The organism is Streptomyces sp. NPDC015532, assembly GCF_043078065.1.
Taxonomy (GTDB): Bacteria; Actinomycetota; Actinomycetes; order Streptomycetales; family Streptomycetaceae; genus Streptomyces.
Genome location: NZ_JBIBSY010000022.1, coordinates 1 through 55,723, shown reverse-complemented (window position 1 = coordinate 55,723; position 55,723 = coordinate 1). Strand labels below are relative to the sequence as shown.

Annotated in this window: 52 protein-coding genes, 1 pseudogene and 1 riboswitch (1 of these 54 cut by a window edge); of the genes and pseudogenes, 17 read left to right on the top strand and 36 right to left on the bottom strand. The window is 71.4% G+C overall.

The window, feature by feature from the left end; genetic code table 11:
* From ACF07B_RS39405 to ACF07B_RS39340, 14 genes are all read right to left on the bottom strand, one after another.
* On the bottom strand, nucleotides 1–1,363 hold the 5' portion of the coding sequence (locus ACF07B_RS39405; RefSeq protein WP_392182462.1) for an ABC transporter family substrate-binding protein. The gene continues 320 nt to the left of window position 1, outside the view; 1,363 of the gene's 1,683 nt are visible here — the first part of the coding sequence; its start codon is at nucleotides 1,361–1,363; its stop codon lies off the left edge, out of view.
* 113 nt (nucleotides 1,364–1,476) lie between these two features.
* Complete coding sequence (locus ACF07B_RS39400) at nucleotides 1,477–3,561, bottom strand: dipeptide ABC transporter ATP-binding protein (protein ID WP_392182461.1); 2,085 nt, start codon at nucleotides 3,559–3,561, stop codon at nucleotides 1,477–1,479.
* Nucleotides 3,558–4,514, bottom strand: a complete 957-nt coding sequence (locus ACF07B_RS39395; RefSeq protein WP_392182460.1) for an ABC transporter permease — start codon at nucleotides 4,512–4,514, stop codon at nucleotides 3,558–3,560. Before ACF07B_RS39395 ends, ACF07B_RS39400 begins: the two co-directional genes overlap by 4 nt.
* A gap of 1 nt (nucleotide 4,515) precedes the next feature.
* Entirely contained in the window at nucleotides 4,516–5,499 is a 984-nt protein-coding gene (locus ACF07B_RS39390; RefSeq protein WP_392182459.1) for an ABC transporter permease, read from the bottom strand.
* A gap of 272 nt (nucleotides 5,500–5,771) precedes the next feature.
* Nucleotides 5,772–8,573 (bottom strand): fumarate reductase/succinate dehydrogenase flavoprotein subunit, encoded by a 2,802-nt coding sequence (locus ACF07B_RS39385; RefSeq protein WP_392182458.1) that lies wholly within the window; start codon nucleotides 8,571–8,573, stop codon nucleotides 5,772–5,774.
* An 11-nt stretch (nucleotides 8,574–8,584) separates the two neighbouring features.
* Nucleotides 8,585–9,352 carry an ABC transporter ATP-binding protein gene (locus tag ACF07B_RS39380; RefSeq protein WP_392182457.1) on the bottom strand — a complete coding sequence of 256 codons (768 nt, stop codon included), beginning with the start codon at nucleotides 9,350–9,352 and terminating at the stop codon, nucleotides 8,585–8,587.
* Nucleotides 9,336–10,253, bottom strand: a complete 918-nt coding sequence (locus ACF07B_RS39375; protein WP_392182456.1) for an ABC transporter permease — start codon at nucleotides 10,251–10,253, stop codon at nucleotides 9,336–9,338. The genes ACF07B_RS39380 and ACF07B_RS39375 overlap by 17 nt, the downstream gene beginning before the upstream one ends.
* Entirely contained in the window at nucleotides 10,250–11,593 is a 1,344-nt protein-coding gene (locus tag ACF07B_RS39370) for an ABC transporter substrate-binding protein (protein WP_392182455.1), read from the bottom strand. The genes ACF07B_RS39375 and ACF07B_RS39370 overlap by 4 nt, the downstream gene beginning before the upstream one ends.
* Before the next feature lie 26 nt (nucleotides 11,594–11,619).
* Nucleotides 11,620–11,847 carry a ferredoxin family protein gene (locus ACF07B_RS39365; protein ID WP_351693958.1) on the bottom strand — a complete coding sequence of 76 codons (228 nt, stop codon included), beginning with the start codon at nucleotides 11,845–11,847 and terminating at the stop codon, nucleotides 11,620–11,622.
* Between the two features lie 40 nt (nucleotides 11,848–11,887).
* On the bottom strand, nucleotides 11,888–12,676 hold the full coding sequence (locus tag ACF07B_RS39360) for a GntR family transcriptional regulator (RefSeq protein ID WP_392182454.1): 789 nt from the start codon (nucleotides 12,674–12,676) through the stop codon (nucleotides 11,888–11,890).
* Nucleotides 12,677–12,851: 175 nt separating this feature from the next.
* The gene (locus ACF07B_RS39355; RefSeq protein WP_392182453.1) at nucleotides 12,852–13,121 is read right to left on the bottom strand and encodes a DUF4190 domain-containing protein; all 270 of its coding nucleotides are present in this window, start codon (nucleotides 13,119–13,121) and stop codon (nucleotides 12,852–12,854) included.
* Nucleotides 13,118–13,312 carry a hypothetical protein gene (locus ACF07B_RS39350; protein ID WP_392182452.1) on the bottom strand — a complete coding sequence of 65 codons (195 nt, stop codon included), beginning with the start codon at nucleotides 13,310–13,312 and terminating at the stop codon, nucleotides 13,118–13,120. The genes ACF07B_RS39355 and ACF07B_RS39350 overlap by 4 nt, the downstream gene beginning before the upstream one ends.
* 330 nt (nucleotides 13,313–13,642) lie before the next feature.
* Nucleotides 13,643–14,101: an Rrf2 family transcriptional regulator gene (locus ACF07B_RS39345; protein WP_369480200.1), complete on the bottom strand. Its 459-nt coding sequence runs from the start codon at nucleotides 14,099–14,101 to the stop codon at nucleotides 13,643–13,645.
* Nucleotides 14,102–14,148: 47 nt separating this feature from the next.
* A complete protein-coding gene (locus ACF07B_RS39340; protein WP_392182451.1) occupies nucleotides 14,149–15,408 on the bottom strand; it encodes an acyl-CoA dehydrogenase family protein in 1,260 nt (419 codons plus the stop codon).
* 853 nt (nucleotides 15,409–16,261) lie between these two features.
* Here ACF07B_RS39340 and ACF07B_RS39335 point away from each other — a divergent pair.
* The gene (locus ACF07B_RS39335) at nucleotides 16,262–17,398 is read left to right on the top strand and encodes an LLM class flavin-dependent oxidoreductase (protein ID WP_392182450.1); all 1,137 of its coding nucleotides are present in this window, start codon (nucleotides 16,262–16,264) and stop codon (nucleotides 17,396–17,398) included.
* A gap of 111 nt (nucleotides 17,399–17,509) precedes the next feature.
* On the opposite strand, the gene ACF07B_RS39330 is transcribed toward ACF07B_RS39335, so the two are convergent.
* The 5 genes from ACF07B_RS39330 to ACF07B_RS39310 all read right to left on the bottom strand — a co-directional run bounded on the left by ACF07B_RS39330 (nucleotide 17,510) and on the right by ACF07B_RS39310 (nucleotide 23,040).
* Nucleotides 17,510–19,189, bottom strand: a complete 1,680-nt coding sequence (locus ACF07B_RS39330) for a dipeptide ABC transporter ATP-binding protein (protein ID WP_392182449.1) — start codon at nucleotides 19,187–19,189, stop codon at nucleotides 17,510–17,512.
* Complete coding sequence (locus tag ACF07B_RS39325; protein WP_392182448.1) at nucleotides 19,186–20,109, bottom strand: ABC transporter permease; 924 nt, start codon at nucleotides 20,107–20,109, stop codon at nucleotides 19,186–19,188. The genes ACF07B_RS39330 and ACF07B_RS39325 overlap by 4 nt, the downstream gene beginning before the upstream one ends.
* The gene (locus ACF07B_RS39320; protein WP_369480196.1) at nucleotides 20,106–21,065 is read right to left on the bottom strand and encodes an ABC transporter permease; all 960 of its coding nucleotides are present in this window, start codon (nucleotides 21,063–21,065) and stop codon (nucleotides 20,106–20,108) included. Before ACF07B_RS39320 ends, ACF07B_RS39325 begins: the two co-directional genes overlap by 4 nt.
* Nucleotides 21,066–21,068: 3 nt before the next feature.
* Complete coding sequence (locus tag ACF07B_RS39315) at nucleotides 21,069–22,688, bottom strand: ABC transporter substrate-binding protein (RefSeq protein ID WP_392182447.1); 1,620 nt, start codon at nucleotides 22,686–22,688, stop codon at nucleotides 21,069–21,071.
* A 235-nt stretch (nucleotides 22,689–22,923) separates the two neighbouring features.
* Nucleotides 22,924–23,040 (bottom strand): putative leader peptide, encoded by a 117-nt coding sequence (locus ACF07B_RS39310; RefSeq protein ID WP_369480194.1) that lies wholly within the window; start codon nucleotides 23,038–23,040, stop codon nucleotides 22,924–22,926.
* Between the two features lie 36 nt (nucleotides 23,041–23,076).
* Nucleotides 23,077–23,190: riboswitch (SAM riboswitch) on the bottom strand.
* 415 nt (nucleotides 23,191–23,605) lie between these two features.
* Between ACF07B_RS39310 and ACF07B_RS39305 the strand changes: the two genes are divergently transcribed.
* Complete coding sequence (locus ACF07B_RS39305; RefSeq protein ID WP_392182446.1) at nucleotides 23,606–24,880, top strand: sulfite oxidase; 1,275 nt, start codon at nucleotides 23,606–23,608, stop codon at nucleotides 24,878–24,880.
* Here ACF07B_RS39305 and ACF07B_RS39300 read toward each other — a convergent pair.
* From ACF07B_RS39300 to ACF07B_RS39275, 6 genes are all read right to left on the bottom strand, one after another.
* A complete protein-coding gene (locus ACF07B_RS39300) occupies nucleotides 24,867–25,049 on the bottom strand; it encodes a universal stress protein (RefSeq protein WP_392182445.1) in 183 nt (60 codons plus the stop codon). The genes ACF07B_RS39305 and ACF07B_RS39300 overlap by 14 nt on opposite strands.
* A 166-nt stretch (nucleotides 25,050–25,215) precedes the next feature.
* A complete protein-coding gene (locus tag ACF07B_RS39295; protein ID WP_392182444.1) occupies nucleotides 25,216–26,223 on the bottom strand; it encodes an Acg family FMN-binding oxidoreductase in 1,008 nt (335 codons plus the stop codon).
* Between the two features lie 271 nt (nucleotides 26,224–26,494).
* On the bottom strand, nucleotides 26,495–26,773 hold the full coding sequence (locus ACF07B_RS39290) for an SHOCT domain-containing protein (RefSeq protein WP_362391353.1): 279 nt from the start codon (nucleotides 26,771–26,773) through the stop codon (nucleotides 26,495–26,497).
* A gap of 139 nt (nucleotides 26,774–26,912) precedes the next feature.
* On the bottom strand, nucleotides 26,913–27,365 hold the full coding sequence (locus ACF07B_RS39285) for an OsmC family protein (protein WP_392182443.1): 453 nt from the start codon (nucleotides 27,363–27,365) through the stop codon (nucleotides 26,913–26,915).
* Nucleotides 27,366–27,393: 28 nt separating this feature from the next.
* Nucleotides 27,394–28,074: a CBS domain-containing protein gene (locus ACF07B_RS39280; RefSeq protein ID WP_392182442.1), complete on the bottom strand. Its 681-nt coding sequence runs from the start codon at nucleotides 28,072–28,074 to the stop codon at nucleotides 27,394–27,396.
* 134 nt (nucleotides 28,075–28,208) lie between these two features.
* Nucleotides 28,209–28,910, bottom strand: coding sequence for a CBS domain-containing protein (locus tag ACF07B_RS39275; RefSeq protein WP_392182441.1), 702 nt, complete (start codon nucleotides 28,908–28,910; stop codon nucleotides 28,209–28,211).
* Between the two features lie 543 nt (nucleotides 28,911–29,453).
* Between ACF07B_RS39275 and ACF07B_RS39270 the strand changes: the two genes are divergently transcribed.
* A complete protein-coding gene (locus tag ACF07B_RS39270; protein ID WP_392182440.1) occupies nucleotides 29,454–30,341 on the top strand; it encodes a universal stress protein in 888 nt (295 codons plus the stop codon).
* Here the strand turns inward: ACF07B_RS39270 and ACF07B_RS39265 are convergent.
* Both ACF07B_RS39265 and ACF07B_RS39260 read right to left on the bottom strand, forming a co-directional pair.
* Complete coding sequence (locus ACF07B_RS39265; protein WP_392182439.1) at nucleotides 30,323–30,871, bottom strand: hypothetical protein; 549 nt, start codon at nucleotides 30,869–30,871, stop codon at nucleotides 30,323–30,325. The two genes, ACF07B_RS39270 and ACF07B_RS39265, sit on opposite strands and share 19 nt — an antisense overlap.
* Nucleotides 30,872–31,086: 215 nt before the next feature.
* Complete coding sequence (locus ACF07B_RS39260) at nucleotides 31,087–31,614, bottom strand: hypothetical protein (RefSeq protein ID WP_392182438.1); 528 nt, start codon at nucleotides 31,612–31,614, stop codon at nucleotides 31,087–31,089.
* A gap of 438 nt (nucleotides 31,615–32,052) precedes the next feature.
* On the opposite strand from ACF07B_RS39260, the pseudogene ACF07B_RS39255 reads away from it, so the two are divergent.
* A pseudogene (locus ACF07B_RS39255) lies at nucleotides 32,053–32,286 on the top strand (alcohol dehydrogenase catalytic domain-containing protein); the annotation flags it as partial.
* A gap of 312 nt (nucleotides 32,287–32,598) precedes the next feature.
* Nucleotides 32,599–33,045, top strand: a complete 447-nt coding sequence (locus ACF07B_RS39250) for a universal stress protein (RefSeq protein WP_392182437.1) — start codon at nucleotides 32,599–32,601, stop codon at nucleotides 33,043–33,045.
* Between the two features lie 237 nt (nucleotides 33,046–33,282).
* Here ACF07B_RS39250 and ACF07B_RS39245 read toward each other — a convergent pair whose 3' ends face one another.
* The 3 genes from ACF07B_RS39245 to ACF07B_RS39235 form a co-directional block, all read right to left on the bottom strand.
* Nucleotides 33,283–33,741, bottom strand: coding sequence for a cyclic nucleotide-binding domain-containing protein (locus tag ACF07B_RS39245; protein ID WP_362391280.1), 459 nt, complete (start codon nucleotides 33,739–33,741; stop codon nucleotides 33,283–33,285).
* A gap of 153 nt (nucleotides 33,742–33,894) precedes the next feature.
* On the bottom strand, nucleotides 33,895–34,413 hold the full coding sequence (locus tag ACF07B_RS39240; RefSeq protein WP_392182436.1) for a DUF2231 domain-containing protein: 519 nt from the start codon (nucleotides 34,411–34,413) through the stop codon (nucleotides 33,895–33,897).
* A gap of 142 nt (nucleotides 34,414–34,555) precedes the next feature.
* Nucleotides 34,556–36,829: a heavy metal translocating P-type ATPase gene (locus tag ACF07B_RS39235; protein WP_392182514.1), complete on the bottom strand. Its 2,274-nt coding sequence runs from the start codon at nucleotides 36,827–36,829 to the stop codon at nucleotides 34,556–34,558.
* Nucleotides 36,830–37,061: 232 nt separating this feature from the next.
* On the opposite strand from ACF07B_RS39235, the gene ACF07B_RS39230 reads away from it, so the two are divergent.
* The 7 genes from ACF07B_RS39230 (at nucleotide 37,062) to ACF07B_RS39200 (ending at nucleotide 42,913) form a co-directional block, all read left to right on the top strand.
* Entirely contained in the window at nucleotides 37,062–37,748 is a 687-nt protein-coding gene (locus ACF07B_RS39230) for a response regulator transcription factor (RefSeq protein ID WP_392182435.1), read from the top strand.
* Complete coding sequence (locus tag ACF07B_RS39225) at nucleotides 37,745–39,145, top strand: sensor histidine kinase (protein ID WP_392182434.1); 1,401 nt, start codon at nucleotides 37,745–37,747, stop codon at nucleotides 39,143–39,145. The genes ACF07B_RS39230 and ACF07B_RS39225 overlap by 4 nt, the downstream gene beginning before the upstream one ends.
* Before the next feature lie 91 nt (nucleotides 39,146–39,236).
* Nucleotides 39,237–39,536: a hypothetical protein gene (locus ACF07B_RS39220; protein WP_392182433.1), complete on the top strand. Its 300-nt coding sequence runs from the start codon at nucleotides 39,237–39,239 to the stop codon at nucleotides 39,534–39,536.
* On the top strand, nucleotides 39,533–40,567 hold the full coding sequence (locus ACF07B_RS39215; RefSeq protein ID WP_392182432.1) for an FAD:protein FMN transferase: 1,035 nt from the start codon (nucleotides 39,533–39,535) through the stop codon (nucleotides 40,565–40,567). The genes ACF07B_RS39220 and ACF07B_RS39215 overlap by 4 nt, the downstream gene beginning before the upstream one ends.
* Entirely contained in the window at nucleotides 40,564–41,337 is a 774-nt protein-coding gene (locus tag ACF07B_RS39210) for a ferric reductase-like transmembrane domain-containing protein (protein WP_392182431.1), read from the top strand. Before ACF07B_RS39215 ends, ACF07B_RS39210 begins: the two co-directional genes overlap by 4 nt.
* Nucleotides 41,334–42,650, top strand: coding sequence for an NADH-ubiquinone oxidoreductase-F iron-sulfur binding region domain-containing protein (locus ACF07B_RS39205; RefSeq protein WP_392182430.1), 1,317 nt, complete (start codon nucleotides 41,334–41,336; stop codon nucleotides 42,648–42,650). Before ACF07B_RS39210 ends, ACF07B_RS39205 begins: the two co-directional genes overlap by 4 nt.
* Entirely contained in the window at nucleotides 42,647–42,913 is a 267-nt protein-coding gene (locus ACF07B_RS39200; RefSeq protein WP_392182429.1) for a ferredoxin, read from the top strand. Before ACF07B_RS39205 ends, ACF07B_RS39200 begins: the two co-directional genes overlap by 4 nt.
* A 180-nt stretch (nucleotides 42,914–43,093) precedes the next feature.
* On the opposite strand, the gene ACF07B_RS39195 is transcribed toward ACF07B_RS39200, so the two are convergent.
* Nucleotides 43,094–44,014 carry a DUF1918 domain-containing protein gene (locus ACF07B_RS39195; RefSeq protein ID WP_392182428.1) on the bottom strand — a complete coding sequence of 307 codons (921 nt, stop codon included), beginning with the start codon at nucleotides 44,012–44,014 and terminating at the stop codon, nucleotides 43,094–43,096.
* A gap of 299 nt (nucleotides 44,015–44,313) precedes the next feature.
* On the opposite strand from ACF07B_RS39195, the gene ACF07B_RS39190 reads away from it, so the two are divergent.
* Both ACF07B_RS39190 and ACF07B_RS39185 read left to right on the top strand, forming a co-directional pair.
* Nucleotides 44,314–45,183, top strand: coding sequence for a universal stress protein (locus tag ACF07B_RS39190; RefSeq protein WP_362391297.1), 870 nt, complete (start codon nucleotides 44,314–44,316; stop codon nucleotides 45,181–45,183).
* 91 nt (nucleotides 45,184–45,274) lie between these two features.
* Nucleotides 45,275–46,747: an AAA family ATPase gene (locus tag ACF07B_RS39185; protein WP_392182427.1), complete on the top strand. Its 1,473-nt coding sequence runs from the start codon at nucleotides 45,275–45,277 to the stop codon at nucleotides 46,745–46,747.
* 269 nt (nucleotides 46,748–47,016) lie between these two features.
* On the opposite strand, the gene ACF07B_RS39180 is transcribed toward ACF07B_RS39185, so the two are convergent.
* The 4 genes from ACF07B_RS39180 to ACF07B_RS39165 all read right to left on the bottom strand — a co-directional run bounded on the left by ACF07B_RS39180 (nucleotide 47,017) and on the right by ACF07B_RS39165 (nucleotide 51,603).
* A complete protein-coding gene (locus tag ACF07B_RS39180) occupies nucleotides 47,017–47,673 on the bottom strand; it encodes a potassium channel family protein (protein WP_392182426.1) in 657 nt (218 codons plus the stop codon).
* Nucleotides 47,670–48,329 (bottom strand): potassium channel family protein, encoded by a 660-nt coding sequence (locus ACF07B_RS39175; RefSeq protein ID WP_392182425.1) that lies wholly within the window; start codon nucleotides 48,327–48,329, stop codon nucleotides 47,670–47,672. The genes ACF07B_RS39180 and ACF07B_RS39175 overlap by 4 nt, the downstream gene beginning before the upstream one ends.
* A complete protein-coding gene (locus tag ACF07B_RS39170) occupies nucleotides 48,326–51,046 on the bottom strand; it encodes a cation-translocating P-type ATPase (RefSeq protein WP_392182424.1) in 2,721 nt (906 codons plus the stop codon). The genes ACF07B_RS39175 and ACF07B_RS39170 overlap by 4 nt, the downstream gene beginning before the upstream one ends.
* A gap of 113 nt (nucleotides 51,047–51,159) precedes the next feature.
* Complete coding sequence (locus ACF07B_RS39165; protein ID WP_392182423.1) at nucleotides 51,160–51,603, bottom strand: CBS domain-containing protein; 444 nt, start codon at nucleotides 51,601–51,603, stop codon at nucleotides 51,160–51,162.
* Nucleotides 51,604–51,724: 121 nt separating this feature from the next.
* On the opposite strand from ACF07B_RS39165, the gene ACF07B_RS39160 reads away from it, so the two are divergent.
* A complete protein-coding gene (locus tag ACF07B_RS39160; protein WP_392182422.1) occupies nucleotides 51,725–51,907 on the top strand; it encodes a hypothetical protein in 183 nt (60 codons plus the stop codon).
* A 135-nt stretch (nucleotides 51,908–52,042) separates the two neighbouring features.
* Nucleotides 52,043–52,255: an Hsp20/alpha crystallin family protein gene (locus ACF07B_RS39155; RefSeq protein WP_392182421.1), complete on the top strand. Its 213-nt coding sequence runs from the start codon at nucleotides 52,043–52,045 to the stop codon at nucleotides 52,253–52,255.
* 29 nt (nucleotides 52,256–52,284) lie between these two features.
* Here the strand turns inward: ACF07B_RS39155 and ACF07B_RS39150 are convergent, their stop codons facing one another.
* Nucleotides 52,285–54,753 carry a SpoIIE family protein phosphatase gene (locus tag ACF07B_RS39150; protein WP_392182513.1) on the bottom strand — a complete coding sequence of 823 codons (2,469 nt, stop codon included), beginning with the start codon at nucleotides 54,751–54,753 and terminating at the stop codon, nucleotides 52,285–52,287.
* A 377-nt stretch (nucleotides 54,754–55,130) separates the two neighbouring features.
* Here ACF07B_RS39150 and ACF07B_RS39145 point away from each other — a divergent pair, with 377 nt between their 5' ends.
* On the top strand, nucleotides 55,131–55,343 hold the full coding sequence (locus tag ACF07B_RS39145) for a hypothetical protein (RefSeq protein ID WP_392182420.1): 213 nt from the start codon (nucleotides 55,131–55,133) through the stop codon (nucleotides 55,341–55,343).
* Nucleotides 55,344–55,723 lie beyond the last annotated feature (380 nt).

Below are 55,723 nucleotides of genomic sequence, written 5' to 3'. Positions count from 1 at the left end.
GATCGAACTTGCGGTCGCTGAGGATGCTGGAGAACTCCGCCTCGTCGGCCTTCTTGATGACCAGCCGGATGCCGACCGGCTTCAGCATGGCGGCGAAGGCGCCGGCGGTGGCCTTGTCCAGCGGGTCGTCGCCGAGGAGGGTGTAGCCCACTTCGAGCTTCGTGCCGTTCTTCGCCCGGACGCCGTCGCCTCCGGGCTTCCAGCCGGCGGCGTCGAGTGCCTTCTTGGCCTCGTCGGGCGCGTACTTCAGTACGGCCGAGACGTTGTCCTCGTAGCCCTTCTGGAAGCTGTACAGCACGGCCGAACCGGGCAGCGGTTCCTTGTAGTCGAGGCCCTGGAACTGGATCTTCGCGATCTGCGAGCGGTCGATGCTCTCCTCCACGGCCTTGCGCACGTCCTTGTCGGCGAGGACGGGAGACTTCGTGTTGAAGTACAGCGAGTACTCGAAGGGGCTTCCGCCGCTGCGGATCTCCGTGCCCTTGAGCCCCTTGACCTGCTTCAGGCTCTCGGCGTCGACGGCCGAGACATAGTCGAGCTGGCCGTTCTTGAAGGCGTTGACCGCGGCGGTCGATTCCAGGTTCACGTAGACGCGCTGGTCGAGCCTGCCCTTCTTGCCCCACCACTTCGGATTGCGGATGAAGGTGATGTTGCCCGAGTGGGTGTCCCACCGGCCGACGGTGTACGGACCCGCGCCCCACTCCGGGTGAGCCTTCTTGACGTACGCCTTGTTGAAGTTGCCGACCGTGGCGGCCTTGGGATGCAGGAAGGTCGTGAACAGGCTCGACCAGGAGGCGTTGACGCCCTCGAAGGTGATGACCGCCTGCTTGGCGTTCGTGCCCTTCTCCACCGAGGTGATCCGGTCGTAGCCGTCCGTGGACGAGGCGGCGTACGCCTTGTCGGAACCGTTGTTGGCCTTCCACGTCGACTTGATCGCGGTCCAGTCGATCGGCGTGCCGTCGTTGAAGACGGCCTGGGGATTGATCGTCAGCGTCACCTTCTGGTTGCCGCCCTCGACGGACACCTTCACGTCGCTGTAGTAGTCCGGGTTGTACTGAACCTCGCCGGTCGGCGTGTAGGTGATCGCGTCGGCGTTGTACCAGGCCCAGACGCGAGCGGCCGTCAGTGTCGCATTGACGTTGAACGGGTTGCCCTGGTCGTCGAAGGTCCCGACCGTGGTGTAGGTGCCGCCGTCCTTGATCCTGTCGTACGGCGTGGGGTTGTAGTCGGCGCCGGCCGACGCGGCGGACGGGGCATCCTTCGCGTCAGGCCCCGCGGAATCCTTCCCGGAAGAGGACTGGCACGCGGTGGCGGCGACGGAAACGGCGGCGATGAGGGCGACGGGCAGGGCCAGTCGTGAGCGCATGGGGGGTGGATCCTTCTGGTCGGTGGTGGAGGTGGACGGGAACCCGGAGGTCGATGCCGGGCGCCCGGGTTCGGGAGAGTGCGGGTGGTCCTCGACGCGGCCCGGGCAGATGCTCAGACGCCGTGGCAGGCGTACAGATGGCCGGGCTGCCCGGTCACGGGGGTCGGCACAGGGCGTTCCTGGCGACAGCGGCGGCGGACGTCGTCATCGGAGCGGCGGTACAGCGGGCAGCGGTCGACGAAGACACAGCCCGCGGGCAGTCGCGCGGCGCTCGGCTGCTCGCCCTCCAGCACGACACGTTCGCGGGTGCGTTCCCGCAGCGGATCGGGCCTCGGGACGGCCGACAACAGCGCCCGGGTGTACGGGTGCTTCGGCTCGGTGAAGATCGTCTCGGTGTCGCCGGTCTCGACGATGTGCCCCAGGTACATCACCGCGATGCGGTCGGAGATGTAGCGGACCACGGCCAGATCGTGGGCGACCACGAGGTAGGCGAGCCCGAGTTCACGCTTGAGCCGTGCCAGCAGGTTGATCACCCCGGCCTGGACCGACACGTCCAGGGCGGACAGCGGCTCGTCGAGGGCCAGGAGCCTGGGCTCGGTCGCCAGGGCGCGTGCGATTCCGACCCGCTGGCGCTGACCGCCGGACAGGGCGGCCGGGAACCGGTCGCTCACGGCGTCGTCCAGACCGACGAGCCCGAGCAGTTCGCGCACACGGGAGCGGATCGACGCGCGGTCCCGTCCGATCGCCCGCAGGGGCTCGGCGAGCAGTTCGAAGACGGGCAGGCGCGGATCCAGGGCCCCCAGCGGATCCTGCATGACGATCTGGACGTCCTGCCTCAGCTCCCGTACCAGTGAGCGTGATCCGGCCGTCCCCACCTCGGTGCCGGCGATCTCGATCCGGCCGCCCTCGGGCTGCCTGAGCCGGAGGATCTCCATCAGCGTCGTGGTCTTTCCGCTGCCGGACTCACCCACCAGGCCCAGGGTCTCCCCGGCACGCAGTTCGAAGCTGACTCCGTTGACGGCGCGCAGGGTGCCGGTCCGGCGCTTGAGGAGCGCGCCCTTGGTGACCGGAAACGTCTTGACGAGCTCCTCGACCCGAAGCACCGTCTCGCCGGCCTCGGGCCGACCGGAAGCCGCCTCCCCGGCGACCGGCACGACATCGCCGCGCGGATCGAGAGATCCGTCGGCGATCTCCGTGGCACGCAGACAGGCCACCTGCCCGTGGCCGCCGACCTGGCTCAATTCGGGTTCGCCGGAGTGGCACGCGTCGAGGGCGACGGCGCACCGGCTCGCGAAGGCGCAGCCGTCCGGGAGGCCCACCAGGGCGGGTGGCTCTCCGCCGATCGGCACGAGCGGCCGCCGGACCCCGCCGTCCACGGTCGGCACCGCGGCGAGCAGCCGCGCGGTGTACGGCATCGTCGGCCGGCGGAAGAGTTCCTCGACGCCCGCCCGTTCCACGAAGCGCCCCGCGTACATCACGGCGACGTCGTCCGCGTGCCCGGCCACGACCCCGAGGTCGTGCGTGATGAGGACGAGACCGGCGCCGGTCTCCTGCTGCGCCCGTCGCAGCACGTCGAGGATCTGGGCCTGCACGGTGACGTCGAGCGCGGTGGTGGGCTCGTCCGCCACGAGTACGGACGGTCTGTTGGCGATGGCCAGGGCGATGACCACGCGCTGGCGCATGCCGCCGGAGAACTCGTGCGGGAAGGCTGTGGCCCGGTTCCGCGGGTCGGGGATGCCGACGAGATCGAGCAGTTCGACGGCTTGCTCCCAGGCAGCCCGCTTGGTCAGGTTCTGGTGGACCCGCAGGGCGTCGGAGAGCAGTCTGCCCACGGAGAAGATCGGTGTGAGCGCGGACAGCGGGTCCTGGAAGATCATGCCGATGGACTTGCCCCGTACCCGGGAGAGCGCCCGGTCATCGAGACCGATCAGGTTCTGTCCGCCGAGCAGCACCTCGCCGCGCAGCGAAGCGGAGGGCGGCAGCAGGCCCGTGATTCCCATGGCCGTGGCCGACTTGCCCGAGCCGGACTCGCCGACGATGCAGAGGGTACGGCCTGGCAGCAGGTCGAAGCTGACTCCGCGTACCGCCTCGACGGTGCCGGCCTCGGAGGGGAAGGAGATCCGCAGATCGTGCACGGACAGCACGGGCGCGGTCCCGGCGGGAGGCACCGCATCGAGCAGAGGGGTCGCGAGGGTCATCGTCGGCCTCCTGCCGAGCCGGTCACCGACGTGGGGTCGAGGGCGTCGCGCAGCCCGTCGCCGATGAAGGTCATCGACACCGTGAGCAGGACGACAAGACCCGCGGGGAAGGCGAAGAGCCAGGGCGCGCTCGTGACGCTGCTCGCCCCGTCCGCGAGCATCGTGCCGAGGGAGACGTCCGGGGTCTGGACGCCGAACCCGAGGAACGACAGGGCGGTTTCGCTGAGCACGGTCGCGACGACACCGAGGGTGAGGTTGACGATGAGCAAAGAGCCGAGGTTGGGGATGATGTGGCGCAGGACGATGCGCAGTGGGCTGACGCCCATGAACTCGGCCGCCGTCACGTAGTCCCGCTCGCGCAGCGAGGTCGAGACGGACCAGATCACCCGTGCGGTGGACATCCAGCCGAAGACGGTCAGCACGACGATGAGGACGCGCCAGTCGCCGGCCAGGCGGTGGGAGACCAGGGCCAGGATGAGGAACGAGGGGACGATCAGCAGGAAGTGGATGACGGCGAGTGTCACCCGCTCGACCCGGCCTCCGAAGTACGCGGCGCCGGAGCCGATCACCGCCGCGACGACGACGGTCAGCACGGACACGCTCACGGCGATGACCAGGGAACGCTGGAGGCCGTGCAGCGCACTGGCGTAGATGTCGTTGCCGCCCTGGTTGGTGCCGAACCAGTGCGCGGCGCTGGGAGGTTGGGTGAGCGCGGTGAAGTCGGCGTCGGTGAAGGCGTAGGACGTGAACAGACCGCCGACGGCCGCGAACAGCACCAGCAGCACGAAGATCGCCACACCGGCGACGGCGAGCCGGTTGCGCAGGAACCGTCGCAGATAGAGCCGGCCGAGGCCGAGGTTCGTCGTCCGGCGCGCGGAGTGAACCGTGTCCCGGACGGGTTCGGTTGCCGTCGTGCCACGGTCGGCGGCATCGGCCGTCGCTTCGGTGGCCATGTCAGCTCACCCTCACGCGCGGGTCGAGGAAGACCGTGGCGATGTCCGCCAGGATCGCGCCGACCGCGGTCAGGGCCGCGGCGAAGGCGGCCGTCGCGACGGTTCCGTGCACGTCGTTCTTGCTGATGGTCTGGATGAAGTAGCGGCCCATGCCGTTCCAGCCGAAGACCGTCTCGGTGATGACGGCACCGGTGAAGATGGCGGGGACGCTGAACGCCACGGAGGCCGCCGTCGGAATGAGCGCGGACCTCAGGGCGTGTCTGCGGACCGCCTGGGCGCGGGTGAGCCCCGTTGCCTGAGCCGTGCGGACGAAGTCGGCGTTGATCGTGTCCAGCAGCAGCGAACGCTGCGTCAGGTGGTAGCCCACGTAACCCATCAGTGTCAGTGTCAGCGTGGGCAGGACCAGGTGCAGGAGGCGGTCGCCGATGGTCGGGAGCAGCCCCTCGACGTCGGGTGAGTTCTCTCCGGCGACGTAGAGGAAGTGCAGTCCGGCGTGCTGGTTCAGCCAGATCGCGACGAAGACCACGGCGAGCGCGGCGACGGATGCCGGAACGTTGAACACCGCGATGGACACGGCCTGCGAGACCCGGTCGGCCCAGCCGTACTGCCGTGAGGCCGTGTACACACCGAGCGCGACGCCGATCACGACGGACAGGACGGTCGCGATGACGACCAACTCCGCACTGACGAGGGACCGGTAGCCCACCTCCTCGTTGACGGAGACCCCGGTGGGCGACCTGCCCCAGTCGAAGTGGAGGGCCACCGAGGTGAACCAGTCCCACCACCGGTGTACGAGCGGTACCCGCGGGTCGAGGTTGTACGGCGCGAGGGCCCGGTCGATCTGTGCTTCGCTGCGGACGGGCCGCAGCTCCTTGAAGTTCGACCGTGGGTCCAGAAACCAACTGGCCAGAAAATACGTGGCGTTGGTCGCGACCACGATCATCAGGAGCCAGCCGAGCGCCTTGCGCGTCACATGGCGCATCATGTGCGGCACCTCCTCACCACAGGAGAGGGGTGTGCCTCGGGCACGCGAGAGGGGCAGGACGAAGGCATGCGTGGGGGGAACTTTCTGGGGGGAAGAGGGCGTGAAGAACGAACGAGCGTCAGCTTGGTCCGTACTTCGCGGCGCACACCAGGCTGTTGGCCGTCCTGCCATGAGGCCGACATGTTGCCGTAGCAGACGATCCGGAATACCGGCCAATTCGGATGATCTTGGTGCGGTGCGGAGTGGACGCCCTCCCACCCTCCCCGGTGTGCTCAGTGGACCTCGTCGAGCCACACCGCTCGCGTCGCGTAGGCCCGTACGTCCGCGTCCGAGTCCGTCGTCGCCGTGGCCAGGGCCGCGCGGGCGTCCTCGGTGGCACGGTGGAGGGTCAGCGCGAGTACGGCCGCCTTGCGTACGTCGGCGTTCGGGTCGGCGAGAGCCCTGACCAGGGCGGGGACGGCCGTCGCGGGGTCCGCGGCCGACAGGGCCTTGGCGGAGCCGGCCCGGACCTGCCAGGCGGTGTCGGACAGGGCGGCCACGGCGAGGGCGTCCAGGGGCGCCGGGCAGCCGGTGGCCGCCAGCGCCTCGTAGGCGGCCGCTCGCACCAGGGCGTCCGGGTCGGCGACGAGCTCGGCCAGGACCGCGCGTGCCCGGGTCGGCCCGGAACCCGTCGGCGGCGTGTCGCCGAGCCGTCCGGCGGCGCCGGTGCCCAGCGCCCTGGCGATCGTGACGCGGACCTCGCGGGACGGGTCCCCGGCCGCACGGGCGACCTCGTCGGTGGCGTCGACCGACACGAGCGCCCGTACGGCCTCGATGCGGACGGCGATGCTGGAGTCGGACAGGGACCCCCTGAACAGTTCGGCGTCACCGAGGCGAAGGGCGCGCAGAACGTCGAGTGCCGCGGCGCGCACGACGGAGTCGTCCGCGGAGAGGGCGAAGGCGAGCCCCTCCCGCAGGGCTCCTTCGGCCGGCAGCGTCTCGACGAGTTCGCGCAGTGAGCCCGCCGCGGCCTCGCGCACGCCCGCGTCGGCGTCGACGAGCGCGGCGGCGAGGGCCGGTCCGGTGCCCGGCGGCACGGTTTCCGTCAGAACGGTGACGGCGGTCCTGCGGACGACGGGGTCGGAGTCGGTCAAGTAGGTTGCGACGGAAGCCAGTTCGGGTTCCTCCTCCGCGAGCGAGAGGAGCTGGAGCAGGCGAGGCGTGGCAGGTGCCCCGGTGGTGGCACCGTGGGGGAGGGCCGTGCCGGTCGGTGTGGTCTCGGGTCCCCTCGCCACCGGCGCCGCTTCCCGGGTCCCGGCCGTTGCCACCTGCTCCGGGTGCACCTCACCGAGGTGACGGGAAGGACCGCCGACCGGGCTGAAGCCGTCGACCGGTACCGCGTACGGAGCCACCGGACGGGCCGTGAACTCCATCGTCCCGGAAGGGGACTTGTACAGATCCAGGTGGTGGAACCAGGACGCGTCGTCGCGCCGAGGGTGGTCGAGGCGGTCGTGGTAGAGGCCCCAGCGGGACTCCGTACGGGCCAGGGATGCCCGCGCCGCCATCTCCGCGCAGTCGCGGATGAAGGTGACCTCGGCGCAGCGCATCAGCTCGTGCGGGGTACGGGCGCCCATCGAGGCGATGTCGGCCCGCATCCGCTCGAACGCCTCCAGGGCGAGGGACAGCCGGGCACCGGACTTCGGCGGGGCCACGTAGTCGTTCACGAAGCGGCGCAGTTTGTACTCGACCTGCGGCTGCGGGGGGCCGTCCGGGTTGCGCAGGGGCCGGTAGACCAGTTCGTGGGCCTCGCGCAGTTGCCCGGACGGCAACTCGCCTTCGTACGCCGTGTACTGGGCGGCGTCCGCACCCGCCAGGTCGCCGAACACGAACGCGCCGATCATGTAGTTGTGCGGTACGCAGGCCAGGTCACCGGCGGCGTACAGGCGCGGGACGGTCGTGCGGGCATGGTCGTCCACCCGTACCCCCGAGGCCGAATGGCCGCCGCACAGACCGATTTCGGAGATGTGCATCTCGACGTCGTGCGTACGGTAGTCGTGGCCGCGGCCGGAGTGGAACGTGCCCCGCGTCGGGCGCTCGGTCGAGTGCAGGATGGTCTCCAGGGCCGCGACCGACTCCTCCGGGAGGTGGCTCAGTTTCAAGTACACCGGGCCACGGTCGGACGCCACCTCGGCGGCGAACTCGGCCATCATCTGCCCGGACCAGTAGTCGGAGTCGACGAAGCGCTCTCCGTGCCGGTTGACCTGGTAGCCGCCGAAGGGATTGGCCACGTAGGCGCAGGCCGGACCGTTGTAGTCCTTGATCAGGGGGTTGATCTGGAAGCATTCGATACCGGTGAGTTCGGCGCCCGCGTGATACGCCATGGCGTAGCCGTCGCCCGCGTTGGTCGGGTTCTCGTACGTGCCGTACAGGTACCCGGAGGCGGGCAGACCGAGGCGGCCGCAGGCGCCGGTCGCCAGGATCACGGCGCCCGCGCGGACGGTGACGAACCGCCCCGTTCGGGTGTTGAACCCGGCCGCCCCCACGGCCTTGCCGCCCGCTGTCAGCACACGCACCGGCATCACCCGGTTCTCGATGCGGATCCGTTCCCGCATCTCCCGCCGCCGCAACTGCCGGTAGAGGACCTTCTTGACGTCCTTGCCCTCCGGCATCGGCAGCACGTAGGAACCGGAGCGGTGCACCTGGCGGACCGCGTACTCGCCGTGTTCGTCCTTCTCGAACTTCACCCCGTACGACTCCAGGCGCCGCACCATCGCGAAGCCGCGGGTGGCGGTCTGGCGGACGGTGGACTGGTCGACGATGCCGTCGTTGGCACGGGTGATCTCGGCGACGTAGTCGTCGGGCTCCGCGCGGCCCGGGACGACCGCGTTGTTCACGCCGTCCATGCCCATCGCGAGCGCGCCGGAGTGGCGGACGTGGGCCTTCTCCAACAGGAGGACGTCCGCGCCGTGTTCGGCGGCCGTCAGCGCCGCCATGGTGCCGGCGGTGCCGCCCCCGATGACGAGGACGTCGCAGCTCAGCTCCTCGGCGTCGCCGAGGGCGGGAATCTCCAGGAGGGTGTTCACGGAGGTGGTCACCGAAGTGCCTTTCAGGTACCGAGCGAGGAGAGGACTTCGCGTCGCAGCGCCACGCGCGCCGGGTCGTCGTGCGCGGCGCGCTCGCGGGGGCGCGGCACGTCGTGCAGCGCGGCGAGCCGGCCGGAGCCGAGCAGGGCCACGCGGTCGCCGAGGAACAGGGCCTCGTCGACGTCATGGGTCACGAACACGACGGTCGCGCCCGTCCCCCGCAACACCTCCACCAGCAGATCCTGCATGCCGGCGCGGGTCTGGGCGTCGAGGGCGCCGAAGGGTTCGTCCATGAGGACCGCGCGCGGCGCCGGCGCCAGGGCGCGGGCCAGTTGCGCGCGCTGGCGCTGGCCGCCGGACACCCGGTGGGGCAACTGCCCCGACTGCTCGGCGAGTCCGACCCGGGCGAGCCAGGAATCGGCCTGGGCACGGCGCTCGGAGTGCGGCAACCCCTGGATGGCGAGGGGCAGTTCGACGTTCGCGCGCAGGGTCCGCCAGGGCAGCAGGGCGTCCTCCTGGAAGATCAGGGCGCGGTCGGCGGAGGGGCTCGTCAGGGGGTGCCCGTCCTGGGTGACCTCTCCGGTGAGGGGAGACAGCAGTCCGGCGAGCGTGCGCAGCAGCGTCGACTTGCCGCAGCCGGAGGGGCCGACGACCGTGAGGATCCCGCCCGGGACGACGTCGAGGTCCACCCCGTGCAGCACGGGCGCGCCCGGGCGGCCGAGGGCGGCGTCGCGCAGGGCGAGGGCCGCCCCGGTGCGCGACGGGGAACGGACGTCAGACGAGCTGGTCATGGGGCACGTCCTTCTCGGTCCTGGGCACAGCCCGTACGGGGACGGTGGCGCCGCGCGCCCGCCGCGGCACCCGCGCGCCGGGCACGTACGACGTACGCGGCAGCCAGTGGGTCAGGCGACGGCCCAGGACCTCCACGGCCGTCGACGTGATCCAGCCGAGGACGCCGATCGTGACCATCCCCACGAACACGCCGGGATAGTTGACGATCGTGTAGTCCTGCCAGGTGCGGTATCCGACGCCGTACTGGCCGGAGATCATCTCGGCGGAGATGACACAGATCCACGAGACGCCGAGGCCGACCGACAGGCCGCCGAACACGCCGGGCAGCGCGCCCGGCAGGACGACCGAGCCGAGCACGCGCAGCCGTCCGGCGCCCATCGTGCGCACCGCCTCCTCCCACACCGGGGTCAGCGCCCGCACGGCGTGCCGGGTCGAGACGAGTACCGGGAAGAAGGCGGCGGTGAAGGTGATGAAGACGATGCCCTGTTCGTTGGAGGGGAACAGGAGGATCGCCACCGGGACCAGGGCGATGGCCGGGATGGGCCGGACGACTTCGAACAGCGGGCCGAGCAGGTCCTCGGCGAGGCGGGAGCGGGCCACGAGCACGCCCGTGGCCACGCCCAGGACGGCGGCGAGCAGGAAGCCGGTGAGGATGCGCGTGAGGCTGTCGGTGAGGTCCGTCCAGTAGTCGGGGCCGGACAGACGGTCGGCGAAGGCGCGCGCCACGTCGGCGACCGTCGGGAACTGTGAGAAGCGCAGCCACAGGTCGACGTCGAGGCCGGTCAGCAACTGCCAGACGCCGAGCGCGCCCGCCAGTGAACCGAGCCGCAGGGCGAACCGGCCCACCCGCCCCGGATATGGGGGCGTGAAGCGGGCGGCCTGTCGTCGGGCGCGGCTCATGACGCCCGCCGCAGTGCGTCGGCGTACGTGATGACACGGGCGCCGGTGTGCCCGGCCACGTACGCCTTCGCGGTCGCCGGTGCGACGAAGGGGAGCAGCCGGCCGCCGTCGGTCACCCAGACGGCCTTGTCGGCGAACCACAGGGTGCCGGTGGTGGCGTCGGGTACATAGGCGGCGCGGATCGAGGCCCTGTGTTCGGCGACATGACGCAGCAGTCGCGCCGGGGACGTGAAGGTACGGGTCCGCTGGGCGCCCTTGGGCCACACCTCGCCGGCGGTCGCCGCGGGCCTGGTGGCCAGGTGCTCGGCGTAGGTGGTTCCGAGGGCCTTCCTGACGTACTGGTCGTCGACGAAGGCGTCGACGTCCACGTCGCCGGTGAGCTTCGCGGCCTTGAGGATCTTCACGTCCTGCCTCAGGGCGGAGATGAGCCGCGGTTTGACCGCCGGGTCGAAGGTGGCGATGCCGTGGGCGCCGTTGTAGAGGTAGACGACCTCGGCGGGCAGTCCGGTGGCCTCGGCGACCTTTTCGGCGGCGGAGACGGGGTGGGCGTGCAGATAGTCCGTGGCCTCGGCCTGGGCCTTCAGGAAGGCACCCAGGACGGCGGGCCGCTTCTGGGCGAAGTCCTCGCGGGCGGTGACGCCGTGGAAGGTCGGCAGGTTGAGCTCGGCGCCGTCGTACAGGGCCTTCGCCTTGCCCTGGTAGGCGAGCAGGCCCGGCCAGGCGACGAACTGGGACAGCGCGTCCGCGCTGCCCGCGGAGAGGGCGGACGCTCCCACGGCGGGCTGCTGGTTGAGTTTCTGGATGCCCTTGTCGGGATCGATGCCGGCGCGTTGGAGGGCCCGTACGAGTGTGCCGTCGGCGGCCGAGCCGATGCTCGTCGAGACCTTCTTGCCCTTGAGGCCCGCGAGCGAGCCGATCGTGGAGTCGGGAGCCGTGACGATGGTGTTGAGGCCGCCGCGAAGGTTGTAGCCGGTGACCGATACGAGGCGCGTGGGGCGGTTGAGCTGCCTGCCCCGGGCGGCGTTGATGAGGAGGGGGAAGTCGCCCATCGAGCCGATGTCGATCTTGCCCGCGGTCATCTGGGCGGTGATGGGGGCGCCGGTGGCGTAGTCCTGCCAGTCGACCTTGTAGGTGTGGCCGTCGTGGAGGGCGTCGAGTTCCTTCTCGAAGGCGCCGAGCGAGCGCAGGAGGGTGCCCGCCGTGACGGTGTTGATGGTCTTGGACTGGTAGCCGACCGTGACGGTGACGGTGGAGCCGTCGCCTCCCGCCGCGGCGGTGCCGCCGCACGCCGTCAGGGGGAGGAGCAGGAGGAGGGTCGCGGCAACTGCTGTGCGTTTCATGGGAGTTCGAGACCTTTCGAGACCTGTCACCGGAGCAGGTAGGGCATGTTGACCGTGACGGCTCCGGTGGGACAGCGGGCCGCGCACGGGCCGCAGTACCAGCACTCGTCGACGTGCATGTACGCCTTGCCGTTGCTCTCGTCGATCGCGAGGGAGTCCAGCGGGCACATGTCCACACAGAGCGTGCAGCCGTCGATGCACTTCGACTGGTCGATGGTCACGGGCACGTCGGCCCGCTGGGGTGCCAAGGGCATGACTGTCTCCGGAAAGGTCGTGCGGAGGAAGGTGGTCGTGTCACTGAGAGCGGTGCAGGAGGCCGCTCATGGTGATGCGGTCGCCGCGGAAGCGGATGAACTCCAGGTCGACCGGGCGGCCGTCGGCGAGGTGCGTGAGCCGTTCCAGCATGAGGACGGCCGCGCCGCGCGGGGCTTCGAGCACGGCGGCTGAGTGCGCGTCCGCGGTGACCGCCTCCAGGGTGATCTCGGCGTGCCCCAGGGGCCGGCCGGTGATGGTCTCCAGGAGGCGGAAGACGTCGGTGTTCTCCAGATCGGCGCCGAGCAGGGCGGTGCCGATGTCGAGGGGGATGTAGGTGAGGTCGAGGGACAGCGGGAGGCTGGCCAGGCGGCGCAGGCGTTCGATGTAGAGGACGTCGGTGCCGGGCGGGACCCGGAGGCGTTCGGCGACCGGGGCCGGTGCCGGGGCGGGGCCCGCCGTACGGACCTCGTTGGTGACCCGGCCGTGCTCATGGAGGGTTTCGGCGAGGCCCATCAGGCGGTCGAGGCCATGACGGTACTTCCGGGCGACGACCACGGTGCCGACGCCCGGCTGGCGTTCGACGAGACCTTCGGCGCGCAGCAGGTCGAGGGCCTCGCGGACGGTGTTGCGAGAGGCGCGGTAGTCGCCGGCGAGGATCGACTCGTGAGGCAACGTGTCCGTGGGGGAGCCGCCGGTGAGGAGCTGGTGGCGGAGCAGATCGGCGAGCTGCCGGGCCCGGTCGGCGCGCAGCCGGCGCCGCGCACGGTGGGCGGCGACGGTGGTCGCGCCCTGGCCGGCGTGGTCTCGGACGCGGTCGGTGGGAGGCACGGATCGAACCCTACCGATCCGATCGGGAAAGCCGTGTTGCCGGAATGTTGCGCCACTTGGGGAGGGACCGGATGCGTGGCTGACCTGGGGTTTTCGGCGTGCGAGGGCCGGATGTGCCAGTGACCGGGGCCGTGGGAGCCCTCGCGCGCCGAGTGCGCCGCGCCGGCTCACGCCCTCAGATGTGCCAGGTCACGGTGTTGTCCGCGGCGGTGACCAAGGCCAGGACCACCAGGTCGGCGGCACCGAGCAGGATCCCGAGGTACGCGCGGTGTCGGTGCGTGGTGCCGCGGTGCAGCGCGAGCAGCCCGAGGACGATGGCGGTCGGTCCCAGGAACAGGTTGAAGACCAGAAGGCCGACCAGTCCGAGGATGAAGGACGCCGCGGCCAGGGTGTACGGGTCGCGGCGCGACGTCGTGCGTGCCGTGTCGGTCATGAGCGGGCTCACCGGGCCTCCTCGCCACGGTAGGAAACGTCCTGGCGTGCCGCGTCACCGTCAGGACGGTGTTTTCGCAGACCGTAGACGAGCAGCCAGCACCCGATGACGGCCGACGCGGCGAGCGTGACGGGCAGCGGCAGGTGCGCCGCGGCACCCACCACCACTCCGAGGAGCAGGAAAGCGGCGACGAGGAAGAGCATGTGTGTCCTTCCGGTTCGGGAGGTACGGGGCATCGCGGTCACGTGATCAACGGGGCCCGGGTGCCCTGGGGGTCATCCGGGAAACTCCGGCCGCTTCGCCGGCGGCGATGTCGGCCTGAACCGTGCGGACGGCCCGGCCGCTTCGGTCACGGAAGGGGCGATCCGGCCGAGCTGCGGAGAGGAATCGACGGCTCTGCCTCAGGGGGCGGCTGGGACTGCCGGACTCGCCGTGGAAGCTGAGCGGCCTCGTCGGCGCGGACGAGGGGACCCTGCTCGCGGACGGCCTCATCCACGCGGCCCGAGAGCGTCGGGGACCAGTGGGGCGCGGCGTCAGGGGTTTGCCCAGGCCCCGGGAGTGTCGGTCAACGCGCAGACATCAGGAGGGAGGTGGGCCGACGCGACGTCGGCGAGTGAGACGCCTTCGAGGATTTCGCGCACGTTGGACCGCAGGGCGATCCACAAGGGGAGCAGTGACTGGGCCGGGCCGGTGTAGGCGAGATCCGGGGGACGGACACCGCGCACCGAGACGAGTGGTCCGTCCACCGCGCGGATGACGTCGGCGATGCTGATGGCCTCGGCGGGCCTGGCCAGCCGGTAACCGCCGTTTCCGCCGCGCCGGCTGAGCACGAGACCGCCCCGGCGCATGTCGTTCAGGATGCCTTCGAGGAACTTGTGCGGAATGTCCTGCGCGTCGGCGATCGCCTCGGCCTTCACCGGCTCCTCGTCCTGCGTCGCGGCGAGCTGTAGTGCGGCACGTACCGCGTAGTCCGCCCGGGCTGAAATCCGCATGGGCGCATTATCCGGTACGGCTCGGGTCGGTTTCGACGCTCCCTCGTTCAGAGGGGCAGGACGAACGGAGGGTGCGCGCCGTTGAGGAAGTAGTCCCCGACGTCACGGAGCCGGGCACCGACGGGCTCGTGCAGGGTGAGGGTCCGCGCGTTGCGCCAGAAGCGGTCGAAGCCCAGCCGTGAGGACGTGGAGCGGGCGCCGACGACTTCGAGGGCACGGGTGGTGGACTCCTGTGCGGCCCTGGCCGCGGCGGCTTCGGCCATGGTCACGAGAACGGAGATCTCCGCGTACTCGTCGTAGCTCAGGGCCTCGCCGCGTGCCAGTCCCCCCAGGACGGCTCGCACCGCCTGCTCGTTGAGCGCCGAGGCGGAGCGGGTGAGGACGCTGAGTTCCCCGTGCAGCAGCAGCATCCGCGGGTCCGAGGGAGAGCCGACCGGCCAGCCGGGATGCCAGACCGAGTGGCCTGCCCGGCTGTATTCGCGTACTTCGGTGAGCACTCCCTCGGCGATGCCGAGAAGGAGCTGGACGGAGAGGAGACGTCCGACCGGCGAGGTGAAGGCCGTCGGAGGTGACAGGACGTCCTCGTCCGCGGACAGGGAGCCGAGCACGTTGCCGGCGGCGACCGGTACGGCGTCGAAATCCACGCTGCCGCCGGCCGCGAGCCGCTGGCCGAAGGTCTCCGAGTCGGCGTCGATCCGCACACCGGGATGGGCGGGATCGACGACGACGGCGAAGGGTTCGCCGGTGTCGGCCCGCTCGGCTCGTACGGCGAGGCGGTCGGCGACCAGTACCCCGGTGGCGTAGCTCTGCCGACCGTCCAGGACGTAGCCGCCGCCTTTTCTGGCCAGCCTGAGAGGCGGTTCCTGGCGGGCGAGACCACCAGCCCAGAGATAGGGCTTCTTCGTGGAGCGCTGGACGGTCTCGGTGGCGCGGGCGGAGGCGGCGAAGGCCAGCGCGCTCCACGACAAGAAGTAGTGACAGCCGAGCAGTTGACCGATCGCGGCGTCGGCGGCGGAGATCTCCCGGACGACGGCGTAGGCCGTCGTCCAGTCCGCGCCTCCTCCTCCGGCGCCGGCCGGTACGAGCAGCGTCAGCAGGCCCGTCTCGCACAGTCGCGAGACCTCGTCGAAGGGGGTTTTGCCCGCCTGCTCCCTGGTCACCGCGTCCGTGGCCAGGTCTTCCGCCGTCTCGCGGGCCGCCCGCAGCCAGTGTGCGTGGCCGGGTCCTGCCAGGTCGGGTCCGGCCAGGTCGGGTCCGGTCCGGTCGGCTTCGGCGGTGGGTTCCGGCGGCGCGGTGACAACGTCCATGATGACTGTTTCCTCAAAGTCGGGGGGCAAGGTGCCGTGTCGGGAAATCTCTTGCCGGTCGGGCACGCGCTGGGGGTCCACGCGCCGTCCGGTGACGATCCGGCGCCGGTGGGCACCGCCCGGGTTCGGCGTGCGCGGCATCGCCTGATCGCCCGGGCGGCAGAGGGGGTGGCGGCACGCGACGTGTCGGTGCCGCGCCCTAAGCGCTGCAACAGACGGCGCTGGCGACGCGACCGAAGTCGACGTGCCGACGGCGAACCAGTCGCTGCTGTGTGGGGGGCATGTACATCATCCTGCGCAGCCTCGGGACGTGCGGTCAATGATTTCCTAGTAAATCAATAGGAAATCAGGGGAGCGGTCCCACGGGTGGCGAGCTGACCCGACGGGTACCGGCCACGTCCGGTCGTCCGTCATGCGGACCGTAGTTGACGGGGAGCCAGACGCACTGCTCAATGAGTCGCATGAACGTCGAGCATCGCCTGGTCACCCGGGACCACATCGACTTCGGCCGGGTGTGGTCCGCCGCGTGTCGTCCCTGACGCGACAGCGGACCGTGTGAACGGCCCGTCCCCCCTTGGTGATCCCGTCGTGGGCCGACCTCTCCTTCGTGGCATCGTCACCCGCGTGCGCTGATCGCACGCCGAATCGGTGTACGGACGATCCCGCGAGGCCTGTCACGCGGCGCCGTCTTGCGGCCTGACCCGAGACGCGTGCCCCGTGTGCCGGTGCCATCGCACGACCTGGATCCCACTTCTCCGACGCATCGTCAATTCCGTGCCTCCACGGGGTGCTCGGCTCCGCCGCGCCCCGCCGTCCACGGCACGTCCCCCAGAACTTGAGAAGGGCCATCTCCATGCCAGTGGAGTTCCTTGGTATCGCCGCCACCCACGACGGCTCCGAGACCACCCCGCGCTCCGGTGCCGCCTTCGACAAGGAGTACACGCTCCGGCTCGCGCGGGCCCACGAGGAGAACGGCTGGGACCGGGTGTTGTTCGCCTACGGTTCCGGATCGCCGGACCCCGCCCCGGCCGCCGCCTACATCGCGAGCAGACTGGACCGCCTCCAGATCCTGCTCGCCCACCGGCCCAACGTCTCGTACCCGACCTTCGCCGCGAAAACCTTCGCCACCCTCGACCAGATCAGCGAGGGCCGGCTCGCCGTCCACTTCATCACCGGCGGCAACGACCACGAACAGGGCCGCGAGGGCGACACCCTGACGAAGGACGAACGGTACGCCCGCACCCGCGAGTACATCCGGATCGTCAAGAAGATCTGGACCACCCACGAGCCCTTCGATCACGAAGGCGAGTACTACCGTTTCCGTGATTTCGTGAGCGACGTCTTCCCGGTCCAGCAGCCCCGCCCCAACGTGTCGTTCGGCGGCTCTTCGCCCGCCGCGTACGCCGCCGGTGGCGCCGAGGCCGACATCTACTGCCTGTGGGGCGAGCCCTTGGAGAAGACCGCCGAGCAGATCGAGGCGGTCAAGGCCTCCGCGAAGGCGGCGGGCCGTACCGAACCGCCCCGCATCCAGGCGGCGTTCCGCCCCATCATCGCCCCGACCGAGGAACTGGCCTGGGAGAAGGCCCACCGCACCGTCGGCGCGATCAAGGCTCGCAAGGAGAAGGGCGAGTCGCTCAGCCGGCGGCACAACGGCCAGGGTCAGCCGCAGAACTCCGGGTCACAGCGGCTGATCGCCATCGCCGAGGCGGGGGAGCGGTACGACCGCGCCCTGTGGACCCCGACCGCCGCCGCGACCGGGGGCGCGGGCAACTCCAACGCCTTGGTCGGAACCCCGGAGACGGTCGCCCGTGCGCTGCTGGACTACTACGACCTGGGCGTCGACATTCTCTCCGCCCGCGGCTACGACCTGCTGGACGACGCGATCGACTTCGGCCGGTACGTGATCCCGATCGTGCGCGAGGAGGTCGCCAAGCGCGACGCCGAGCGGGCGACGCGCGGCACGCACCAGCTCGCGGCGGCACACGGCTGACGCCCCGGCCGGAGCGTCTCCTCCGGGCCGGTCCACGGGGCGTCGTCCGCGAAGTCACCCGCGGTGAGCGACGCAAGGGCCGCGGTGGTGGGAGTCGGGTGACGCCGGTCCTCAGCTCGTGATGGTCCCGGCGGCGGGGGAGGGAACCCGGCCGCCGGGGATCGCCGCGAGCAGCTCGCGGGTGTACTCGTGGCGAGGACGCGTGAAGAGGTCCTCCGGAGGACCCGTCTCCACGACGCGGCCGGCCCGCATCACCGCGACCTGGTGCGCGATCTGGCGCACGACGGCCAGGTCATGGGAGATGAAGAGGTAGGCCACCCCCGTGCCGGCCTGCAACTCGGCCAGCAACTCCAGCACTTGGGCCTGCACCGAGACATCGAGCGCGGACACCGGCTCGTCGCACACCACCAGGTCGGGGGAGAGGGCGAGCGCGCGGGCGATCGCCACGCGCTGACGCTGCCCGCCGGACAGCTCGGCCGGCTGGCGCTCCAGCGTGGCCGGGGGCAGCGCCACCCGGTCGAGCAGTTCGCGAGCCCGCGCGAGCCGCGAGGCACGGTCGCCGACCTTGAAGGCACGCAGCGGCTCGGTGATCACCTCACCGATGGAGAAACGCGGATCGAGGGACGCGTACGGGTTCTGGTAGACGAGCTGGGCACGGCGGCGCAGCCCTCTGGCACGGGCACCTCGGGAGGCGGTGACGTCGACGCCGTCGAACAGGACCTGCCCGGCGGTCGCGTCGGCGAGCCGGAGCACCAGCCGGGCCGTGGTGGACTTGCCCGAACCCGACTCACCCACCAGGGCGAGGGTCTGTCCGCGATGGACGGCGAAGCTGACGTCGTCCACCGCGCGCAGGGTCCGGGGGCCGTCCGCGGTGCGAGGCAGCCGGAACTCCTTCACCAGATGGCGCGCCTCCACCAGAGGAACCGTGTCCGCCGTGGCCTCGGGCGCGGACGGGCGGCGGCGGGCCGTGGTCATGCTCGGGGCGCTCGCCAGCAGATGCCGGGTGTACGTGTCCTGGGGATCGGCGAGGACGTCCTGGGTGGCACCCGCCTCCACCACCCGGCCCTGCGCCATGACCACCAGCCGCTGCGCCCGTTCGGCGGCGACCCCGAGGTCGTGGGTCACGAGCAGGATCGCCGTGCCCGACTCCTCGGCCAGGTGCTGGAGATGGTCGAGGATGACCCGCTGCACGGTGACGTCGAGCGCGCTGGTCGGCTCGTCTGCGATGATCAGCTCGGGTCGCGCGGCGATCGCGACGGCGATCAGGGCGCGTTGCCGCATGCCCCCGGAGAGTTCGTGCGGGTACTGCCGGGCCCTGACGGCGGCGTCGGGCAGTCCGGCCCGGCCCAGAACGCCGATCGCCTCGGCGGCGGCCGAGCGGCGGGTCGCGAGACCGTGGATGCGCAGCACCTCCGCGACCTGTTCGCCGATGCGCTTGACCGGGTTGAGCGACACGGTCGGGTCCTGCGGGACCAGCCCGATCCGTGCCCCGCGTACGGTGCGCAGTTCCGCCTCCGACAACGTGGCCAGGTCGTGCCGGCCGAAGCGCACCGCGCCCGCGTCGATGACGCCGTCGTCCGGGAGGAGACGGGTGATCGCGTGCGCGGTCGTGCTCTTGCCGGAGCCGGACTCACCGACCACCGCGGTCACCTGCCCCGGCCACACGTCGAGGTCCACGCCCCGCACGGCCGCCACAGTGCCGCCGTCACGGGTGCGGTACGAGACGGACAGGCCGCGGATCTCCAGCAGTGGTGCGCTCATGTTCTCACCGTTCTCGGCTTCGTCGGTCATCGCTGCCGGGACCATTCGCCGTCCAGGGCCCTCGCGACGCGGTTGGTGGCCAGTACGGTCGCGGCGATCGCCAGTCCGGGGAGCGCGGTCAGCCACCAGGCGTTGGCCAGGTAGTTGCGGCCCTCGGAGATCAACGTCCCCCATTCCGGGGCCGGCGGGGGAGCGCCGTAGCCGAGGAAGCTCAGCGCCGACACGGCCAGGATGGAGGCGCCGAAGTCGAGCGTGGCCAGGACGATCACCGGGCCCGCGGCGTTGGGCAGCACATGCCGGCCCAGCACCGAGTACCAGCGGGCCCCGCAGGAGCGCGATGCCTCCACGAACACCGCCTGACGCACCCGGAGCACCTCGGCGCGGGCGACCCGGGCGAAGGAGGCGACACTGGCGATGCCGACCGCGACGGCCACCTTCACCGTCCCGTATCCCAGCGCGGTCACCAGGGCCAGCGACAGGAACAGCGCGGGGATGGACAGCAGGACGTCGACGAAGCGCATCAGCACGTCGTCCACCCAGCGGCCGACGAACCCGGCGACCACGCCGAGCAGACCGCCCACCACGAACGCCACCAGCACCGCGATCAGCGTGGCCTTGAGGGACAGCTGCGCGCCGTGCACCACGCGGGAGAACACATCGCGTCCCAGCTCGTCCGTGCCGAACCAGTGCGCGCCGCTCGGGCCGCGGAAGTTCTGCGCCGGTACCCCCTTCAGCGGGTCGCGCGAGGTGAACAGCCGGGGCCGGAACGAGGCCAGCACCACCAGCACGAGGACGCCGACCGACAGCAGCAGGCCGGGGCGGCGCAGCACGAACCGCAGCACCGGCCGTCCGCGGACGCGGCGCCCCGGTGCGGGGTCCGGCGGTGTGCCCACCGGGCGAGCGAGACCGAGCGCGGCCTCGGCGGCGTCTTCGACAAGACTCTGGCTCATGCGATGCGTGCCCTTCCGGCCGAGGCCACCACGATCCGCGGGTCGAGCAGCGGATAGACCAGGTCGACGACGAGGTTCGTCGTCACGAAGATCAGTGCGCCGAACGCCACCACCCCCTGGACCACGGGGATGTCCTGGGCCGTGACGGCCGCCGCGGTCACACGGCCCAGGCCGTCACGGGAGAACACCGTCTCGACGACGACGGAACCGGCGATCAGCTGCCCCACCAGCAGTCCGGCGACCGTCAGCGCCGGCAAGGAGGCGTTGCGCAGCGCGTGCCGCAGATGGACCCGCCACCGGCTCGCGCCCTTGGCGCGGGCGGTCTCCACATACGCCTGGTCGAGCGCGGTGAGCAGACTCTTGGCCAGCACCTGCGCGATCAGAGCGCCGGTCGGGACCGCGAGGGTCAGTGCCGGCAGGACCAGCCCCTTCAGTCCGTCGTTGCCGAACGCGGGGAACCAGCGCAGCCGGAAGGAGAACGCCTCCACGAGCAGGAGTCCCACCCAGAACGTCGGGACGGAAACCCCCAGCGGCGGCAGCGACAGCAGAAGCTGCCGCAGCCAGCGCCGGGTGGTGTACGTGGCCGCCACTGCCAGACCGCCGCCGAGGACCACCGCGAACAGCAGTGCCGAAGCCGTCAGTTGGAGGGTCTGAGGCAACGCGTCGGCCACCGTCGAGGCGACCGGGCGGCCGGTGGCGACCGAGTCACCGAAGTCCCCGCGCACCGCCCGGCCGAGATACTCCGCGTACTGCGTGAGCACCGGCTTGTCGAAACCGTACTCGTGCCGCAGGGCGGCGATCTGCCGGGGATCGACCTGCCCCGAGTCCATTCCGGCACCGGCCATCGCCGTGACCGGGTCGCCCGGCAGGTAGTCCAGCACCAGGAACGACACGGTGTACGCCGCCCACAGCACCCCGACCGCCTGCGCGAGCCGCTTGACCACGTAGCCGCGCACGGATCAGCCGATCCAGGTGTCGTGCAACTGGATCCGGCTGGAGGCGTCGAAGGCCAGGCTGTGCACCTTCGTGGACAGGCCCAGCTGCGTCTGGAGCTCCACCACCGGCACGTTGTAGGCGTCGCGCACGATCGACCGCTGTGCCTGCGCCACCAGTTTGCTGCGCCCCGCCGGGTCGGTGGTCGCGGCCTGCGCCGACAGTGTCGTGTCCAGGCCGCTCGCCGGAACGCGGTAGAAGTTGGCCAGCTTCGTGGAGAAGGAGCTGCGCAGGATGTCGGGATCGGCGCGGGTGATGTTGCCCCACGTCGCGTCGAACGCGCCCGACTGCTGTGTCGGCGTCAGCTGGGTGAGCTGAAGCTGCTTGAGCGTCACCTGAACCCCGACAGCCTTAAGTTGCTGCTGTATCAGCTCCAACGCGGGCTGATTGGTGGCGGCGTTGGGAACCCAGTCGATCGTCAGGCTCAGCTTCCTGCCGCCCTTGGTGCGCGTGCCGTCGCCGGCCGCCTTCCAACCTGCCTGGTCCAGCAGGGACTTCGCCTTGGCCGCGTCGAAGGCCAGATCCGGGGCGAGGCTGGTGTAGTCGGGTGTGGTGTGGGCGAGGACGCTGGTCGCCGGCCGGGTGCCTGTGGGGAAGACGGTGTCGGCGATCTGCTTCCGGTCGATGGCCGACAGGATCGCCCGGCGGACCCTGGCGTCCTTCAGGAGGGGCCGCGCGTTGTTGAAGCCGAGTCCGAAGGCGATGCCGGGGTTGGCCCGCCGCTGGAGGGTGACCTGACCGCCCTTGAGCGCCGCCTCGTCGGCCCGGCCCACGCTGCCGATCGCGTCCACCTGGCCGGACCGGAGACTGCCGGCCCGTACGCCCGCTTCCGGCACGACCTTGAACACGAGCTTGTCCAGGTACGCCTCGCCCTTCTTGTCCCACCGTGAGGAGCCCCAGGCGTAGCCGTGGCGCTTGGCCAGGGTGAAGGACTGGTTCTGCACGTACTGCTTCAGCACGAAGGGCCCGGATCCGACCACCCCGTCACTGCACTTCTGCTGCGGTGACCGTTTCACGCTCGCCGAGGACTCGATCCCCAGGGAGTGGGTCGAAGTCGCCTGCAGGAACTGGGCGTTGGGCTGCTGGAAGGTGACCTTGACGGTGAGCGGGTCGACCACCGAGGTGCTCTTGACGCCGCTGAGGTAGCCCTCGGCCAGGGTGCCCAGGACACCGAGACGCGGAACCGCGTCGAAGTTGTCCTTGACGACCTGGGCGGTCAGCGGGGACCCGTCGCTGAAGGTGACACCCGAGCGCAGGTGGAAGGTGAACGCGGTCGCGTCGGTGCTGATGTCCCAGCTCTTCGCCAGCCACGGCACGATCTTGCCGGTCCTGGGATCCTGGTCCGTCAGGGAGTCCACGACCTGGCGCACCGAGTAGATCGTGTCGTTGCTGCCGACCTGCTGGGGGTCCACGCAGCCGGCGTCCGAACCCACGGCGAAGGTCAGGGTTCCGCCGGCCCGCGGCTTGCCGCCCCCGGCGCCGGAGCCGTCGGCCCCCGACCCGCAGGCCGTCAGCAGCACACTGGTGGTGAGAAGGGCGGCGAACGCCGCCCGACGGGGAGATCTGAAATCCGGACGTGCTCTCACGGAGGGTGCTCCTCTTTGTGTCGCCCGGCACGGGGCACGACCACGCACAGGCGTGCGGGCCCGGTCGGCGCGATGCCGTGACGGGGAATGCCCTGCGGGCAGGGGCCGGGCGGAAGGCGGATCAGAAGGATCAGGAAGAAGCGGGAGCCGGGCGGGGACACCTGCCCCGACGACTGGTCACGGACGTGGACCGTCGGTGGGCAAGCCCGTCAGCGCTCCGCTGCGGAAGGGGCCGTCAGGCCTGACAGAAGCAGCTGGTCGAGCGCTTCAGATCGATGTGGCGTCGGCGCGCCAGCCGGGAGAACACCATGGCGACGGAGAAGGAGGCACGAGGGTCATCACCGTGTCGCACAGCGGTCCTCCTCCCATCTCCGGCCCCGGTCATGGGGCCACGCGCTTGCGCGGATCGTCGCTGATCCCGCCGGGCTTTCACCTGGAGCACCCCACCGCGCGGGAGGGTTGCCGGTCAGCAAGCCAGGGCTTGACGCTGACACTCGATGCCGTTGGTGATCGTACGGAGCGGTTCTGACGTACGTCAATGGCGGCACCGGACTCCGCCGGTGAGCACGGGCCGGCCGCCCCCATGCCGGGGATACGGGGCCGGGGCGTCGCGGCCGCCCCGTCAACCGACCTGTCTGGAAGCCGGGTTCACCGGCACGAAGGCTCCGTTGACGCCTTCCGCCCCGTGTGCTTTCATCCCGCCATGCCGAAGTCGGAACCTCTGACCCGCCGCCGCGCCGTGGACCTCGTCCGTGTCGCCGCCGCGTTGTGTCGGACGACCGGCTGACCCCGCGCTTCCGCGAACTTCCGCTCCGGACAAGCCGGTCGAGCACATTCCGGTCGATCTCGCCTATGCCCGCGCCGACTTGCCGCCGAGCCCTCTCGTTCCTCTCGCCCCGTCATGACGAGGACCCGCCATGCCTTCGCCCACGCCCGCCGGCCGACGCTACGAAACCGAGTACGACCGCCGCAGACTGCGCCAGTGGCTCGCCGGTGAGGCCAGAGCGGAGGGGGTCACCCGCCGTCGGCTGCTCACCCTGCTCACCGCGGCCGCCGCCGGAAGCGCACTCGGCACTCCGCGGCCCGCCCACGCCGCCGACCGACCGATCGTCAAACCGCTGCCCCCCGAGTGGTTCATCGAGCGCGGCACCAACGCCGAGACCCGCTGGGAGGCGCTGCGCGGAACCGGCCACCACACCCCCAACGACCTGTTCTTCGTGCGGAACCACACCGCCACACCCGTCCTGAACGCCGACGACTGGCGGCTGCGGCTGTGGGGGAGCGGGTTGCGCGGCGACCGCGGCGAGGACCGTCCCGTGGAGTTCGGCTACGACGATCTGCGCGCACTGCCGGCCGTCACCCGGACCGCGTTCGTCGAATGCGCCGGGAACGGCCGCTCCTTCTACACGACGCAACAGGGGGAGACGGTCACCGGTACCGCCTGGACCCTGGGAGCGATCGGCGTCGCCCGCTGGCGCGGGGTGCGGCTCGGCGACGTGCTGCGCAGGGCAGGACTTTCCCCGCGCGCCGTGGACGTGCAGCCGCGCGGGCTCGACGCCGAGTACGTCAGCGGTGGCGAGAGCCTGGGCCGGGTCCGCCGCCCGCTGCCGCTGGCCAAGGCCCTGGACGACGTACTGCTCGCGTACGAGATGAATGGCGAGCCGCTCCCGTACGACCACGGCTATCCGGTGCGGGTCGTGGTGCCCTCCTGGGTGGGGATCGCGTCGATCAAGTGGGTCGGCGACATCGAGGTGTCCGCACAGCCGCTCTACTCACCCTGGAACACCACCTTCTACCGGCTGTTCGGCCCCGCCCACCCCGAGGGCGGCAGCGCTCCGCTCACCCGGCAGGCCACGAAGAGCGCCTTCGAGCTGGCGAGCGGGGCCACGTTCACGGCCGGCGACCGGCACGTCCTGCACGGACGCTCGTGGTCGGGGGCGGGAGCCGTCGACAAGGTCGACGTCTCCACCGACGGCGGGGCCAACTGGCGGCCCGCCCGGCTGCACGACCGGCCCCGGACCGGCACCTGGACCCGATGGTCCCTCGGCTGGCGGCCCGACACCCCCGGCGCCACCCACCTGCTGGCGCGCGCCACGGACACGGCCGACCGCACCCAGCCGGACATCGCCGTGCCGAACACTCAGGGGTACCTGTTCGGCGCGGTGGTACGGCATCCGGTCAGCGTGGTGTGACGGACGACTTGGACCGGAACGCACACGCACGCGTCTCCGCCGCCATCGCCTCCGACGCGTGCACCAGTCGCAGCGGCACGCCGCGGCGCAACGCCTCCCTGGCCGCCCGGTCGGCGGCGCCGAGACACTCCGGTGAACCGTCCAGTCCTACGACGACGGGTCTGAGCACCGCCGACACCTCCCGGATCGAAGCTGGCTCGGCGCCGCGGGGCACCGGGCCCCACATCTCCAGGGTCACTGACGGATTTCTCCGCGGTCAGGGCCGACCCGGTCGGGGACGGACCCGGTCGGCCCACAGCCGTCTCGTCCGGCTCGACTCGCCATGAGGTGTGGCTTCAGCCCACGACGAGCACTCCTGACACGGCGTCGGGGCGCACGTCCTGCGTCAGGACTTGGCGTGCCGTGCGACGTGGTGAGGACGGTCCCTGCGGGCCGTAGCCGAGGCGGAGCACCATCTGAGCGGATTCCCGCCGGCCCTCGACGAGCTGTTCGCGCAGGTCCGGCCACTCCAGCGCCTGGTGCAGGAGCGATGCCCGTACGCCGTGGGCGGTGGCCAGAAGCAGGACGCGTTCGAGTGCTTCGCCGGCGCGCAGCCAGTCCGTCCGGCGGTCGTGGAGCGTGGACAGTACGGCGATGAACGGCCGCTTCTCGAAGGTGCGGGCGAGGAGTTCCGAGGGGTGCGGGCGGGCGGTGAAATCGCGCATCGGGATCCTGTCCCGGAAGTCCTGCGGGCCGGCCACCGCCGGTGGCATTCCGAGGGACTCGTCGTTGGGCGGGTGAACCCAGCGGCGGCTCTCGGCGGACCGGTCGGCGTCCGCGGTGTTGCGGCGCTCCCCTTCCCGGGTCAGCCCCAGCAGCCTGTCGGTCTCCGCGGTGCCGGGGAATTCCAGCTTGGAGCCTTCCGCGTGGGCGGCTTCGGTGAGTTCCGTCAGGACGGAGACCGGAACCGGCCGGCCGGTGAACGGGAAACGGCTGCTGTGCCGCAGCCATAGAGCCTCGTACAGCCGCGGCGTCGCGGAGAGCCGAGTGGTTCCGGAGAGCTGGAGGGTGGCCAGCAGGTCCGGTTCGCCGGGGCGGGGGAGAAGCCTGGACACGGGTTCCCAGCCGTGGTGGGCGACCGCGACGCGCAGGTTGAACAGGGCGCAGCCGACGGAGACGTGCAGGGCGCGTCCGGACGGGTCGGCGTGCCGCAGGCCGCGTCGCACGACGGCTCGAATTTCCAGTGTGACCGTGTCCGGGTCGAGCCGGAACCGCCAGGGCTGGGTGTTGTGGATGGAGGGAGCGGTGACGGACGCCGCGACCAGCCGTTCCAGGGTCGGGACGTCGAGAGCCGTGATGGACATGGTGTCTCCTCCCGTGTCCGGCGTCGGAAGGCCCGCCGGGCTGTCCGCTGGTCCCGCCCAGCATGGTCCCGTCGGGAGGCCGTGGGGAGAGGCCACTCGGCCCTCGGTCCGGGCCCAGCGGTGCACTTGGGGGAGCCCCGCGGCATCCTCTGCCCCCGGGGGCCACCCGCGCTGGGGGGACCGACGTCCCCGCGCACGAGGACCCCCGGAGAACAACCAACCGGAGGCCGTATCCCCTGCCACAGGAGGCGCGCTGGTGCCGCGCTCGTGGTCAGGGTTTGCCGTACCCCGTGCCGCCCGGACGCAGGACGGCCAGACGGCTGCGGTACTCCTCCTCGTCGATCTCCCCGCGGGCGAAGCGTTCCGCGAGGATCTGCTCCGGCGTCAGGCCGGGGCGTGTCCCCGTCTTCGTTCCACCGTCGGACGACCGGGACACGGCCCGGAACAGCACGACGGCGAAGACGATCAGCAAGGCCCAGAAGAGAAGCATGCCGACCGACATGGTGAACCAGCCCCACCCACTCGGATCATGCCCGTACCAGAACATCACGGTCACCTGCTTCCTCGTGCCACCGGACCCCCGCGGAGCCGGTGCGTCATCGTCGGTGTCGCCCCTCGCCACCCAGCTGTCCCCACCCACCTGCCGTGAGCCGAGAGCCCGCGTCCAGGGGGACGGCCGGCCCCACGGCTCAGCGCTCCATCTCGATGTGAACCGACGGAGGGTCGTGAAGGGTGTTGTGGACGGTGCAGTGCGAGGCGACGGCGAGCAGGGCGGCCTGGCGTTGGGCCGGCAGTTCCGGCGGCGGCACGACGACCAGACGCAGGGACTCGACGCGAGCAGGCAGATCCGCAGCCATGGTGAACTCCGAACGGACCCGCAGCCCGTCGCGGGGCAGTCCGTGGCGCTGCAGGTAGCGGCCCGCGTAGAAGGCGACGCAGGTGGCCAGGGACGCGGCGAACAGTTCGACGGGGGTCGGCGCGATGTCCGTCCCGCCCGCGTCCACGGGCTGGTCGACCAGCAGCCGGTGTCCCCGGATGTCGACCTCGTACGCGTCACCGTCGACATGGGTGACGTCGAGCCGGTGTTCGACGGTGGGCCGTGGCTCTCGCGCGGCCGATGTGTCCTGTGCTGTGCTCGTCATGGCAGCCTCCTCGGCGACGTCCTGAGGCTCAGGAACCGTGCGTCTGGGGTCCTTCGGCGGTCTTCGGCTCGCTGGTGAGCCGCGGTTCGACGTCCACGACGCCCTCGATGGCGCGTACGAGGCGCACCGCGACGGAGATGAGTGAGGTGTCGCGTATGTGTCCGCGCAGGATGACGACGCCTTCGCGCACGCTCACGTGGATGGCATGGCTGAAGCCGGGGAAGAGGTAGGACACCACAGTGCGGCGGACCTCCTCCTCTATGTCCTCATCCGGGCGCAGGAACACTTTGAGCAGATCGGCGCGGCTGACGATGCCCTGGAGCATGCCGATGTCGTCGACCACGGGCAACCGCTTGATGTGCCGGACGGCCATGATCCGGGCCGCCTGCGCGAGCGTGGCGTCCGCGTGGACCGTGACGGCCGGGGTGCTCATGAGTTCCGCCGCCCTCGTCGCACCGGCCTTGGCGGCATCCGAGAGGCGCTCCCGCTGCTGGGAGAGGCCCGGTTCTTCGTCGCGGAACTCCTCCTTCGGCAGCAGGTCGGCCTCGGACACGACGCCGACCACGCGCCCCTCGCCCTCCAGCACGGGCATGGCGCTGACCTTCCACTGCTCCATGGTCCGCACGATCTCCTTGAACGGCGCGTCCCGTCCGACGGCCACGACCGTCTGGGTCATCACATCGCTCACGATGTGCGGAGTGCCGGTCATGTCCCAACACCTCGATTCGTTCTCGTCCTGTCCGGGCCGTGCCGACCCGGCAGGCGCACGTGGGGTCGCGGACGACCGGGCGGGACGATCGCGCGTGAGCCGCCCGGCTCCATGGCGTTCGGCTCCGGGATCGCTCACGTGGCCAGTCCGGCACGGCGCGACGCCTCGGGGCCCGGAGCCTCGGAGGTGTCGTCCAGATGGTGGTGCAGCTCCGCGGAGACATCGACCACTCCGTCCACGCTCTGACACAGGCGCACGACGACCGGGACGAGCGATCTGCGTTCGACGGTGCCCTTCAGCGACACCCGCCCGCCGACGACCCGCACGGTGATCGCGCCGGGAGCGACACCGAGGGTGTGCAGGAGCACCTCCCCGGAGATCTCCTCCCGAATGGCACTGTCGCCGCGCAGGAAGACACGCAGCAGGTCGGCCCGGCTGACCAGGCCTACCAGCCTGTCGGCCTCGTCGACCACCGGCAGCCGTTTGACGTGGTGGCGTTCCATGACCTGCGCGGCCTCGACCGCCGTCCACTGAGGCCTGGCCGTCACGGCCGGGCCGTTCATCAGTCCCTCGGCGGTCGTGGCCTCCGCCTTCGCGCGGTCGTCCGGTCCCGGGCGCAGCGTCGGCAACAGACCGGCCGGATCGAGCTGGGCGGCCTCCTTGCGCAGGAGATCCGCCTCCGAGACCACGCCGACGACGCGTTCGTCGTCGTCCACGACCGGTACGGCGGTGATGTCGTACTCGGCGAGCAGCTTGGCGATCTCCTTGAAACCGGTGTCCTGGCGCACCTTGACGACCGACGTGGTCATGAGGTCGCCCACCGTCCGATGCCTCATGGTTCCCGCCTCCTCGTGCCGTGTTGGTCCCTTCTCCAATCTCCGCCGGGCACGCTGAGACCGCATGGGCCGGACGGTCCAGTTCCCTGCCCCGGGAGGCCCTGGCGGCACCCGCCGGTTCCGCAGCCATGAGTGCGCCACCCGTCCCGCTCCCGGTCGGCGTAGAGCCCGATGACGACTGTGTCCCGCGTATGACGGAAGACCCAGGGCTGGGTGGTGTGCAGCGAAGGTGCCGCGACGGCGTCCGCCACGAGTGCCGTGACGGTGTTCGTCCGGACGATCTCGCCGTCGACGACTCCATGAAAGATCCTCGAAGCGCCGGTCCGGCAGGGGCCCTTGGCCCTGACAACGGGCCCGGTCGACCCTCCCGCGCGCGCCGGGACCGGTCATCCTGTGCCGGCGGGCGCCGACGATCACGGTCTCCCTTCCTGGGCGACCGTGGTCCTTTTGGGGCCGTTCGGCCCGGCCCTTGGGACGAACGGCCACTGCCCGGGGTTTCCAACACGGTGTCACGGTGGAATGACCCCGAACCTTGGAGGGATCATGCTTGCCTTGCACGGACCGGTCGTCGTGGGGGCGGATGGATCCGACAGTGCCACGGCGGCCGTGCGGTGGGCCGCCCTCGAGGCAGCGTCCAGGGATGCACCCCTGCACATCGTGTGTGCCACCTCGCTGGACACCCTGGCCGCGGACGTGCCTTCCGAATCCGTGACCCAGCACGTGCTCGACGCCGGCTCGGCCACCGTGGAGAGCGCTGTCGCGGTGGCGGAGGGCGAGGTTCCCGGCATCCGCGTCGTCCCTCTGGTCAGCCGTGAGGCTGCCGCGCAGGCGCTGCTCGAAGCAGCGGGCGACAACGGCCTCATCGTGGTGGGTACCCGCGGGATCGGCGGGTTCACCGCCCTTCTGGTCGGATCGGTCGGGCTCTCTGTGGCCGCTTACGCGGCAGGTCCCGTCGTCGTGGTGCGCGGTGAGCGCGATCACGTCACCACAGGAGTCGTTCTTGTCGCCCTGCGTGACGAGCGGGACGTCGGTGTCCTGCGCTTCGCGGCACAGACCGCCGTCCGGCACAAGGCTTCGCTGAGGGTGCTGAGCACGTACGCCTACTACCAGTACGCGGGAAGCATGGTTCCGGTGCTCGGTGACCTCGCCGAGGTTGCCGAGGAGCAGGCGAGTCATGCCAACCGCCTCGTAGAGCCCGTACGGGACGAGTTTCCCGGCTTGGCGGTGACCAGCGATCTGGTCCGGGCCCACTCCCCGGCCGGAGCTCTCGTCGACGCCTCCGCCCACGCCGACCTGGTCGTGGTCGGAGCCCGTCGATCCGCGCATGCCCCCGGGGCGCCGCTGGGACACGTCGTCCACGCCGTACTGCACCACGCGCACTGTCCCGTGGCCGTGGTCCCTCACGGTGAGCTTCACCGATCCGAGGCCTGACCGGCCCGCCGGCCGGCACCACGCGCAGCGGTGGCTCCTCGGACTCGCAACCGCTCCGAGGTCGTGGCGCGAGGCGCGAGCGGCGCCCGGATCTGACGGGCCGCGGCGGGCAGCGTGCCCAGATCCGCGGCGCGTCCGGCCCGGCAGTCCTCGCTCGGGGGCTGCCCGACGATGCGTCGGCGGTTCTCCGTCACCGTCTCCAGCAGCGCGGTACCGCCGTCCGGCGGCCGCTCGTCGGCGAGAGCGATCACGTCCGCGCAGCGGGACGGCGAACACTTGCTTGGGCCGGGCGCCGTGACCATCGCCGACGACAGCTTCATCACCGGGCGACCGTCGTACTCCACCGTCTTGCACTCGGAGTCCAGGTACGGGGCGCCGGCCGATACCCCGCCCCGCGTGCCGACGGCGTACATGTCGATCGGTGCCCCGGAGCGCACCAGGTCGTCCACGGCGTACTCGTCGAGCCCGCCGCCGGCGACGATCCGCGCGTCCCGCGGTCCGGCCCGGTCGAGGATCGCCTCTCCACCCATTGCGCCTGGAGAAGGGATGCCGTCACCTTGAGCAGTGGCTCGCCCGCGAGCACGACCCGTCCCTCGGGCACCGCCCGCACCCGGCCGGCGAACTCCAGGCCCGGCAGCGCAGGGGTGGTCATACCCTCCGCAAGGAGGACCGCGCCATCGTCACTTCGTACTGATCCGTGGTCGTCGCGTCTGTCATGAGCGCCACCTCCTCGGCCTGCGTCCGGTCACTGGCGGAATCGCGCGGACCACAGTGGCTCCGCCCGCTCCCACTCGATGCCCCACTGCCTGGACCTGTGCCGGTCCAGCAGCAGACGCGTGCCCGCCCAGACCCCGTAGACCCCGATGGCCGTGCCGAACGCCGCCGCGCCGCCCATCGCCCAACCCGTGGTCCTCGCGGTGAGGGCGCTCGTGGGCGGGTCGGTGACGGTTCCGTTCCGGTCCACCCACACACGTACGGCGGTGCCCTCGGGCGTTCCGGGCTTCACCAGGACCGCCGCGGTCCGTACGACTCCGTCGGCGCCGGTCCAGCGGACCTGTGCCCGCTGCTTCGCCACGTAGGTGTTGCGCTCCACGTCCTCGGCCAGCCGGGCGGAGACCTCGTGCCGTTGCCCCGCCTGGGCCCGGGCCGCGCTCATCGACGTCCCGTACGCAGCCATGCCCGCGCCGTAGGCCGCCAACGGCAGGCCGACGGCGAGGACGACCATCAGGAGACGCCGGAGCCACCACTCGAACACGTCGGATGGCCGCTTCAACGGATTCGCGCCCCTCGGCACGTGTTCGTTGCGCGGCGAGGGCGGACCGGACGTGTATGGCGAGCCTTTGGCGTTCATGGGCCGGCCTCCAGCGGTTGGCTGCTCGCTGTCCCCACTCCTGCCGTCAGTTTCGGACACAGGCGGGTTCGGGGCATGGGCCGAAGGTCCCTGGCGGACCGGTTTCCGGCCCGGGGAGCCGTGGCGTGCGCCGAGGCGAAGGTGTTGCGTCCCCGTCTCCGAGGGCCCTCGCGCCCGGGCCGCGGTCTGCGCGCCGTCCGTCCGGACCGGCCCGCCGCGTCCCGCCGTAGGAGCGGACCCGGTTGCCGGGGAGCTGGGCCGGAGCGACCGTGGAAGCAGGGGAGCGAGGGAGTGAGCACCGTGTGAGCGCTCGTCTACCACGGACCGGGACAGAGCTCCTGGGACACCGCCGCGGACCCCGTGATCGAGGAAGCGACCGAAGCGATCGTCCGCGTCGACGCCACCACCGTCTGCGGCACCGACCTGTGCGTCCTACGGGGCGACCTCCCGGGGGTCAAACCGGGCATGGTGCTCGGCCACGAGGCCGTCGGCGAGGTCCTGGAGGTGGGACCCGGCGTTCATCACCCGCGCCCCGGCAACCAGGTGATCGTGTCGGCCGTGTCGGCGTGCGGTCGCTGCGGGGAATGCCGTGACACCGCGAGGCCGAACGGCACGGCGGGCGTGGGCCGGTCGCCAGGGGCACTCAGGCCCTACCCGCCGCCGAGGACGGGGCCGGTCGGCCGCAACTCGCTCCCAGCCGCCTCGGCGAGAGCGCCCTCCATCAGACGTAGGGCCGAGGGCAGGTCATGAGAGCCTCCTTCAGATCGCCTCCAACCCTGGAACCGCGTGACGACTGCCGCGGATGCCCGGGGCCCGGGCCCTGGCTGAACGCTTCGCATGTCGCAGGGGGTAGGTCTTGGATCGATAATTCAGGCAGGGGCCGTGGGGCAGAGGGAAGGCCGCGACATGAGTGACAGCGGGAGAGACGCGGGGCGGATCGTGGTGGGTGTGGACGGCTCGGAGGCTTCCAAGGCGGCGTTGCGATGGGCGGTGGCACAGGCGCAGGCGTCCGGGGCGGTCGTCGAGGCGCTCGCGGCGTGGGAGGCGCCTGCTGACTGGTACGGCCTGGTGCCGAAGACCGACGACAAGACGGTGGCGGCGGAGGGCGTGGCGCAGCGGCTCGAAGCCATTGTCGCGGAAACGGTGGGCACGGAGCCGTCGGCCGAGGTTCGCACGACGGTCACCGAGGGGAACCCGGCGTCCGCTCTGGTGGACGCCGCGCACGACGCGCAGCTGCTGGTGGTCGGGAATCGTGGACATGGACGGTTCAGCGAAGCGCTCCTGGGATCGGTGAGCCTGCGCTGCGTGCAGCATGCGAGGGTCCCTGTCGTAGTCATCCCTGCGGCCGGGTAGTCCAGCCGTCCCGGAGTCTGCAGCCTCTTTGGCCTCTCTGGATTCCACCTTGGGCACCTGGTCACCCGACCGTCGCCCCTCCAGCACGGGGAGAGCGCTGACCTGTCACTGTTCCGTGCGCTCGATGATGTCCCTGAACAGGGCTTTGCGGCCCACCCGCGACGACGGCACCCGTCATCACGTCACTCACCCGATGCGGGCTGTTCCGCTAGGTCTTCTCCTCACCGGGCCACGTCGTCATGTCAGGCCGATGCTGCCGTGAGGGGCGTACAGGTCCAGCAGCCGGACACGGGAGGCGTGCAGCCGATGGGCGACCACCCGCCCGACCCAGACGGCGATCGCCCGGCCGAAGTCGGGGTCCCCGGCGCACAGCGCCCGAACGGCCTCGGCGTCGAACTCCCAGGTCCGTACCGGGCTCATCGCCTCGGCGCCCAGCTGCCAGATGTACGGCGGGAAGTGCCAGGACCAGCCGACGAGTTCGCCGTGGCCGAGTGTCTCGATCACGGCGGGCCGCCGACCGGGTACGTGGAGGTCGAGGGCGACGGTGCCGGTGCGCACGATCCAGAAGTGGTCGGCGCGCCTGCCTTCCTCGAACAGGCGCGCCCCTGCGTCGAAGGAGACCTCGCGGGCGAGCTGGATCAGGCGTTCGCGGTGCACGGCCTCAAGAGCCGTGTTCAGGGTGGTGGCGGAGGTCATTGCACCGGCTCCCTTCATGAGGGTGTGCTTCCAGCCTGGGCGCGTTCGGGTTCCGGCGCCACAGGCCGATCGGGCCTGGCCAGGGACCTTCGGCCCACATGCGCAGGGCCGAGGTCACGTCGCAGGACCTGCTTCAGCCGCGTTCCCGTCTTGTCAGTCGTCGCCGTGCTGCGTGGCCGTCTTCGAGTAGTTGTCGTGCCAGGCGGCCTTGGCGCCCGAGTCTCCGATCCGGTAGACGTCCACCACGGCGCCGACGGCGACGGCGACGGAAAGGACCGCGATCGCGCCCCGAACCAGTACCGGGAGGGGCAGTGAGGCAGCGGACGTGCCGTCCACCGCGGGCGCCGAGCGGCGGGCCGTCCACCAGACGACCGCCGAGATCACGAAGAGGCCGAGCGCCCAAGGCAGCAGGCCGTCGCCGAGTTCGGCGTGCTTGCGCACCAGCGGGTCGCTCCCGACGTGCTGTTCCAGCCACTCACCCGCGTGTGTGGACACCGGCACGGTCGCCAACGTCACAAGCGTCAGGACGGGCAGGATCAGGCCGAGCCGCCGGGCTGCGCGGGGCCAGATCGCGCACGCTATGAGTGCCAGGGCGCTCAGAGGCACGAGCACGATGACGAAGTGCACGAACAAGATGTGTGCGGGCAGTCCGTTGACGATCGTGAGACTCATGTGGGCTTGCTCCATGGAGGTGGTCGGACCGATGGCGTGGGTTGGATCTTCGGAGGAACCCGCGCACCCTTTCACAGGGACTTCTCAGTTCCCTCTGAGCTTCACCGGAATCACTGCCTCCTCGGGGCCCAGGCGGTCCGGATCAGGGAGCGAGTGAGAAGTAGCTCTCCTCCTCCTGGCTGAAGTGCAGCCGGAGAACGGAATGGAGCCCGTACAGACAGGCCCGCAGGTCGTCGATCTGTTCCGGCTTCAGTCCGCCCGCCTCGTCCGCCATGCGGAGGTGCGTCGTGATGCGGCGGGACAGGCGTGCGATCTCGGTGTGGGCGCGGCTCATGGTTTCGGTCGTTTCCGGTCCGCCGAGTTGTCTGTTCAGCGCGGGGTAGAGCTGGTGCTCCTCCGCGAGTTCGTGAGGGAGCAGCCGGGTGGTGAGCAGGTGGTCGACGTGGCGCACGGCGGCCAGCGATCCCGGACCGTCCTGCGCGGAGAGCAGTCCGGCGGCTTCACGGATGGCGTCCAGTGCGTCCCTGAGATCGTCGTGTTCGGCGGCGAAGCGGTGGATGAGGTCCTCGGCGTCCGGTTCGAGAGCGGAACGGGCGCTGCGAGCCGGCAGCAACGCGCGCAGGGCGTTGAGGATGACGGCGACGTCGATGGCCTCCTGGAGAAGGGCTCCGACGGCGGGCGGCAGCCATCCCAGGAGGGCCGCGATCATGGCGACCAGCGACAGCGCCATCCCGCCCGCGGCGCTCTGGACCGCGATCCGGCGGGCCCTGACGGCGATCTCCATGGCGTCGGCGAGACGGTCCACCCGGTCGGTCGTGAGGATGATGTCGGCGGCTTCGGAGGTCGCGGTGGAGCCGCGGGCGCCCATGGCCACGCCGATGTCGGCGGCGGCCAGGGCGGGTGCGTCGTTGACGCCGTCGCCGACCATGACGGTGACGGCCCGTGCGCGTTCGGCCCGTACCGCCGCCACTTTGTCGGCGGGAAGCTGACCGGCCCGGACATCGTCGAGGCCCAGCACCGCTCCCACCTCTTGGGCGGGCTCCGCGCGGTCGCCGGTGAGCATCAGCAGCCGGGTCAGCCCGGCCGATCGCAGCCTGCGGACGGTGCGTGGGGCGTCGTGGCGCAGCGGGTCCTGGAGCAGGACGGCACCGGCGAGGGCGTCGTCGACGGTGAGCCAGGCGACGGCGGCCCCGTCGAGAACGGCGCGGTTGTCCACGGCATGGGCCCAGTCGGGGAGTGCTGCCTGGGCGAGGCCGGACCTGCCCACGGCGAGGCGGAGGCCGTCCACGGTGCCGGCGGGTCCGCGCCCGGGTTCCTCCGTGACGTCGGCGGGCACGGACAGCGTGAGGTTCCGGATGCGTGCCTCGCGGACGATCGCGTCGGCCAGCACATGTGCCGAGACCTGGTCGAGCGAGGCGGCCAGCCGCAGCACCTCGGACGGGGAGCGCCCGGGGGCGGCGGCGACCCCCAGGACGCGGGGTCGGCCCGCGGTCAGGGTGCCGGTCTTGTCGATCACCAGGGTGCGCGCCCGGCCCAGCCGCTCCAGCGCCCCGCCGTCCCGGACGATGACACCGCGACGGGCCGCCCTCGACAGTCCGGAGACGACGGCGACCGGCGCGGCGAGCAGCAGCGGGCAGGGAGTCGCCACGACGAGGACGGCGACCGCGCGGTCGGCGGATCCGCTCAGCAGCCAGGCCAGGCCGGCCATTCCCAGCGACAGTGGCAGGAACCAGGCCGCGTAACGCTCGGCCAGCCGCACCGAAGGTGCCCGCTCCGCACCCGCGTGCTGAGCCATCCGTACGATCTCCGCGTACGTGCTGTCCTGCGCGGTGGCGGTCGCCCGGAGTTCGAAGACACCGCCCGCGTTGACGACGCCACTGCGTACGGGCTCGTGCGTGCCGCGCTCGACCTGGGCCGACTCGCCGGTCAGCACGGACTCGTCGAGTTCCGCCGTACCGGCCAGGACGCTGCCGTCGACGGGGACCACATCTCCGGGACCGACCACGAGCACGTCGCCGACGACGACATCGGCGAGCGGGACCACGGTCACCTTCCGGCCGGTCCGGCGGCGGGCCGAGCGGGGGGCGTGCTCCAGCAGGGCCCGCAGGTCGTGGGAGGCCCGGCGCTCGGCCGCGGCGTCCAGCGCCCGGCCGGTTGCCAGCATCAACGCGATCAGCGCGCCCGCCAGGTACTCGCCCACCGCGAGGGTCCCGACCAGCGCCAGCACGGCGATCAGGTCGACTCCGGCCCGTCCCTTCCGCAATGCGGCCACGACCCAGGCCACGGCGGGAACGACGGCCAGTACCGTGCCGGCCGCCCAGCAGGCGTCGGCGACGCTCTGGCTCCCGGCCGCCCAGGCGATGCCCCCGCTCAGCAGGGCGACCGCCGTCGCGACCAGCAACGCCGGTTCGAGCAGCCGACGGACATTCCGGGCCTTCGGCTCCCGACCGTCCCCGGTGTCTCTCCTGTTCGACACGGCAGCGACCCTCCGGCTTCTGCTCCCGACACGTCACTCCCCTCGGGCGCGACGGCGTCTCCGGGTGTCCATGGAACCGCGCGTACCGCGCCGCACGGCAGGGCCGAACGGTCCACAGAGAGGGGCCCACCGGCCAATCCGGGCACGGCCGGCGGAATCGTACGATGTCGGTGTGCTTGTTCTGGTGGTCGAGGACGACCCGGGGATCGCCGCTACCCTGGTGCTGGGCCTGGAGCGGGCCGGGTACCGGGCGCGCGGTGTCGGCACCGGACAGGAAGCCTTGGCGGCGGTCCCGGAGCCCGATGTGGTGCTTCTGGACCTGGGGCTGCCCGACCTGGACGGCATCGAGGTCTGCCGCCGGATACGGAGCCGCTCCGACGCGGCGATCATCGTGGTGACGGCGCGTGGCGAGGAAGGCGACCGGGTCGCGGCCCTGGACGAGGGCGCCGATGACTACCTGGTCAAACCGTTCGGCCTGGCGGAGCTGCTGGCACGGATCCGGGCCGTGCTGCGCCGCGTCCAGCCGTCCGGCTCCGAGCTGTTGCGGCACGGCCCCCTCACGGTGGACCCGCGGACCCGCAAAGTGACCGTCGAAGGCCACGAAGTCGGGCTCACACCGAAGGAGTTCGACATCCTGGAGTGTCTGGCCGCCGACCCTGGGCGGGTGATCACCCGGCAGGAGGTCCTGGAGCGCGCCTGGGATGCCCACTGGTACGGCCCCACCAAGGTGCTGGACGTGCACATCGCGGCGCTGCGCCGCAAGCTCGGCGTCCCCGGGCTGGTGGAGACCGTGTACGGCCGCGGATTCCGTCTCGGAGCACCCGGGCCGGGCCGGGACCCGGACGCCGGCGCGCGATGACCCGGCGGATCGCACTCACCTTCATGGCGCTGATCGTCCTGCTGCTGGTGCTGGCGGTGGTGCCGCTGGGGCTGTCCATGACACAGCGCGAGCAGACCTCGTTCCGGGACACGACCGAGGCGGCGAACCGGACGATCGCCGCCGCGGCCGAGGAGTACCTGTCGGACCAGCGCTCTCCCGCCGCCATGCGACGGCTCCTGGAACAGGCCGAGCGGGCAGGCGACTGCGCCGCGGTCTTCGACACGGCGGGACGTCCCGTGGCGGCCACCGCGTGCCCCGGACGAACGGGTGAGGGCGAGGAGGACGATCAGGCCGCCGGCTACTGGGGCGACCTGGCACACCAGGTGCTCGTCCACCCGGGAACGGCGGCGCGTGAGCGGGACGACCGGCTGGTCGTCGCGGAGCCGATCGGCGACACCACGCATCCGGTGGGGGTGGCCGTGCTGTCCCGGTCGGCGGAGAGCATGCACGACCGGATCGCCTCGATGTGGTGGCGACTGGCGCTGATCGGCGCCGGCGCCCTGGTGGCGGGCGTGCTGTTGTCGGTTGCGCTGGCCCGTTGGGTCGGGCGCCCGCTGCGGGCCGTTGACGCCGCCGCGCTGCGGCTCGGCGAGGGCGCCCTGGACGTACGGGCGCCGGGCGGGCGCGGGCCGCAGGAGGTGCGCAGGCTCGCCTCGACGTTCAACACCATGGCGGCACGCATGGAGGCCCTCATCCACGGGCACCGGGCGGTCGTCGCCGACGTCTCCCACCAGCTGCGTACGCCGTTGACGGCGCTGCGGCTGCGGCTCGACCTGCTGGCGGCAGCCGACGACGCCACGGCGGCGGAGTTCGCCGGAGCGCAGGAGGAGATCGCCCGGCTGTCCCGGCTGGTGGACGGGCTGCTGGCCGTGTCACGGGCGGAGAACGCGGTGCCCAGGCCGGTTCCGGTCCGGGTGGACCAGGTGGTGGACGACCGGGTCGTCGCGTGGGAGCCGGTGGCCCGTGAGCGGCGAGTGTCGCTCACCGGGCGCTGCGACGCCCGGCTGACGGCGTACCTGGGATCCGGCGATCTGGAGCAGGTGATCGACAACCTGGTGGCCAACGCCCTGGACGCCGTGGGGGAAGGCGCGGCGGTCCGAATCGAGGGCGACACGGCGCGTGGGCAGGCGCTGCTGCGCGTGGTGGACAACGGGCCCGGGATGAGCGAGGCGGCGCGCGAGGCGGCGTTTCGCAGGTTCGGCAATCCGGAGGCGTCCGGCAGCGGCCTGGGGCTGGCCATCGTGCACCGGCTGGTCACCGCCAACGGCGGCACCGTACGGCTGGAGGAGACGGCCGGCGGGGGGCTGACGGTGGTGCTGGAACTTCCCGCGCTGCCGCCGCAGGGGCCGTCGCGCGGCCCGCGGGCGGGATCTTAACTTCGTCTGAAGAACTCCTGAACCGGTTCCCGACGGGTCGCCAGGCAGCCTGGTCAGTAGGAATACCGGCCTTCCGGCGAGGAGTCTCTCCATGCCTTTTCCTGAGCAGCCCGCAGACTCGGACCGATCCGTCCATGACGCCGTCCGGCGTCGTGAACGAGGGCGGCGCCGTGTCAGCGCCACGACCCGCTGGGCGGCGGCCGCGGCCGTCGCGGGGACCGCCGTACTGGGCGCCGGCTACGCACACGTGATCCCCGGGATCGCCCAGACCGCCGCACCCGCCGGTCACGGCAGCGGCACGTCCACCGGCACGAGCGGTGGCCTGCGGCCCTCGGGTCGGGCGCCCACGCCGACCACACAAGCGCCGCAGACCCAGTCGGGTGCGTCGTGAACGCCACACCGGCGGGCACCGTCGGACGCGCCGCGAGCACCACGCTTCCGGCCGGAGCGGCTCACCACGCAACCCCTCGTCCGGCCCACGCCGAGCCCGCCACCGCCGTGTTCGCCGCGCTCGGCACCACGGCCGTGCTCCTCACAGCGGACCCGGCCCGCGCCGACGACGCGCTGCTGATCCTGCGGGCCGAGCTGGCCGCCATCGACGCGGCGTGCAGCCGGTTCCGTCCCGACTCCGAGCTGTCCCGCGCCAACGCCGCCGCCGGCACCTCACCGGTGCCGGTGAGCGCCCTGCTCGCCGAGGCCCTGGAGGCGGCCCTGCGTGCCGCCGAACTCACCGACGGTGCCGTCGACCCCACGGTGGGCCCGGCGGTCGCAGCCCTCGGCTACGACCGCACGTTCGCCGAGGTGGCCGCGCGACGGCCCGAGGACACCGGGCCCGCGACCGCGCCACGGCCGGCCTCGGGCTGGCGCGCCGTCCGCTGGGACCCGACGCTGCGCCTCCTGCGCCTTCCCGCCGGAACCGCACTCGACCTCGGCGCCACGGCCAAGGCCCTGGCCGCCGACCGGGCGGCCCACCGAGCGGCCGCGGCGGTGGGTTGCGGGGTCCTGGTCAATCTCGGCGGCGACCTGTCGGCGGCGGGCGAACCACCGCACGGCGGCTGGCGGGTCGCGATCGCCGACGACCACGCGGCCCCGGACGCGGGACCCGGGCGCCCTGTCATCTCGATTCGCGACGGCGGCCTTGCCACGTCCGGCACCGCCGTACGGTCCTGGCGGCGCGACGGCCGGACGCTCCACCACATCGTCGACCCGGCCACCGGCGACATTCCGCCGCCCGTCTGGCGCACCGTCAGCGTCGCCGCAGGCAACTGCGTGGACGCCAACACCGCCACGACCGCCGCCCTGGTCCTCGGCGAACGCGCCCCCTGCTGGCTGCGCGGCACCGGACTGCCGGCCCGCCTCGTCCGCACCGACGGAAGCGTGCTGTACCTGGGAGCCTGGCCCGCCGATGGAGCCGACCGATGAACGGCGCCGCCCTGCTCGCCTCGGGCCCGAGCCCGCTCTGGTATGCCACCCGGGCCGGCGGTACGGTGTCGCTGGTCCTGCTGACCGCGACGGTCGCGCTCGGCATCGCCGCGGCGGGACGGTACGCGCCGGTGCGCCTGGGGCGGTTCGAGGTGTCCGCGCTGCACCGCAATCTGTCGCTGCTCACCCTGGCCTTCCTGGCGCTGCACATCGTCACCGCGATCGCCGACAGCTACGCCCACCTCACCTGGCCGACGGCCTTCGTGCCGTTCATCGGCTCCTACCGTCCGCTGTGGGTGGGCCTGGGCGCGGTCGCCCTCGACCTCCTGCTGGCGGTCGCGCTCACCAGCGCGATCCGCGGGCGGCTGGGCCACCGCCGCTGGAAGGCGGTGCACTGGCTGGCGTACGCGGCATGGCCGGTGGCGCTCTTCCACGGGGCCGGAACCGGCACGGACACCCGCCTGAGTCCGCAACTGGCGCTGTACGCCGCTTGTCTGCTGACCGTCACGGCCGCCGTGTGGTGGCGGCTGGTGCGGGCCGGGACGCGGGCGGCCCCGGTCCGCAGGTGGGTGACGGCGGCCTTGCTGCTGGTGCCCGCGACGCTGGTCGCGTTCCTGGCTGTGGGGCCCTTGCGGCCCGGCTGGGCTCACCGTGCCGGTGGGGCGGCGCCCACGCCGGTGCCCGCCACTGCCCCGGCGGTCCCCCACCAGTCGCCGACGCCCCAGCAGCCCACCCAGGAAGACGAACACGAGGGAGACGACGGCGAATGAACCACGACACGGGGACCGTCCTCGCCGGAGAACATCCGGCGGCGCCCTGCGGCCCGCACGGCGAACGCCTGCTGTCCGGCTGGTACGACACCGGCCGGCCCGCCGACCTCACGGAACACCTCGCCCGCTACGGCCCTCCGCCGCTGTTGCAGGCACGCAGCCGCGGGAGCGCCATGCCGCTGGTGCGCGCCGTGGAGGAGGCCGGGCTCACCGGCCGGGGCGGTGGGGGCTTTCCGGCCGGCCGCAAGCTCCGGTCGGTCGCCGGGGCGAAGGGGCCGGCCGTGGTTGTCGCCAACGGGATGGAGAGCGAGCCGGCCAGCCACAAGGACGAGGTGCTGCTCTCCTTCGCCCCGCACCTCGTTCTGGACGGCGCGGCACTGGCCGCCGTCGCGGTCGGCGCGGAAGCGGTGCATCTGTGTCTGCCCCGCACCCGGGCGGCGCAGGTCGACCAGCTCACCGCGGCGGTCGCCGAGCGGCGCCGTGCCGGGATCGACCCGGCACGGGTACAGGTCCACGCGTTGCCTCATCACTTCGTCTCCAGCGAGGAGACGTCCCTGGTGAACTGGCTGAACGGCGGCGACGCCCGCCCTCGGTCCACCCCGCCGCGCCCCTTCGAGAAGGGCGTCGGGAAACGGCCCACTCTGATCGGCAACGTGGAGACCCTGGCCCACCTGGCGCTGATCGCCCGCTACGGCCCCGCATGGTTCCGCGAGAGCGGAAACTCAGGAGTACCGGGCACCACGCTGGTCACGGTCTCGGGCGTCGTGCATCGGCCGGGGGTGTACGAGATCCCGGCGGGAAGCCCGGTGACGGCGGCACTCAGCCGTGCCGGCGGCCCGCGGGGACGGCTCGGCGCCGTGCTCGTGGGCGGCTTCTTCGGCGGCTGGCTCCCGGTGCCGCTGAGCAGCACGGCTCCGGACCGGGGGGCGGGCGTCCTGGTGGCACTGCCCGAAGGCGCCTGTGGGCTGGCCGAGACGGCAGCCGCGCTCGGCTACCTGGCCGCGCAGAGCGCCCGCCAGTGCGGGCCGTGCCGGTTCGGCCTGCCGTCCGTCGCCGAGGACTTCGCCGCGCTCGCCCGGGGTCATGCGGACGCCCAGTTGCTGACGCGGCTGCACCACCGCCTCGGACTGCTCCCGCGACGCGGCGCGTGCAGCCATCCCGACGGCGCGGCGCGGCTCGCCGCCTCGGCGCTGCGGGTCTTCGCCGACGATGTCATCCGGCATGTACACACCGGACCGTGCGGAGCCGCGTTCGCCCCCCTCGTCCTGCCGGTGCCCGCGGCCCGGCCTCCGGAGGAGGGCGATTGGCGATGACCCGTACCCGGACCCACGTCCTGGCCGTCGATTTCGCCGCCTGTGACGGCCACGGTCTCTGCGCCGAACTGCTGCCCGAACTGATCGGCTCCGACGAATGGGGCTATCCCGTGCTCCGGGACTCCGCGGTCCCGCCGGACCTGCTCTCCCACGCCCGACGCGCGGTCGCCGCGTGCCCGGTGATGGCACTTCGTCTGGACCGCGTGCCCGCTCCCGCGTCCCACCAGCCCCCGGGACGCACCTCTCGGCCGGCAGGCTCTTGACGTCTCCCCGGGCGCGACGGTCACCGCTCGATCAGCCAGCATCACGCGAATGGCTGATTCCTCCGAGTCGGGCACACTGATCTCCAGCCGACCGCTCCGGCGTCGCACGCCGATGCCCCAGTGACCGCGATAGCGCCGTCGCACCGCCCGCTCGGCGCCGCTGCACGCCATCGTGACCGGCTACTGATCGGCCGGAGTGATACGGCGGCCCGTGAGGCTCGTGGGCCGGATCGACACCCACATGTCGCGCTCACCGCCCGCCCAGGGTGCGGTGTGCGCGTGCCGGGCGAGCCTGCTCACGGCCCCGGGGTCCGTCACCACACCGGCGAGGCCGACCGCGAGCACGCTCCAGCCCCGACTCAGAGCGTCGTCCACGTGGTCGACCTCGAACGCGACCTCGGCTCCTGCGGCGGCAGCGGTCACCGAACCGGGGGTGGTCCGGAAGGCGATGGCGTCGTCGACGACCTCGTAATTGACCGGGACGACCGCCGGGCGGCCGTCCGACGTCTGCACCGAGACGCGCCCCACGCCGTGTGTGGAGAGCAGGGCCCGGCATGCGTCCGGGCTGAGGTCCAGCAACTGAGGGTGAAGCAGTGCTTGGCCCTGCCCAGGCGGGAGATCGGTGCCTCCACCGCGTAGAGCGGGGACGGTGGTGCCCAGCGCGTCGGCCAGCCCGATGAGGGTCGCCAGGCTCGGGTCGGCGGGCCGTTCCTCCACGTAGGCGAGGTAGCCCGGTGACATGTGGGCCCGGCCGGCTGTCTCCTCCCGGCTGAGCCCCTGTCGCCGGCGTTCGGCGGCCACGCGTCGGCCGATGTCCCCAGGGTCGGGTGCCCGGGGCGCTGGGGTGGCAACAGAGCCGCCTCCCGCCTCACCTGTGCCCGGCTGCGCCTCGCGTGCGGTCATCGGCTCCTCATGCTCGAGATGGCGGACGTGGGCATCAGGTCCGGGAAAGACGAGCGTCACTTCGTCCGTGTCCGACCAGTGCACGTCGTACGGGGGCGTGCCGTCCTCGTGGTGGAGTCCGACGATCTCGCCGTCGCGTCTGGCGGCGCCGGTCGCCTGGCTTTCGATGACGAGTTGGTCGCCGAGGTGAGCTCGCATGATCGCCGCCCTCTCCTCAGAATGGGGTTGTATCCAACCTGCCACGCAGGACAGGACGCCGCATGGGCGGCACAGGTCCGCGCCGAGGCGGCGCCGATCAGTCACCATGCTCGTGTCGCCGCTCATCCCGGATCCCGCGCCTCCGCTCCTCCTTCGTGGCTCCACATGCGCCACGAAGGGGTTGGGGGCGATGCTGAGAGAACGCATCTCCCCGGTGCGCAGGCGACGCACGGATCAAGCTCGGGTCGCGGACTCGTTCACCATCATTTCCAGCTTCGTACGAGATGGAGACCGCCGCCATGCAACCAGCCGTCACCGTAGGCCTCGACGGATCGCCCGAGAGCCTGGCCGCCGCCCGCTGGGCCGCCGACGAAGCCGAGAAGCGCAAGCTCACCCTGCGCCTGCTGCACGCGTGGCCGATGCTGGCGCCGGAACCGCCCCGGGCCGCCGCTGAAGTCGATCAGAACTATTGGGCGAAGCGGCTGGTCCACACCGCGCAGGCAGAGCTCCAAGCCCGCCATCCGGGCCTGACCGTCGTCGGCAATCTGGTCGCCGACGACGCCCAGAGCGCCCTGCTCCAAGCGGCGTCGGAGTCCGAGATCACGGTGCTCGGTACGCGCGGCCTGGAGTCCGTCGAGAGCTATTTCCTGGGTGACATCAGCATGCCCGTCGTGGCACGCGCCGAACGGCCGGTGGTGCTGGTCCGCGCCGACCTCCGGGAGCGGAGAGCGCCCACCGCACCCGCGAGCCCCGTGGTCGTCGCGCTGAAGCTGCACGGGTCCTCCGACGACCTGCTCGCATTCGCGTTTCGGACCGCCGCGGCCAGAGGTGTACCTCTCCTGGCTGTCCACGGTCGCAGCGTGCCGCTCCACGCACATGTGCCCTGGGGCGTGGACCACGGGGTCACCGAAGAGATGACGCGCGAGGCCCATGAGGAGGTGAGCAAGGCGCTGTACCGGTGGCGCGAGAAGTACCCGCTGGTGGAGGTGGCCGACAGCATCCTTCTCGAAAGCCCTGCCAAGGCCGTCGTACGGTCCGCCGAGGGCGCCGCGCTGCTCGTGGTGGGCCGGCGCCGACACCGTCATGGTCTGGCGCCGCACCTGGGGCCGGTGGCGCAGGCCGCCATTCACCACGGGCGCTGCCCGGTCGCCGTCGTTCCTCATGAGTGAGCGAGGCCCCGACCGGACGCCGGGGCCTCACGTCGCCGCCTCGCCCCGATCGGGTGTCCGGCACGACGGTGACCCGCTGTCCCGCGCGGGTGTGTGTGAGACCCACACTGCGGTCTTGTTCTTCGTCGGCGACCGTGCCTACAAGCTCAAGAAGCCGGTCGATCTGGGCTTCCTGGACTACACCACGGTGACGGCGCGACGGGTCGCGTGCGAGCGGGAAGTCGCCCTCAATCGTCGGTTCGCCCCCGACGTCTACCTGGGCCTGGGAGAGTTTCGAGATCCAGACGCGTCGGCCGAACCGATCGTGGTGATGCGCCGCATGCCGGAGGACCGCCGCCTCTCCCGTCTCGTCGGCACAGGAGCGTACGTCGACGACATCCTGCGGGCCGTCGCCCGGCAGGTCGCCGCCTGGCACGCGAAGGCGCCGCGTGGGCGTGACGTGGCCGAGCAGGGTACCCGGGACGCCCTGTCGTCACGGTGGGAAGCCAGCTTCGCGCAGGTCCGCGGGTTGTGCGCCGACAGCTCCGTACCCGAGGACCTGGCGGAGGTCGAGACGTTGGTGCGCCGCTACCTTGCCGGCCGTGAGCGGCTGTTCGATACCCGCATCGAGCAGGGGCGCGTGGTCGACGGCCACGGTGACCTGCTCGCCGAGGACATCTTCTGCCTTGACGACGGTCCTCGGGTTCTGGACTGCCTGGAGTTCGACGACCGTCTGCGCTATGTCGACGGTCTGGATGACGCGGCCTTCCTCGCCATGGACCTCGAACAGCGCGCCGCCCCGGAGGCCGCGGCGTACTTCCTCGCCCGGTACGGTGAGTATTCCGCCGATCCCGCGCCCCCCTCCCTCTGGCACCATTACGTCGCCTACCGTGCGTTCGTCCGTGCCAAGGTCTCCCTCATCCAGGCCCGGCAGGGCGCCGTGGGCGCGGAGGCGGCGGCGCGGCGGTTCACCTCGGCGGCGCTGCGCCATCTGCGCACGTCCGCTGTCTGCCTCATCGCCGTCGGCGGACTGCCGGGCAGCGGGAAGTCCACCCTTTCCGGAGCTCTGGCCGACCGGCTGGGAGTGACCCTGCTCAGCAGCGACCGGATCCGCAAGGAACTCGCGGGCATCCCCGCCGAGCAGTCCGCGGCGGCCGGATACCGCGAGGGCCTGTACACGCCCGAGTGGACCATGAGGACGTACACAGCCCTGCTCGACCGCGCAGCCGCCCTGCTGTCTTCCGGAGAGTCCGTCGTCCTGGACGCCACCTGGACCGATGCCGCGCAGCGCGAAGCAGCTCTGCGCGTGGCCGAACGCACCAGTACGGACCTGGTGGCCCTGCACTGCCAGGTTCCGGGCGACGTATCGTCCACCCGCCTGAGCACACGTACGGCCGGTGTGTCCGACGCCGGCCCGGACATCGCCACCGCCCTGGCGGCCGCCGAACCGCCATGGCCCGAGGCGGTGCCGGTCGACACCAGCGGGGCGCTGGAGTCCGCGGTCGCCCGGGCAGTCGCCGCCGTGCGCCCGTGGGGCACCGGTCAGGCGCCGGTCTTCCGCCGCCCCTACATGGAGCCGGACTGACGCCGGCGCTGACCGTGTCGCCCCGGCGTGGAGACTTCCGCGAGGTGAAGGCGGTCCCGCCCACCACCCAGAACCGGACGGCCGTCGAGGAGGACGTGCCCAGGGCGGTCCAGGCGCGCCTGGACAGGAGGGGACCGCTGCTGACGATGAGGAGCTGACCCGCCTGCGCGACCGGGTCGTCCGCAATCACGATCCCCGCATCTCCTGCGCCGCCCTCTTCCTCGAACAGGGCCGAGGCGTTCCGAGGCCAGGGTGCTTTCCGGCTTCGGTCACTGGAAGGCCGCGTGGATCTCCTGCTCGGTCGCCTCGTGCGACACGAGCAGCAGTTCGTCGCCCGGCTGGAGTCGTACCCCGGGGTCGGGAACCGTGGGCCGGCCGTCGCGGACGACGGTGGCGACGACCGTGCCGGCGGGCAGAGGGATCTCGCTCAGTGTGTGGCCCGCGGCCCGGGACCCCTCGGTGATCGCGGTTTCGATGACTTCGACACCCGCCTTGCTCAGCCGCAGGAGTGCCACGGTGTCCGTGGCACCGGTGGCCTCCTCGATGAGGGAGATCAGTGGGGTGGCCGCGGGTACGGCCACGTCCACGCCCCACTGCTGGTCGAAGAGCCAGGCGTTCTCCGTGTCGTTGACGCGTGCGGCCACCCGTCCCACTCCGAACCGCCGCTTGGCGAGCAGGCTGATGACGAGGTTGTCCTCGTCACAGCCGGTCGCGGAGATGACGAGATCGCAGCTGGACGCTTCGGCGCGCTCCAGGAGGAAGGAGTCGCAGGCGTCGCCGGCCATCAGGCGCACGCGTGGCAGGGTCGCAAGCGCCGCAACGCGGTCGTCGTCCTGCTCCACGAGGATCACGTCGTTGTGCGCGGCGGAGAGCACCTGGGCGATCTGGGTGCCGAGACGGCCCGCGCCGACGATGAGGATCTTCACGTTCCCAGCTCCTTGTCGAGGAAACCGCGCAACCGGCCGAGCGCGGTCGCGGCGACGGCGAAGGTGACCAGGTCTCCCGGCTCGGCACAGACACCGTGAGCGGGCAGCAGCGAGCGGCCGGCGCGGGTGACCTCCACGACGCGGATCTCGCCGTCGACGTCGAATGCGGACAGCCGCCGCCCGGTGAGGTAGGCCGGCACCTGGGATCGGACCAGGCGGGTCTCGCCGTTGCCGAAGGTGAGTTCGGCGGTGAGGTGACGGTGCAGCAATGTCTGGTGGATACGGCTGACTGCCCAGCGGACGCTGGAGATGGCCGGGATGCCCAGCTCCCGGCAGAGGTCGGCACGTCGGGGATCGTGGATGCGGGCGAGGACGACCGGGACCCGGTAGGCCTCCTTCGCGGTTCGCGCACTGACGATGTTGCTGTTGTCCCCGGAAGTCACCGCGACCAGTGCGTCCGCGTCGACGATGCCGGCCTCTTCCAGCACGGAGCGACTGAAGCCGTTGCCCACGAGGAAGGCGCCGGGGAAGCCTGTGGGCAGAAGCCTGCGCGCCCTGGGATCACGGTCCACGAGACATACGCCGTGGCTCTCGGTGACGAGCTGCGTGGCGAGGGTCGAACCGACCTGCCCGCACCCGACAATGACCACTCTCATCGTGTTTCTCCCTTCCCGGACGTGCTCCGGTGCCGCAGCACCCACTTGCGGGCTTCTTCGGCGGCCAGGAGGAGCACACCGAATCCGGTGAGAACCGCCCAGTCGGTGAGGGTCAGCGGGGCGGTGTTGAAGACCGCCTGGAGCGGGGGCGCGTAACTGATGGCGGCCATCAGCGCGATGCCGAAACAGCCGGCGCCGATCAGCCATGGATTGCTCAGCAGTCCGGCCCGGAAGACGCTCTGCCGGTCGGTGCGGACCGCCAGCGCGTTGAAGAACTGGCTGACGACGATGCCGGCCTGGACCATGGTGATCGCCTCCCGGTAGACGGGTGTGTCCCTGGTGAAGTCCGCGTACGGGATTCCGGAGGCGTGGATGTGCCAGAAGAAGACGGCGCACACGCCGAGGGCCTGAACGCCGCCGAGGAAGAGAACGCGCCCCATGACAGCCGTCGAGAAGAGCCGCTCCCTGCGCGGTCGCGGCGGGCGGTCCATCACGTCGGGTTCCATCGGCTCCGCGCCGAGTGCCAGCGCGGGCAGGACGTCCGAACCGAGGTCGATGGCGAGGATCTGTACGGCCGTGATCGGCACCAGGGGGAACCCGACGAAGGTGGCCACGAGGATCGGCACGAGTTCGGCGATGTTGTGGCTGAAGAGGTAGATCAGGAACTTACGGATGTTCCGGTAGACCGAGCGGCCCAGTCCCACCGCGGTGGTGATGGAGGCGAAGGAGTCGTCGAGCAGCACCATCAACGCGGCCTCACGGGCGACATCGGTGCCGGAGGCGCCCATCGCCACGCCGATGTCCGCGTGTTTGAGCGCGGGGGCGTCGTTGGCGCCGTCCCCCGTGACGGCGACCACCTCGCCGCGCCGCTGGAAGGCCGTGACCACACGCATCTTGTGCTCGGGACTGACCCGGCACAGCAGCAGCTCGGTGGAACCGGCCAGCAGACCATCCAGCCCGCCGTCGTCGAGATCGTCCAGCTGAGCGCCGGTCACCACGGTAGGGGCCGGCTCGCGCACGATGCCGACGCGGCGGGCGACGGCCTCCGCGGTCAGGGGATGGTCGCCGGTGACCATGACGATGCGGATACCGGCCCGTCGGCACGCGTCCACCGCTTCCCGCACCTCGGGCCGAGGCGGGTCGTACATCCCAGCGAGACCCAGCAGAGTCAGCTCCGACTCGACGTCGCCGAGCGGTGGGTGGGGCCCGGCCGCCCGCCGCCGGGCGACCGCCAGGACCCGCAGCCCCTGCCCGGCCATGCCGTCCGCGGCCGCGGCCACGTCGGTGCGCGTGGCATCCGTCAGCGGTGTCTTCGTGTCCCCCTGGCTCATGGCATCGCAGCGGGAAAGCAGCTCGAGCGGTGCGCCCTTGACGTACACGAGGTACGTCCCGTCGCCGTCGCGGTGCACGGTGCTCATCAGCTTGCGGGAGGAGTCGAAGGGATATTCCGCCACCCGTGGTGTCCGGGCCTCCTCCTGAGCCGGGTCGAGTCCGGCCTTCGCAGCCGCCACCAGCAGGGCACCCTCGGTGGTGTCTCCGAGTACCCGCCACCCGTCCCGCCCGGTCGGCGGTACGAGCCTGGCGTTACTGCACAGGGCCGCGGCCCGCAGCAGCTCCCGTACCCGGCTCGCGTCGGTGACCTCGCCGACCGGGGCGTATCCCACGCCGGCCACCGCATACGACGCCCCGTCCGCCCACAGCCGTACGACAGTCATCTCGGCCTGCGTCAGCGTGCCCGTCTTGTCGGTGCACACCACGCTCGTCGAACCCAGCGCCTCCACCGCGAGCAGCTGCTTGACGAGCGCGTGACGACGGGCCATACGGCGGACACCGATCGCCAGCGACACGGACAGCGTGGCCGGCAGCCCCTCCGGCACGAGCGCGACCATCACGCCCAGTGAGAAGACGAAGGTGTCGACGAACGACTGCCCGCTGGGCAGGCGCACCGCGAACAGGATCGCGCCGGTGGCGAGTGCGACGCCCGCGACCCGGCGGGCCATGGCGGCGACCTGGAGTTGCAGCGGGGTCCGCTGCCTCGGGGCGGCGGCCGCGAGCCGGAAGATCCGTCCGAACTCGGTGTCGGTACCCGTCGCGAACACCACGGCCTTGCCCGTGCCCGCGACCAGGTCGGTGCCCATGAAGACGCAGTTGCGCGACTCCAGGGCCGGACCGGCCGGACCGGCCGCCGTGATCCGCGTGACGGGATCGCTCTCCCCGGTGAGCGCGGCGTTGTTGACGGCGGCCTCCTGGGCCTCGACCAGTCGGCAGTCGGCCGGCACCGCGTCCCCTGCCTCCAGAACCACCACGTCGCCCGCCACCAGATCTCGCGCGGGCAGCTCCCGCCGCTCCCCGTCGCGCAGCACGCGGCAGGTGTGCGGCACCATCGCCTGCAGAGACTCCGCCGTGCGTTCGGCGGAGTACTCCTGGGCGAAGCCGATGCCGGCGTTCAGGAGCACCACTCCGAGGATCGCCACGGCCAGTTGAAGGGTGGCCGGATCCCGGGGCTGTCCCAGGACGTACGCGAGGAAGGTGATCGCCGAGGCGACGAGCAGCACGACCGCGAAAAGGTCGGTGAACTGCGTGACCACTTGACGCCATACATGGCCATGGCTCACGCGGGGGAGCTCGTTGGGGCCGTAGCGGGCCTGCCGCTCGGCTGCCTCGGCCGGGGTGAGACCGCGCAGAGCACTGCCCATGGCGGCGAAGACATCGGGCACCGACAAAGAGGGGAGGGACGATGCGACATCCGGCCGCTCCAGAGGCGGCGCTGGTCGCACGGGCGGCCCGCCCTCGCGCAGAGCGGCCGTCCCATCCCCGGCCGACTGGTGGCTCATCCTGGTGATCCGGCCGACGGCGGCGGCTCTTTCAGGACGCTCCAGGCGACCGGGCCGAGCAGGTCGGAGAGCCTGCGGAAGACGTCGAGAAACAGGTCGTCGATCGTGAGCACGCCGACGACCCGGCCTGCCTCCAGGACCGGAAGCCGGCGGATTCCCGTGCGACGGAACGTCCGGTAGGCCACCTGGAGCTCGTCGGCGGCGTCGACCGTGGTGACGTTCGGCGACATGACCCTGTCCACCCGGGCGCTCCTGTCGAGACCCTCACCCAAGCCGCGCACGGCGAGGTCGCGGTCGGTGACTATGCCGTGCAGCGCTCCGTGATCGACCACGAGAACGGAGCCGACGGCGTGCTCGGCCATCTGTCTGGTCACCTCGCTCAGGGGAACGTCAGGTGCCACGCACACCGGAGGAGCAGTCATCACCTCCGAGATCTTCATGCGACTACTCCTTCCTCTCTGCGGTGTCCGCGTTATTGGACGTCAAGGAAATCGGCTGCCACAGGCCGCCGGGTCTCGCCGTACCCTCGGGGCCGCAGCCGATCCGGATCGCCATCTGGACGTGTGCCGTGGCCGAGAACATGTCGCGACGGCCCACCGGATCTGCGACCACTCCAGGGACTGGGGCGTCACCGAGGTGACCAGCGCGTCCCTGGTGGCCTGGAGCAGGACCCGGCCCTCCGGTCCCGCGGGCGCGGACACAGCCCTCGCCTCCCTGCGGCGGCGCGGGGAGTGCCGCCGCTGATTCCATGGAAGGCTTCGGCGGCGCAGTCCTGCCAGGGGCCATTGGTCCCCAAGGCGGTCCGGCTGACCCTCCGCCGCGGCGGGACCAGCCACCGTGTGCGGGCCGTGATCGCGGAGTAGCGGGAGAAGGTCGGTCGTGACGTCGGGCATGGCTCCTGAGGACATCGACGCCGTGATCAGCGACGGGGTGCTGACAGTCCAGGCCGAACGCACCGAACAGGACGTGGACAAGAACCACAGCGAGATCCGGTACGGCGCCATGAGCCGCGGTGTGACGCTGCCGCCCCGTGCGGGCCCGCCGTCGCCGGTCCACCGGCCTCACCTCACGCGATCCCTCCCCGGTGACTGACCTGACCCACTGCTCCGAGACACTCGGTATCACCGATCAGTGACTTGGCCTGCCGACCGGCCCTGCGTCGGCTCGTTCGGGGTGGTGATCTCTGCCCAGATCGTCTTCCCTCCGGGCAGGTGGCGCGTCCCCCAACGCTCGGCCAGTTGGGCGACCATCATCAGGCCGCGCCCGCCTTCGTCGAACATGCGGGCCCGGCGCATGTGCGGAGCGGTGCTGCTGCTGTCGGACACCTCGCAGATGAGCGCGGCGCCCCGGATCAGGCGCAACTGGACGGGAGGGGCACCGTAGCGGATCGCGTTGGTGACCAGCTCGCTCACGATCAACTCGGTCGTGAAGGTGATCTCGTCCAGTCCCCAGTCCGACAGTCGCTGGGAGACCTCGCTCCGCGCGTCGGCCACTGCCACTGGATCGGAGGGCAGGTCCCAGGTGGCGACCTGGCCCGAGTCGAGAGACTGGGTGCGTGCCAGCAGGAGAGCGACGTCGTCCGATGGCTGGGCGGGGAGCATCGTCTGGATCAGGTCGTCGCAGGCGGCGTCCAGCGAGTGCGAGGGCTGCTCCAGGCGTTGGAGCAAGAGAGCCATGCCCTGGTCGAGGTCGTGTTCCGGGACTTCGATGAGGCCGTCCGTGTACAGCGCCAGGAGGCTGCCTCGGGGCAGTTCCCGTTCGACGGCTTCGAAGGGGAGTCCGCCCATCCCCAGCGGCGGTCCGGCGGACAGTTCGATGAATTCGGCCGTGCCGTCGGGCGTCACACAGACGGGTGGGGGATGGCCCGCGGCGGCGGCCCTGCACCGGCGCGAGATGGGGTCGTAGACCAGGTACAGACAGGTGGCGATGAGATCGGTGACCATGTCGCCCCCCGGATCCGAGGCCGTGCCCTCCTCGGTCCGGAGGCGGGTGACCAGGTCGTCGAGGTGGACGAGGAGTTCCTCGGGAGGCAGGTCGACGTCGGCCAGCGTGCGCACTGCGGTCCGCAGCCGTCCCATGGTCGCTGAGGCGCGCAGACCGTGGCCGACGACATCACCGACGACCAGGGCGACCCGTGCGCCGGACAGCGGGATCACGTCGAACCAGTCCCCGCCCAGCCCGGCCTGGGAGCGAGCCGGCAGATAGCGGTGAGCCACTTCCACGGCGTCCTGGGCGGCGACCCGCTGAGGCAGCAGACTGTGTTGCAGGGCCAGGGCGGTGGTCCGCTCGCGGGTGAAGCGGCGGGCATTGTCCACGGCGACGGCCGTGCGAGCGGCGATCTCCTCCGCGAGCAGCAGGTCGTCGTCGTCGAAGGGATGCCGGTGCCGGTGGCGCACGAGCACGGCCACCCCGAGCGTGATACCCCGGGCGCGCAGCGGGACGACCACGACCGAGTGCATTCCGAAGGATCGGACCTTCTCGGCGCGTTCGGGGTCGGCCGCCTGCCAACTCCCCACGGCTTCGTCCAGGGTGCGGTGCAGCGAGGACTCGCCGGTGATCAGGCAGCGGACGGGGGGTGAGGATTCCGGGTAGTAGTCGACATTTCCTGTCTGGACGACCGACTCCGGTACACCAGGCAGGACGGATTGTTGCGCGACGCGGCACAGACCGATGGAACCTTCGCCGGAGGGTCTGGGTTCGACGCCACGCAGCAGCGAGTCCAGTAGGTCGATGCTGACGAAGTCGGCGAGTCGGCCCACCGCTATGTCGGCCATTTCCTGTGCAGTGCGGATCACGTCAAGGGTGCTGCCCACCTGTGCGCTGATGTCGTTGAGCAGGGCCAGTCGCTCTCGTGCCCGGTGCCGTTCTGTGACGTCGAGCGCGATGAGCTGAACGTGGCGTATCTCGCCGGCCGGGTTTCTGACAGGGGACACGGTGACAGCCCAGTGGCGTCCGTGGGCTTCGGGACGCGGTCGGCCACGTACTTCGAAACGCTCCGGCTTCCCGGTCTCGAAGACTCTGCGCATCCCCGCTTCGACCTTGGTGCCGATGTGGGGAGGGAGAATGTCGGTCACACGTCGGCCGCGCACCTCTCGCTCGGAGAGCCCCAGCGCGCGGACCGCGCCGGCACTTCCGCGCAGGGCCCGCAATTCGGCGTCATAGATCATCACAGGCAGATGGCACTGGGCGAAGGCTTCTTCCGCTGTCGCCTCGGCCTCATACGGAAGTGACGCCGGACGCGGAGACGACTGCTGCGACGGCGTGGCCACGATGAGCCACTGTGTGCTCCCGTCGCGGTCGAGTGACGCGTAGGCCCGGAGCTCGGCTTCCGCGTCATGGCCGTCCCGGTGTCGCAGAGGGGGCGTCCCCCGCCATTCTCCGTCGGCTGACGAGAGATCCACAGGGACGTCGGCGTTCCGGCCGAGCAGACCGGAAGCCGGACGCCCGACGATATCCTCGGCCGGATACCCGAGAAGCTCCTGGGCACCGGTGCTCCACGCCGTCACGATCCCGCGCGCGTTCACGACCGCCGTGGCCGCGGTGACCGGATCCGGAAACCGGCCGTTTCCGAGGGACCCGGCGTTCTCCATGTTCATTGATCGCCCATCCTGCCCTCGGGTTCAGGGCCCGCAGGGGCACGGGTGCAGCCGCGGCGCGGCGTACGTGTTACTCCGGCGCGTCGGCCTCTCCCTCACTTGTATCCCCTCTTGCCCGTGAACGCAGGTCGGCGACTGAGGCGCGGGGAGACGCGGAGCCGAGAATGCTCCGGAGCCGACCTCCCCGAAGGGTGGCTGGCCGACCAGCTTTCGGACCGTACCGGTTCGTCCGCAGCGCATGCCCCGCCGGACCCGGCGGGGCAAGGGCCCTTCCCGCCTCAGTTCGCACCTTCTGGCTCATGTGCCCTGATTCCCGACGGAGTTGGCTGGAGCCGAAGGCAAACAAGGACGACTCGGAGGGAGTGAGAACAGTGGGTACGAGTCTCACACCGGAGTTCTGGACGATGTTCGCGGTACTCCTCGTCGCCGCCATGGGCGTCACGTTCGTCGCCACGGCGACGCTCGACGCGTTCGCCGTCCGGTTGCTGCGCCGTCACATGCACAGCGCACCGACGGTCGCGCCGTCACGATCAGCGAACAGGGACGACGGCGTGCCTGTCGGGCGAGACCGGCTTCACCGTTGACCTGGTGAGTGTCCGTACTCCTGTACAGCCGCTTGCGCCTGCACAGGGGGCGATGTTCACTGCGGTTCTCCCTGCGGAGCATGTCCTTCGAGCGCTCGACGTCGTCGCCGAGGAAGGCCTTGGTGGGGGTGTTCTGCGACGCCAGGTGATCCACTACATGCTTCACAAGGCCCAACAGCCTTTGACCAGAGGGCCGTTCGGCCCTCTGGTCGCGGACCTTCGGCATCCGTCGCCGACCGGCGTGCACGGTCAGAGTGAGGGGTGTCAGACACCGACCCGATCGCGCTCGAAGGGAATCCCGACCATGGCCGTGCACGAGCACCCTCACCGGAGCTCCGGCTTCCACCTGCCGTCGTTCCGCAGGAACCGGACCGCCTCCG

What these genes read in the sequence shown, in the direction of transcription:
- ACF07B_RS39400 (WP_392182461.1), bottom strand. Translation starts at nt 3,561, where the DNA reads ATGACCCTCGCGACCCCTCTGCTCGATGCGGTGCCTCCCGCCGGGACC.
- ACF07B_RS39395 (WP_392182460.1), bottom strand. Translation starts at nt 4,514, where the DNA reads ATGGCCACCGAAGCGACGGCCGATGCCGCCGACCGTGGCACGACGGCA.
- ACF07B_RS39390 (WP_392182459.1), bottom strand. Translation starts at nt 5,499, where the DNA reads ATGATGCGCCATGTGACGCGCAAGGCGCTCGGCTGGCTCCTGATGATC.
- ACF07B_RS39380 (WP_392182457.1), bottom strand. Translation starts at nt 9,352, where the DNA reads ATGACCAGCTCGTCTGACGTCCGTTCCCCGTCGCGCACCGGGGCGGCC.
- ACF07B_RS39375 (WP_392182456.1), bottom strand. Translation starts at nt 10,253, where the DNA reads ATGAGCCGCGCCCGACGACAGGCCGCCCGCTTCACGCCCCCATATCCG.
- ACF07B_RS39370 (WP_392182455.1), bottom strand. Translation starts at nt 11,593, where the DNA reads ATGAAACGCACAGCAGTTGCCGCGACCCTCCTCCTGCTCCTCCCCCTG.
- ACF07B_RS39365 (WP_351693958.1), bottom strand. Translation starts at nt 11,847, where the DNA reads ATGCCCTTGGCACCCCAGCGGGCCGACGTGCCCGTGACCATCGACCAG.
- ACF07B_RS39350 (WP_392182452.1), bottom strand. Translation starts at nt 13,312, where the DNA reads ATGCTCTTCCTCGTCGCCGCTTTCCTGCTCCTCGGAGTGGTGGTGGGT.
- ACF07B_RS39345 (WP_369480200.1), bottom strand. Translation starts at nt 14,101, where the DNA reads ATGCGGATTTCAGCCCGGGCGGACTACGCGGTACGTGCCGCACTACAG.
- ACF07B_RS39340 (WP_392182451.1), bottom strand. Translation starts at nt 15,408, where the DNA reads ATGGACGTTGTCACCGCGCCGCCGGAACCCACCGCCGAAGCCGACCGG.
- ACF07B_RS39335 (WP_392182450.1), top strand. Translation starts at nt 16,262, where the DNA reads ATGCCAGTGGAGTTCCTTGGTATCGCCGCCACCCACGACGGCTCCGAG.
- ACF07B_RS39330 (WP_392182449.1), bottom strand. Translation starts at nt 19,189, where the DNA reads ATGACCGACGAAGCCGAGAACGGTGAGAACATGAGCGCACCACTGCTG.
- ACF07B_RS39325 (WP_392182448.1), bottom strand. Translation starts at nt 20,109, where the DNA reads ATGAGCCAGAGTCTTGTCGAAGACGCCGCCGAGGCCGCGCTCGGTCTC.
- ACF07B_RS39305 (WP_392182446.1), top strand. Translation starts at nt 23,606, where the DNA reads ATGCCTTCGCCCACGCCCGCCGGCCGACGCTACGAAACCGAGTACGAC.
- ACF07B_RS39295 (WP_392182444.1), bottom strand. Translation starts at nt 26,223, where the DNA reads ATGTCCATCACGGCTCTCGACGTCCCGACCCTGGAACGGCTGGTCGCG.
- ACF07B_RS39285 (WP_392182443.1), bottom strand. Translation starts at nt 27,365, where the DNA reads ATGACGAGCACAGCACAGGACACATCGGCCGCGCGAGAGCCACGGCCC.
- ACF07B_RS39280 (WP_392182442.1), bottom strand. Translation starts at nt 28,074, where the DNA reads ATGACCGGCACTCCGCACATCGTGAGCGATGTGATGACCCAGACGGTC.
- ACF07B_RS39275 (WP_392182441.1), bottom strand. Translation starts at nt 28,910, where the DNA reads ATGAGGCATCGGACGGTGGGCGACCTCATGACCACGTCGGTCGTCAAG.
- ACF07B_RS39270 (WP_392182440.1), top strand. Translation starts at nt 29,454, where the DNA reads ATGCTTGCCTTGCACGGACCGGTCGTCGTGGGGGCGGATGGATCCGAC.
- ACF07B_RS39265 (WP_392182439.1), bottom strand. Translation starts at nt 30,871, where the DNA reads ATGGGTGGAGAGGCGATCCTCGACCGGGCCGGACCGCGGGACGCGCGG.
- ACF07B_RS39250 (WP_392182437.1), top strand. Translation starts at nt 32,599, where the DNA reads ATGAGTGACAGCGGGAGAGACGCGGGGCGGATCGTGGTGGGTGTGGAC.
- ACF07B_RS39245 (WP_362391280.1), bottom strand. Translation starts at nt 33,741, where the DNA reads ATGACCTCCGCCACCACCCTGAACACGGCTCTTGAGGCCGTGCACCGC.
- ACF07B_RS39240 (WP_392182436.1), bottom strand. Translation starts at nt 34,413, where the DNA reads ATGAGTCTCACGATCGTCAACGGACTGCCCGCACACATCTTGTTCGTG.
- ACF07B_RS39225 (WP_392182434.1), top strand. Translation starts at nt 37,745, where the DNA reads ATGACCCGGCGGATCGCACTCACCTTCATGGCGCTGATCGTCCTGCTG.
- ACF07B_RS39220 (WP_392182433.1), top strand. Translation starts at nt 39,237, where the DNA reads ATGCCTTTTCCTGAGCAGCCCGCAGACTCGGACCGATCCGTCCATGAC.
- ACF07B_RS39210 (WP_392182431.1), top strand. Translation starts at nt 40,564, where the DNA reads ATGAACGGCGCCGCCCTGCTCGCCTCGGGCCCGAGCCCGCTCTGGTAT.
- ACF07B_RS39205 (WP_392182430.1), top strand. Translation starts at nt 41,334, where the DNA reads ATGAACCACGACACGGGGACCGTCCTCGCCGGAGAACATCCGGCGGCG.
- ACF07B_RS39200 (WP_392182429.1), top strand. Translation starts at nt 42,647, where the DNA reads ATGACCCGTACCCGGACCCACGTCCTGGCCGTCGATTTCGCCGCCTGT.
- ACF07B_RS39195 (WP_392182428.1), bottom strand. Translation starts at nt 44,014, where the DNA reads ATGCGAGCTCACCTCGGCGACCAACTCGTCATCGAAAGCCAGGCGACC.
- ACF07B_RS39190 (WP_362391297.1), top strand. Translation starts at nt 44,314, where the DNA reads ATGCAACCAGCCGTCACCGTAGGCCTCGACGGATCGCCCGAGAGCCTG.
- ACF07B_RS39175 (WP_392182425.1), bottom strand. Translation starts at nt 48,329, where the DNA reads ATGAGAGTGGTCATTGTCGGGTGCGGGCAGGTCGGTTCGACCCTCGCC.
- ACF07B_RS39165 (WP_392182423.1), bottom strand. Translation starts at nt 51,603, where the DNA reads ATGAAGATCTCGGAGGTGATGACTGCTCCTCCGGTGTGCGTGGCACCT.
- ACF07B_RS39150 (WP_392182513.1), bottom strand. Translation starts at nt 54,753, where the DNA reads ATGGAGAACGCCGGGTCCCTCGGAAACGGCCGGTTTCCGGATCCGGTC.